Annotated in this window: 59 protein-coding genes, 5 tRNA genes, 2 pseudogenes and 2 riboswitches (1 of these 68 running past the window's edge); of the genes and pseudogenes, 13 read left to right on the forward strand and 53 right to left on the reverse strand. The window is 35.3% G+C overall.

Annotation, left to right across the window (positions count from 1 at the left end; translation table 11 throughout):
• The 12 genes from U473_RS07035 to U473_RS07090 form a co-directional block, all read right to left on the reverse strand.
• The coding region (locus tag U473_RS07035; RefSeq protein ID WP_456119706.1) for a Y-family DNA polymerase at positions 1-606 on the reverse strand (606 nt) is incomplete at its 3' end.
• Between the two features lie 173 nt (positions 607-779).
• Positions 780-1091, reverse strand: coding sequence for a DUF1292 domain-containing protein (locus U473_RS07040; protein WP_068724769.1), 312 nt, complete (start codon positions 1089-1091; stop codon positions 780-782).
• 99 nt (positions 1092-1190) lie between these two features.
• Positions 1191-1670 (reverse strand): hypothetical protein, encoded by a 480-nt coding sequence (locus tag U473_RS07045; protein ID WP_068724773.1) that lies wholly within the window; start codon positions 1668-1670, stop codon positions 1191-1193.
• A 59-nt stretch (positions 1671-1729) separates the two neighbouring features.
• Complete coding sequence (locus tag U473_RS07050) at positions 1730-3520, reverse strand: KamA family radical SAM protein (protein ID WP_068724777.1); 1791 nt, start codon at positions 3518-3520, stop codon at positions 1730-1732.
• 114 nt (positions 3521-3634) lie between these two features.
• Positions 3635-4456: a M23 family metallopeptidase gene (locus tag U473_RS07055; protein WP_068724778.1), complete on the reverse strand. Its 822-nt coding sequence runs from the start codon at positions 4454-4456 to the stop codon at positions 3635-3637.
• A 115-nt stretch (positions 4457-4571) separates the two neighbouring features.
• Entirely contained in the window at positions 4572-5204 is a 633-nt protein-coding gene (locus U473_RS07060) for a stalk domain-containing protein (RefSeq protein ID WP_068724780.1), read from the reverse strand.
• Between the two features lie 169 nt (positions 5205-5373).
• Entirely contained in the window at positions 5374-5991 is a 618-nt protein-coding gene (locus tag U473_RS07065) for a TorD/DmsD family molecular chaperone (protein ID WP_068724782.1), read from the reverse strand.
• 71 nt (positions 5992-6062) lie between these two features.
• Positions 6063-7178: a 4Fe-4S dicluster domain-containing protein gene (locus U473_RS07070; protein WP_068724784.1), complete on the reverse strand. Its 1116-nt coding sequence runs from the start codon at positions 7176-7178 to the stop codon at positions 6063-6065.
• 63 nt (positions 7179-7241) lie between these two features.
• Positions 7242-7421, reverse strand: coding sequence for a twin-arginine translocase TatA/TatE family subunit (gene tatA / locus U473_RS07075; RefSeq protein ID WP_068724787.1), 180 nt, complete (start codon positions 7419-7421; stop codon positions 7242-7244).
• 240 nt (positions 7422-7661) lie between these two features.
• The gene (gene yjjX / locus U473_RS07080) at positions 7662-8216 is read right to left on the reverse strand and encodes an inosine/xanthosine triphosphatase (protein WP_235589074.1); all 555 of its coding nucleotides are present in this window, start codon (positions 8214-8216) and stop codon (positions 7662-7664) included.
• 280 nt (positions 8217-8496) lie between these two features.
• Positions 8497-9273 carry a putative hydro-lyase gene (locus U473_RS07085; RefSeq protein WP_068724789.1) on the reverse strand — a complete coding sequence of 259 codons (777 nt, stop codon included), beginning with the start codon at positions 9271-9273 and terminating at the stop codon, positions 8497-8499.
• Between the two features lie 116 nt (positions 9274-9389).
• Entirely contained in the window at positions 9390-10181 is a 792-nt protein-coding gene (locus U473_RS07090; RefSeq protein ID WP_068724794.1) for a carbon-nitrogen family hydrolase, read from the reverse strand.
• Between the two features lie 282 nt (positions 10182-10463).
• Here U473_RS07090 and U473_RS14255 point away from each other — a divergent pair, with 282 nt between their 5' ends.
• Complete coding sequence (locus U473_RS14255) at positions 10464-10628, forward strand: aspartyl-phosphate phosphatase Spo0E family protein (protein WP_082732419.1); 165 nt, start codon at positions 10464-10466, stop codon at positions 10626-10628.
• Here the strand turns inward: U473_RS14255 and U473_RS07095 are convergent.
• From U473_RS07095 to U473_RS07125, 9 genes are all read right to left on the reverse strand, one after another.
• Positions 10625-11755 carry a hypothetical protein gene (locus U473_RS07095; protein ID WP_068724796.1) on the reverse strand — a complete coding sequence of 377 codons (1131 nt, stop codon included), beginning with the start codon at positions 11753-11755 and terminating at the stop codon, positions 10625-10627. The two genes, U473_RS14255 and U473_RS07095, sit on opposite strands and share 4 nt — an antisense overlap.
• A 159-nt stretch (positions 11756-11914) precedes the next feature.
• On the reverse strand, positions 11915-12988 hold the full coding sequence (locus U473_RS07100) for an NAD(P)H-dependent flavin oxidoreductase (protein ID WP_068724798.1): 1074 nt from the start codon (positions 12986-12988) through the stop codon (positions 11915-11917).
• A 252-nt stretch (positions 12989-13240) separates the two neighbouring features.
• Positions 13241-13390 (reverse strand): hypothetical protein, encoded by a 150-nt coding sequence (locus U473_RS14755; RefSeq protein ID WP_161937297.1) that lies wholly within the window; start codon positions 13388-13390, stop codon positions 13241-13243.
• A gap of 277 nt (positions 13391-13667) precedes the next feature.
• Positions 13668-13814 (reverse strand): hypothetical protein, encoded by a 147-nt coding sequence (locus U473_RS15000; protein ID WP_181482220.1) that lies wholly within the window; start codon positions 13812-13814, stop codon positions 13668-13670.
• A gap of 241 nt (positions 13815-14055) precedes the next feature.
• Positions 14056-14131, reverse strand: a tRNA-Val gene (locus tag U473_RS07105).
• Positions 14132-14164: 33 nt separating this feature from the next.
• Positions 14165-14253: transfer RNA gene (locus U473_RS07110), tRNA-Leu, on the reverse strand.
• Positions 14254-14265: 12 nt separating this feature from the next.
• Positions 14266-14341: transfer RNA gene (locus U473_RS07115), tRNA-Ile, on the reverse strand.
• A 36-nt stretch (positions 14342-14377) separates the two neighbouring features.
• A tRNA-Asp gene (locus U473_RS07120) sits at positions 14378-14454 on the reverse strand.
• Positions 14455-14496: 42 nt separating this feature from the next.
• Positions 14497-14572, reverse strand: a tRNA-Met gene (locus U473_RS07125).
• 246 nt (positions 14573-14818) lie between these two features.
• Here U473_RS07125 and U473_RS07130 point away from each other — a divergent pair.
• Positions 14819-15304 (forward strand): hypothetical protein, encoded by a 486-nt coding sequence (locus tag U473_RS07130; protein WP_068724799.1) that lies wholly within the window; start codon positions 14819-14821, stop codon positions 15302-15304.
• 53 nt (positions 15305-15357) lie between these two features.
• Here U473_RS07130 and thpR read toward each other — a convergent pair whose 3' ends face one another.
• Together thpR and U473_RS07140 are read right to left on the reverse strand one after the other, a co-directional pair.
• Positions 15358-15912, reverse strand: a complete 555-nt coding sequence (gene thpR / locus U473_RS07135; protein WP_068724800.1) for an RNA 2',3'-cyclic phosphodiesterase — start codon at positions 15910-15912, stop codon at positions 15358-15360.
• 2 nt (positions 15913-15914) lie between these two features.
• Positions 15915-16463, reverse strand: a complete 549-nt coding sequence (locus tag U473_RS07140) for a phosphatidylglycerophosphatase A family protein (protein WP_068724802.1) — start codon at positions 16461-16463, stop codon at positions 15915-15917.
• 418 nt (positions 16464-16881) lie between these two features.
• Here U473_RS07140 and U473_RS07145 point away from each other — a divergent pair, with 418 nt between their 5' ends.
• Positions 16882-17388, forward strand: a complete 507-nt coding sequence (locus U473_RS07145; protein WP_068724805.1) for a 2'-5' RNA ligase family protein — start codon at positions 16882-16884, stop codon at positions 17386-17388.
• A 43-nt stretch (positions 17389-17431) separates the two neighbouring features.
• Positions 17432-17869, forward strand: coding sequence for a GNAT family N-acetyltransferase (locus U473_RS07150; RefSeq protein WP_068724807.1), 438 nt, complete (start codon positions 17432-17434; stop codon positions 17867-17869).
• 70 nt (positions 17870-17939) lie between these two features.
• Here the strand turns inward: U473_RS07150 and U473_RS07155 are convergent, their stop codons facing one another.
• Positions 17940-18767 (reverse strand): PHP domain-containing protein, encoded by an 828-nt coding sequence (locus U473_RS07155; RefSeq protein WP_068724809.1) that lies wholly within the window; start codon positions 18765-18767, stop codon positions 17940-17942.
• A gap of 100 nt (positions 18768-18867) precedes the next feature.
• Here U473_RS07155 and U473_RS07160 point away from each other — a divergent pair, with 100 nt between their 5' ends.
• Complete coding sequence (locus U473_RS07160) at positions 18868-19215, forward strand: hypothetical protein (protein ID WP_068724811.1); 348 nt, start codon at positions 18868-18870, stop codon at positions 19213-19215.
• Between the two features lie 87 nt (positions 19216-19302).
• On the opposite strand, the gene U473_RS07165 is transcribed toward U473_RS07160, so the two are convergent.
• The 10 genes and pseudogenes from U473_RS07165 to U473_RS07210 form a co-directional block, all read right to left on the reverse strand.
• On the reverse strand, positions 19303-20667 hold the full coding sequence (locus U473_RS07165; RefSeq protein ID WP_068724812.1) for an MATE family efflux transporter: 1365 nt from the start codon (positions 20665-20667) through the stop codon (positions 19303-19305).
• 99 nt (positions 20668-20766) lie between these two features.
• Positions 20767-21384, reverse strand: a complete 618-nt coding sequence (locus tag U473_RS07170) for a PilZ domain-containing protein (protein ID WP_068724816.1) — start codon at positions 21382-21384, stop codon at positions 20767-20769.
• Positions 21385-21407: 23 nt separating this feature from the next.
• Positions 21408-21941, reverse strand: coding sequence for a MogA/MoaB family molybdenum cofactor biosynthesis protein (locus U473_RS07175; protein ID WP_068724817.1), 534 nt, complete (start codon positions 21939-21941; stop codon positions 21408-21410).
• Positions 21938-22428 (reverse strand): annotated as a pseudogene (moaC, locus tag U473_RS07180) (cyclic pyranopterin monophosphate synthase MoaC). The gene U473_RS07175 and the pseudogene moaC overlap by 4 nt, the downstream one beginning before the upstream one ends.
• Before the next feature lies 1 nt (position 22429).
• Positions 22430-23431 (reverse strand): GTP 3',8-cyclase MoaA, encoded by a 1002-nt coding sequence (gene moaA, locus U473_RS07185; protein WP_068724818.1) that lies wholly within the window; start codon positions 23429-23431, stop codon positions 22430-22432.
• 80 nt (positions 23432-23511) lie between these two features.
• Positions 23512-24216, reverse strand: coding sequence for an ABC transporter ATP-binding protein (locus tag U473_RS07190; protein WP_161937298.1), 705 nt, complete (start codon positions 24214-24216; stop codon positions 23512-23514).
• A complete protein-coding gene (locus U473_RS07195; RefSeq protein ID WP_068724821.1) occupies positions 24213-24914 on the reverse strand; it encodes an ABC transporter permease in 702 nt (233 codons plus the stop codon). The genes U473_RS07190 and U473_RS07195 overlap by 4 nt, the downstream gene beginning before the upstream one ends.
• A 14-nt stretch (positions 24915-24928) precedes the next feature.
• Positions 24929-25762, reverse strand: a complete 834-nt coding sequence (locus tag U473_RS07200; protein ID WP_181482212.1) for a substrate-binding domain-containing protein — start codon at positions 25760-25762, stop codon at positions 24929-24931.
• A gap of 20 nt (positions 25763-25782) precedes the next feature.
• Entirely contained in the window at positions 25783-27705 is a 1923-nt protein-coding gene (locus tag U473_RS07205) for a molybdopterin biosynthesis protein (RefSeq protein WP_068724826.1), read from the reverse strand.
• A 130-nt stretch (positions 27706-27835) separates the two neighbouring features.
• Complete coding sequence (locus tag U473_RS07210; protein ID WP_235589075.1) at positions 27836-29104, reverse strand: molybdopterin molybdotransferase MoeA; 1269 nt, start codon at positions 29102-29104, stop codon at positions 27836-27838.
• A gap of 135 nt (positions 29105-29239) precedes the next feature.
• Between U473_RS07210 and U473_RS07215 the strand changes: the two genes are divergently transcribed.
• Together U473_RS07215 and U473_RS07220 are read left to right on the forward strand one after the other, a co-directional pair.
• Positions 29240-29524, forward strand: a complete 285-nt coding sequence (locus U473_RS07215; protein WP_068724833.1) for a ubiquitin-like small modifier protein 1 — start codon at positions 29240-29242, stop codon at positions 29522-29524.
• A gap of 1 nt (position 29525) precedes the next feature.
• Positions 29526-29810: a hypothetical protein gene (locus U473_RS07220; protein WP_068724835.1), complete on the forward strand. Its 285-nt coding sequence runs from the start codon at positions 29526-29528 to the stop codon at positions 29808-29810.
• Between the two features lie 88 nt (positions 29811-29898).
• On the opposite strand, the gene U473_RS07225 is transcribed toward U473_RS07220, so the two are convergent.
• Positions 29899-31701 carry an aldehyde ferredoxin oxidoreductase family protein gene (locus tag U473_RS07225; protein ID WP_068724839.1) on the reverse strand — a complete coding sequence of 601 codons (1803 nt, stop codon included), beginning with the start codon at positions 31699-31701 and terminating at the stop codon, positions 29899-29901.
• Between the two features lie 278 nt (positions 31702-31979).
• On the opposite strand from U473_RS07225, the gene moaD reads away from it, so the two are divergent.
• Together moaD and U473_RS07235 are read left to right on the forward strand one after the other, a co-directional pair.
• On the forward strand, positions 31980-32663 hold the full coding sequence (moaD, locus tag U473_RS15500; RefSeq protein ID WP_068724842.1) for a molybdopterin converting factor subunit 1: 684 nt from the start codon (positions 31980-31982) through the stop codon (positions 32661-32663).
• A gap of 4 nt (positions 32664-32667) precedes the next feature.
• Positions 32668-33702: a ThiF family adenylyltransferase gene (locus U473_RS07235; RefSeq protein ID WP_068727520.1), complete on the forward strand. Its 1035-nt coding sequence runs from the start codon at positions 32668-32670 to the stop codon at positions 33700-33702.
• 113 nt (positions 33703-33815) lie between these two features.
• Here U473_RS07235 and namA read toward each other — a convergent pair whose 3' ends face one another.
• Both namA and U473_RS07245 read right to left on the reverse strand, forming a co-directional pair.
• Complete coding sequence (gene namA / locus U473_RS07240; protein WP_068724844.1) at positions 33816-34841, reverse strand: NADPH dehydrogenase NamA; 1026 nt, start codon at positions 34839-34841, stop codon at positions 33816-33818.
• Between the two features lie 178 nt (positions 34842-35019).
• Positions 35020-35568: a peroxiredoxin gene (locus U473_RS07245; RefSeq protein ID WP_068724846.1), complete on the reverse strand. Its 549-nt coding sequence runs from the start codon at positions 35566-35568 to the stop codon at positions 35020-35022.
• Between the two features lie 354 nt (positions 35569-35922).
• On the opposite strand from U473_RS07245, the gene U473_RS07250 reads away from it, so the two are divergent.
• Together U473_RS07250 and U473_RS07255 are read left to right on the forward strand one after the other, a co-directional pair.
• Entirely contained in the window at positions 35923-37401 is a 1479-nt protein-coding gene (locus tag U473_RS07250; protein ID WP_235589076.1) for a Na+/H+ antiporter NhaC family protein, read from the forward strand.
• 156 nt (positions 37402-37557) lie between these two features.
• Positions 37558-38358, forward strand: a complete 801-nt coding sequence (locus U473_RS07255; RefSeq protein ID WP_068724848.1) for an NAD kinase — start codon at positions 37558-37560, stop codon at positions 38356-38358.
• Positions 38359-38557: 199 nt separating this feature from the next.
• Here U473_RS07255 and U473_RS07260 read toward each other — a convergent pair whose 3' ends face one another.
• The 16 genes from U473_RS07260 to U473_RS07330 form a co-directional block, all read right to left on the reverse strand.
• Entirely contained in the window at positions 38558-39226 is a 669-nt protein-coding gene (locus U473_RS07260) for an MFS transporter (protein WP_068724850.1), read from the reverse strand.
• On the reverse strand, positions 39189-39578 hold the full coding sequence (locus U473_RS07265) for an MFS transporter (protein WP_082732422.1): 390 nt from the start codon (positions 39576-39578) through the stop codon (positions 39189-39191). The genes U473_RS07260 and U473_RS07265 overlap by 38 nt, the downstream gene beginning before the upstream one ends.
• 224 nt (positions 39579-39802) lie before the next feature.
• On the reverse strand, positions 39803-40828 hold the full coding sequence (locus tag U473_RS07270; protein WP_068724854.1) for a GAF domain-containing protein: 1026 nt from the start codon (positions 40826-40828) through the stop codon (positions 39803-39805).
• A 156-nt stretch (positions 40829-40984) separates the two neighbouring features.
• Positions 40985-41893, reverse strand: a complete 909-nt coding sequence (gene opp4C / locus U473_RS07275; RefSeq protein ID WP_068724855.1) for an oligopeptide ABC transporter permease — start codon at positions 41891-41893, stop codon at positions 40985-40987.
• A 14-nt stretch (positions 41894-41907) separates the two neighbouring features.
• Entirely contained in the window at positions 41908-42876 is a 969-nt protein-coding gene (opp4B, locus tag U473_RS07280) for an oligopeptide ABC transporter permease (protein WP_068724858.1), read from the reverse strand.
• Between the two features lie 37 nt (positions 42877-42913).
• Positions 42914-44647: an oligopeptide ABC transporter substrate-binding protein gene (gene opp4A, locus U473_RS07285; protein ID WP_068724859.1), complete on the reverse strand. Its 1734-nt coding sequence runs from the start codon at positions 44645-44647 to the stop codon at positions 42914-42916.
• An 18-nt stretch (positions 44648-44665) separates the two neighbouring features.
• Entirely contained in the window at positions 44666-45670 is a 1005-nt protein-coding gene (locus U473_RS07290) for an ABC transporter ATP-binding protein (RefSeq protein WP_068724867.1), read from the reverse strand.
• A gap of 3 nt (positions 45671-45673) precedes the next feature.
• Positions 45674-46696, reverse strand: a complete 1023-nt coding sequence (locus U473_RS07295; RefSeq protein WP_068724869.1) for an ABC transporter ATP-binding protein — start codon at positions 46694-46696, stop codon at positions 45674-45676.
• Between the two features lie 198 nt (positions 46697-46894).
• Complete coding sequence (locus U473_RS07300; RefSeq protein WP_068724871.1) at positions 46895-47935, reverse strand: response regulator; 1041 nt, start codon at positions 47933-47935, stop codon at positions 46895-46897.
• Positions 47936-47949: 14 nt separating this feature from the next.
• Entirely contained in the window at positions 47950-49143 is a 1194-nt protein-coding gene (locus U473_RS07305; protein WP_068724873.1) for a response regulator, read from the reverse strand.
• Entirely contained in the window at positions 49118-50158 is a 1041-nt protein-coding gene (locus U473_RS07310; RefSeq protein WP_068724876.1) for an HD domain-containing phosphohydrolase, read from the reverse strand. The genes U473_RS07305 and U473_RS07310 overlap by 26 nt, the downstream gene beginning before the upstream one ends.
• Before the next feature lie 51 nt (positions 50159-50209).
• A complete protein-coding gene (locus tag U473_RS07315) occupies positions 50210-51202 on the reverse strand; it encodes an ATP-binding protein (RefSeq protein WP_407701948.1) in 993 nt (330 codons plus the stop codon).
• Positions 51085-51681, reverse strand: coding sequence for a PAS domain S-box protein (locus U473_RS14260; RefSeq protein WP_082732424.1), 597 nt, complete (start codon positions 51679-51681; stop codon positions 51085-51087). The genes U473_RS07315 and U473_RS14260 overlap by 118 nt, the downstream gene beginning before the upstream one ends.
• Before the next feature lie 101 nt (positions 51682-51782).
• Positions 51783-51865: riboswitch (cyclic di-GMP riboswitch) on the reverse strand.
• 44 nt (positions 51866-51909) lie between these two features.
• Entirely contained in the window at positions 51910-54204 is a 2295-nt protein-coding gene (locus U473_RS14265) for an ATP-binding protein (RefSeq protein ID WP_082732425.1), read from the reverse strand.
• 12 nt (positions 54205-54216) lie between these two features.
• The gene (locus U473_RS07325; RefSeq protein ID WP_068724877.1) at positions 54217-54912 is read right to left on the reverse strand and encodes a DUF3307 domain-containing protein; all 696 of its coding nucleotides are present in this window, start codon (positions 54910-54912) and stop codon (positions 54217-54219) included.
• Between the two features lie 99 nt (positions 54913-55011).
• The gene (locus U473_RS07330; protein WP_068724878.1) at positions 55012-55410 is read right to left on the reverse strand and encodes a hypothetical protein; all 399 of its coding nucleotides are present in this window, start codon (positions 55408-55410) and stop codon (positions 55012-55014) included.
• Positions 55411-55569: 159 nt separating this feature from the next.
• A riboswitch (cyclic di-GMP riboswitch) is annotated at positions 55570-55656 on the reverse strand.
• A gap of 120 nt (positions 55657-55776) precedes the next feature.
• On the opposite strand from U473_RS07330, the pseudogene U473_RS15670 reads away from it, so the two are divergent.
• Positions 55777-55959 (forward strand): annotated as a pseudogene (locus U473_RS15670) (double zinc ribbon domain-containing protein); the annotation flags it as partial.
• A gap of 45 nt (positions 55960-56004) precedes the next feature.
• Positions 56005-57671: the 5' portion of an adenylate/guanylate cyclase domain-containing protein gene (locus U473_RS07335; protein WP_201024160.1), read on the forward strand. It continues 937 nt past the right edge of the window; the window shows 1667 of its 2604 coding nt (coding positions 1-1667); it begins with the start codon at positions 56005-56007; the stop codon falls past the right edge of the window.

Genomic DNA, 57671 nt, shown 5'->3' on the forward strand with positions numbered 1-57671 from the left:
TTTATATAAATTTCTTTTCATTCTTGAACCGACTCCAAACAACTCATCAACAGCTAAAGAAGCCGTTTTTTTCATATAATTGGTACTATTTAATTCAAAAATTCCTTCAAGATTTTTCTTGGCAAATCGATCACATGCCATCTTTGCTTGGATTTTATTTTCACCAATTCCTACCCTTGCCCTGACACCTACTTCGTCCCAGATTCGTTTTTGAATCATTTTTGCCATATGCTGAGGGGACCCAAACAAGCTTTGGCTTGCTGTTACATCCATAAATTGCTCGTCGATAGAAAAAGGCTCAACTTGATCAGTAAATTCATACAAAATTTCCGTAATTTGAAGAGATGCTTCAATATATTTCCCCATATGTGGCCTTACAAATTGAGCCTGTGGACAAACACTTTTCACTTCCCAAAGAGGCATTGCTGTTTTTACTCCTGCCTTTTTGGCCAAAGGATTTGCAGCTAAAGTAATTCCATGCCTTTTTTCCGGATCTCCACAAACCACAACAGGCTTTCCGACTAATTCAGGGTTGGAGGCTATTTCAACAGAGGCATAAAAGCTTTCCATATCCACTAAAAAAATAACCCTTTTCTTTTTGTCCATTATGTTACACCTCCAATATACCCACAAAAGTGATTAAAAAGAACTAATGTTCTTACTTTATTATACCTCAATTCTTCGTTTTTTAGAACATATATTCCCTTTATTTATTTTTAATTTATTCTATAGCAAAAACCCTCCACATTGGAGAGTTTCTCCAGTGTAGAGGGTTTCTTTTAGTCTTCTTGAATTAACTGTTCGTAGACAGATAATACTTTTTCCCATTCTTCGTCATCTTCAATATCTACAAGAAATTCTTCGCCATTTTCTTCTTGAACTTTTAAGATGACCCCTTCTTGATCATCATCGGCATCAGCAGAAACTAAAACGACATATTCTTGAGATTCTACTTCAAACCAAGTAACAATGTCAAATTCTTTTTCTTGTCCATTTTCATCAACTAATACCACTTTATGCTCATGGTCGTGATCGTGGTTATGATGGTGGTCATGGTCATGATGGTTATGGTTGTGATCGTGTTCACTCATCTCAATCAATCCTCTTTTCTTATCAATTAGCTGTTTAATCGTATCATTACAAATAACAGCAGTCAAGGAAAAACTTTCGAAGCTAAAATTCCTAAGAAATTAGCCTCTTTTCATATAGGATAACTGTATTTTTTGTAATTCAACAATTTCAGCCTTTTTCATATAAAGTTGATACTTAGCAGCTAAATAAGTGGCTTCATTAAAGGTCTTGCGAGGGTGGCAGACAACTCCTTCAGTTGAAAAGGGGTTATCAAACAAAACTTGCCATTCTCCATCCCTTTGCTCTTTAGGAATTTCCATGAAATACCCTACTTTTACATCATAAATCTTTGCTAAGTCTTGCCATGTATTTTCCCAAGAAGGACTAATAACACTCAAATTCGGGAAAAGTTCACTCCCCCATTGTAACCATTTTTTTATTTGATCAAACTCTAATTCGTCCATATTTTTTAGTTTTTCATAAAAATCTTGAATCAATTGATTCATGGCAGTAAAACCAACTGCCTCTAATTTGTTTTTAAATTCTATTTTTTCTTCTTCTAGTGAAAGTTGAGTAAATTGTTCAAACCATTTGTTCATCCATCAACATCCTTCCAGTATCATTTACAGTCACAACAAATACCATTATACTATTGTTTTTAGTAATAATACCAGATGGATTGATAATCCTTAAGGTTTTCCCCTTTATGGGCTAATTGTTGAAGAAAAGTAAAAATAGGAACATCTCGATATAGAAATGACCTTTTGTTGAATAAATTGACGTCTGAAGGATAAAATTCATATACTCTTGAACCATCGCCTAGGATCATAATCAGTTCATGCTCTTGGGAAGCTTTTAAGTAGTTTTTTCCCATTCCTGGTATATCAAATACCGCCTCATCGGAACGATCGATTCCTGGCGCCAAACGGGACTCTTCGTTTTGTTCTTGGATCATCCGTGCAATAGGTACTCTTTCTTCAGGAATATCCTTTTTAGCATTAAAGGAATAATAAGGATCCACGCCAATTAGACGCAATTGCTTTCTTAATGCAGACATTTCAAACCTTCTAGCATTCTCTACCGTATAAATGGATTGATTACAAACCTGAACTCCAGTTTTTCTTAATTTTTGGATAGCTTTCATCGCTTCAAGCGTAACCTCATAAGGATGTTCAAAATGGGTCATTAAAGAGATTTCTCTTCTACCTGAAATTTGATATGAGCTTAGAAGATGTACTAGTGAGTCTGTAATCCTCATAGGTAAAATCATTGGAATTCTTGTCGATACGCGAATCCGCTGTATATGAGAAATATCCGCCAGACGGGATAAGATCTCTTCTATCATTGGATCATCATAGATCATAATATCCCCTGAAATCAATACTTCAGTTACACCTGGATGACGATTAAACCAGCGAATGGCTCGATCTATTTTATCCAATTCTACTTGATCTTGTCTCCATAGAGCATGATTGATCGCCCAGCTTCGCTCACAATATAAGCAATACCTTACCTTTTGGCGGATCGGTTTAAAAATAGCAATCATAGGATAACCCCTTGTGATTGAAATTTCTGTAGGTATTTGCCGAGTTTGAGATAATGACATGTTCATATGGTGTTTTTTTACCTCTACTAAGCGTTGAATATATCGGAGTGGAGGGAAGGCTTGTGCACGTATCGCATGATCATATTTGCTTTCTGGATCATTTAAATCCAATAAAGATAAGAAAAAAGGAGTAATCCCAAAAGGAAGTTGGTGATGATTTGCTAAATCAATCGCCTCTTTTTCCTCTTCAGTCAGAGAAATGAACTTTTCTAATTCTTTTCGGTCTCTTATCACATTTTGGCATTGCCATTTCCAGTTATCCCATTCTTTATTAGTAATTTTGTAGCTTGATTTTATCGATTCTCGGTTTTCAATCCTTTGCAGGATAATCGAATTATCTAACCCACTTGGATATCGGCTCATCCAATCATTTACTTCCTTAGATAAATGATCTAACAGACTCCATTCAGGCATCTTAGACATAGGTTTTTCTTCTTGAAGTTGTTCTAACCCTGTGGTTCCCTTTAAAGCCCTAAACAAAAATAAAATTTCATAGGCAAATCCTAAACCTACTTCATGGTAATCTTGGTTTAAACATTTTTTTAAGTTCTTAAGTACTGAGAAATGTGTAATCGCCTCATGGCGTGGAGAAAATAAGTTTTTCAAAACGCGTAAAGCTTGTTGAGATTGATAGCGTTGTAAAGCATTCATATGACAAGATTGTAGACAATGAATTTCGAAACGATAAAAGTATTGATAAATCTTTTCACGTAATTCATCATCATCCTTAGATTGCATGACAATTTCACAAAATCCAGGATTTTCCTTTTTTATTAAATCAATAACTTCCTCAATTTTTTCTATTTCCACCATTACATCTGCTTTATCAATATGAAAAATCACGATTACTCCCCCTCACCCATTACAACCCTTAAAACAAAGATGATAAGATAATATATTAGATTGTATCAAATCCATGAGCAAAAAAGGTAAGAAACAAAAAAATTCAATAAATTGTTAGAAAAAGATCGCTTTTAAAACTTGCCTTATTTGCTCTTTATCTAAATTTTCCCAAAATAGGTGGTTATAAATCAAAATATCTGTATGAAGGTGCAGTCCCCGATCATTTCCAAGGACACCATCACTCGTGCCAGAATTACCAACATAGCCTAAGACTTCTCCTGTTTTTAACCCTTTTCCAACGACTACATTCTTAGAAATAGCACTTAGATGGGCATAACGAACAAGTACTCCTTTTGGATATTGCACCCAAACTGTTCTTCCTCTTAAACGATCTAAAATATATTCAGGTGTTTGGTTAGAATTCTTTGCAATGTTTAATAGCTCTGTCCTTTCTTTTTTGGTTAATTCAACGAAATCATGATCAACTCTCACTACAATTCCATCAGCCATAGATAAAACAGGCGTCGTCTGATTAACCGTTATTCCAGTTACTCCAGTATACCAATCAATTCCCTCATGAAATCCGTTTCGATAACTTCTTAAAGCACCAGGCAAATGGGAATCACGTGAACTAACCTTTGCTCCTTTTAATGGTGGTGAGAGAAAATCTAAATAAGAAATAAGCTCATCACTTGACATCTCAGAAAAATGTTGCTCAAATTTACGCTTTTCCCATTCAAAAATTTGAGTAAGTAAAGAAAGAGTAAGCTTTTCATCAAATGGGTACGAGAAAGATAGACCGGCAGTGGAATTGGGTATTTGCACTTCATCAGTCGATTTTTTTTCATACTTCACCTTATTTTGTTGGAGCCACAAATACTGACCTGATAGAACGATGATAAGGGCAAGTGCTACTAAGAACAAATGTCTTTTCACAATAGTAAACTCCTATCTTTTTATTTTATCTAAAAAGAAAAGCCGTCTAACAACAAGACGACTTTTTAGTAGGGCACTTTACTATTATTGACAATCTTACCCCTATTCAAACGATTTACTTAACCAAGATTAGTTTTTCACCTATTTTAAGAAACTCACCACGAGTAGCTTCGCTTTTCAATAGAAACTCTACACGATAATTACCGGTTTTAATAAAATCAATATTTTTGAAGGGAGTAACATACTGCAAGCTATCTTCATTTGTTGCATCAAAGGTTTTGGTTTCCCCTTCTTCTACAAGTTTTCCATCTGGATCTTTAAGCACTACTTTAATTTGAAGCTTTTCATTTGGTAGATTATCCACTTCACTATAAACAGAGAAATTAAATCCAGAACGTCTGTTTGTAGGGATTTTCCCAAAAGGACTATAAATAACATAGTTCCCATTATCCAAAACCGGGTTTGCAGTAAGCTGCATATTCACATTAGGTTTTATCATTTTTACAAGGCTTTTTCCCTCATCCCAATAAACAATCGCTCCCATAGACTCTGCAATCGTTTTAAGAGGTAGAACTGTGGTATTTTCAATGATAAATCCTGGGATTTTGGATACCATCTGCTCTCCATTAAGGAGAACTTTTACCTTCTCATAACCATTAAAATAACCATAAATCGCATTCCCTGCATAAACTGTAACGGCACTAAATAGAAGAATCATCGTTAGAATAATCACAACTCTCTTTTTCATTATGTTACCTCCGCACCATATTACACGTTTGAAGTTATCTTTATTTCTTTATACCTTTTACATTTCAAAATGTTGCGGGTAAAATGAAAAAAAGAAATGCGTTCTTCGAAAAAACTCTCTAAAAATAGAAATACCTACTTCTAAATATGAAAAGTAGGGATTTTCAACCCTATGGCCTCTTTTCGTTGTTTATGAAACTGATGATGATGTCAGTTACATCGATATAAAAGGAACTATCATTTACTTTTAATAATTCCTGTTTAAAATCTTCTAACCAATCAAGATGATCAGCAACGAATTGATTTACATGTTCTTCACTCGTTTCTTTGATCAAAAATGCTAGAAACTCTAATAAGAGTGTCAAATGATCAGGCATTTTTGCATAATCATCTGGGATTTCTAAATGGAATTGTTCGAAGAGGTGCCTGATGTGTAGAGCTGCATCACCAAACAGATACCCTTTGCTCTTTGCAATAGATAGTCCAGCAGTTGGATCAGTTGTCCATACCTTGTAGACTGATTCAATCGGTGGGGCATAAGGTTTAATCACACCCATAAAACAACGCATATAGGTTTGTTTCATTTCAGAAAAATTTGGAAATCTACCTTTTAACTGAACAGTTGGTTTGGTGTAATTTGCTTCTTTCGCCATTTCTACTAGTAGTTGATCAACTGTTCCATTCATAACATCTTGATAAAAGTCTTCAGTTGGAAACTTAAAAAATTCAGCTAGGGTTAAATAGATTTCAACTTTTGCTTGTTTGTTTTGTGACACATGATTCTGCACAAAGACTCCTCCTCTAGACAACATACTTTTTATCTAAATCTGTAAGAGTGATTTTGCTCTTTTGTGTGAAGTTAAAGAGCGAAGAAGCGGGATGAATCTTTATCTTGTTTTACTTTACAAAATTCACAAGTTTCTTCTTCTGTCACAGTCTTAAATGCCTGGCCACATTGACTACACTCTTTCAACCATAATGTGATTAATACCTTTGGTTCTTGCATATATTCATCAAGCTTAACACTTTGGTATGTGATAGATTGTTCTGGACATGCGCTGCATCTTTGGCAAGCAATGCAATCTTGAGTAGAAAAAACGAGTTTACTTTGATTCCCCTCATTTTCCCATTTAATCGCTTCTGTGGGACAAATTTGTTCACAAATTGTACAACCTCTACATTTGTCTATCGATTCAATTTTTAAAAATTGACCAAAGGGTAAGGTTGTTTTATTATGTCTTGATGTGCTTAGTAGCTGCAGATATTGATTCAATTTCTTCCTTTTAAATAGATTCCTTTCTTTTTTACCCTGTTCCTCGGAATCAGTCACTCTTTTCAATTCTTCGTTTTGGTCTTTCTCTGCAAACATCATCTTCCGAATATTACGGATAGAAAAATTCTGTAGTAATTCCCTTCTTGTTATTCCTTGAAAAACAACATCATCGGCTTCTTGTATTTCTTCTGCTGTAAGATCAATTTTCACTTTCCTAAAAACCAATGCTAGTTCTTGTTCCAATCTTGCAAAATGTTTTTGGATCAGGTCAAACCCTACTTTCTCACATGTTTGACATTTTCCAATATAAAAACTTACCTTCTCTTTTCCTTTTGTAAATGCTAAAAGAAGATGCTGATCAAGATAAAGATAACAAGGTAGTTTAATTCCCTTTTGTATATTTTCTGCTTGATCACAAGTGATCTTAGATAAGGGAAATTCTTCAATCTGCCTATAAATCTCTTGGTATGGCTTTTGGATGTGGTCGATTGCAAAAACAGGACAGGCACCAATACATGCTCCACAATTGACACATTTTGAATGATTCAACTCTGGAACTTGGTCATTCAATTGGATCGCATTTGTTGGACAATTTGCCACACACTCGTTACAAACCTTTTTTCGATTTGCATAGTTGATGCAACTCTTTTTCTGAATTTGAACTACTTCAAATTGAAAAAAGTTCTTTAAATCCTGACGCATTTGCACTCCCCCAGCTAAAGTTTCACCTCCCCAGAGGATGAACCTCTCATAAATAAAAATCTATTATTTTTCTTTAGAATTGGATTCATTCTCATCAATCAATTCCTTCGTTGCACTTTTAAATTCCTTTAGTGTTTTGCCAGCTGCTCTTCCAAGCTCAGGTAATTTATTAGGTCCAAAAATAACTAAGGCAATGATTAAAATGAGAATCAATCCAGGTACTCCGATATTAGCAAAGGACATCCTCGTTCCCTCCTTTCTATGATAACTATTTCACAAAGTCTCTTTTACCTAACCAGTTAAAAAATATAATTATTCCTCTTTTACAGTTATTATTTTATAGGAAGATAAGGGCAAAAAGTCAGCGTAAATTTGAAAATTTAGCGAACACCTTGACAAAAGTGATTACAGAACTGAAACAGAAAAACGTAATCAATACTTTAAAGGAATAGAACAATTTGTAGATAAAATTGGTGACCACTGTTAGTTTTCTTCATACAACTGTGGGTTTAAAAATCTGGCAAAAGCAGAAATGGTTACATCACGGAACATATCTTTTCGAGTGATGAGCTGGTTTGTTAAAATCCCAATTGTACCTTCTTTTTTCTTCACATTGTGTTTTCCTGTAAAATCATCAATAATATCTCCCAACTCTTTCCCCATACGTAAATGGTTTGCAATTTCTTCAGGGAGCTGTACACGGAGTCCACCACCGATTCCCACATTCCCTTCTTTATCAACTACTACACCCCAATTACATAAAAACATACCAAACGGAGATTCAATTACTCCTCCTTCTAACCCTATACAGTAATCAAAGAAATGCGATTCCTTTTCCGCAAACATTACGTTATTTGCGCGATTAATTGCTCCTTGAATCGTTTCTTCATCTGAAAAAGGTTGTTCAGACACTTGCGATTCTACATCTAATCCAATCACTTCTGCTTCAAACCCCATTTCAGCAAATGCTGATCGAACCGCCTCAATTTTTGCAGGATTCTTTGACCCTACTCCAATATGTAACACCAATTTCCACACTTCTTTCCTTCACAATATGGTTTAATCCTAACTATAGTAAAACATTCTCTTTCCCAAATCGCAAGAATAGAATAAGAAAAGGTTTGTATATTCCATCGCGCTCCGTCATCCGTTCCCTTCTATAAGAGAGAAGGGCACTTGAAAGCACACAAAGTGTACAAGTCGTGCTACACAGCTAAAGCTGTTCGTCACGCTATGTCGCAGCTTATGGAATATACAAACCCCTAAATGACAACGGAAAATTCAACAAACATTTGTTGTCAGGTAATCTATGTTTAATTTATCTAGCAAGTTTGGCCGTTGGATAATCCGTAATGAGCATGTGCCCTGGGGCATGAGTAATCGTGATATCTGGTTTGCTATTTAATAGAGCGACTTGAGGCGTCACACCACATGCCCAAAACACAGGTACTTCATTTTCTGCGATGTCAATAGAATCGCCAAAGTCTGGTGAATGGATGTCTTTGATACCAATTTGGGTAGGATCTCCTATATGAATAGGGGAACCATGTGCACTAGGAAACCTAGAAGTAATTTCGAGAACACGAGGGATTAAAGAATAATGAAATGGTCTCATACTTACAACTTGATTTCCTCTAAAAGATCCTGCTGGTTCAGTCTCAATATTCGTAATATACATCGCCACGTTTTTCCCTTGGTTGATGTGTTTTACGGGTATTCCATTATTTATTAATTCATTTTCAAAAGTGAAACTGCATCCTAGAAGAAAGGTTACAAAATCATCTTGCCAAATATCCTTTATATCCAATGGTTCATCAACGAATTCACCATTTTTAAATACTCGGTATTTAGGAACATCGGTTCTTATATCAATGATATCATCTGAATATTTTTTTATATAAGGTGAACCGGTATCCGTAATCTCTAATATTGGACAAGGTTTGGGATTTCTGATACAAAATAAAAGAAAATCATAAGCGTATTTTTTCGGTAGAATGACTACGTTTGCTTGTAATCGATCCATCCCATAACCTGTTGTAGGTTTCGTAAATTCATTGGCTCTAATTTTCATTCTTAATTGTTGAACATTTTCCATCTCATCACCCCATCTTTTAAATAAATGGTATGTAATATTATCGAACAAAAGAAGCTCTATTCGGAAAATAAGTCGTTACCAATACCACTCATCTTAATCCTCCTTCTTTTATTTGACTAAAAATAAAATTCTTCTTTACGGTCTTTAAATACAGGAATTCTGTTCCTTATCTCTGGAACAATGGACAAATCAAGTTCTGCCGTAATAATTTCTTCCTCTTCTGTACCTTCAGCAATCACCTCTCCCCATGGATCAATAATCATCGAATGGCCAAAGAATGTATTATTCGGGTCACTTCCCACACGATTCGTTGCAACCACAAACATTTGGTTCTCAATTGCTCGAGCAATAAGGAGACTTCTCCAATGATATAAGCGAGGATGTGGCCATTCTGCTGGGACAAATAATACTTCCATCCCATCTAATGCCATCGAACGTATTAACTCTGGAAAACGAATATCATAACAAATGACGATTCCGGCTTTATGGCCATATAAATCAAAAGTGAAACGTTTGTTGCCGGATTCAAGATACTTTTCTTCATTCATGAGTCGAAATAGATGAATTTTATCATAGTAGCCTCGTACATCACCATGATTATCAATGACATAAGTAGTATTAAAGACCTTAATATTCCTCACATTCGCCACCGAACCTGGGATGATATAGGAACCATATTGCTTAGCGATTGCCGTGAAGGAGGATTTAACCATTTCTCCATCTCGATCTCCATTTTTAAGAGCGTTTTCAAGATCATACCCCAAATTCCACATTTCGGGAGCAAGCACCACATTGGATTGCTGCTGCTTGAGAGCCCTATGCATCGTGTCTACTAACCGTTGTCTATTTACTTCAGATTGGCCAAATTGAATATCCATTTGGATTGCAGAAACTTTTATTTTATCCATTACTATTCAATCCCCTTACTATTATCGTGTGAGTTTCTCTATGACTAATGTCATCATACAACAAAAACTACCAAGTGTCATGCGGCATTTCGTCTAATTTTGTAAGTTTTTACAATTCTTAGCTAAGGTAAAAACCTTAATATATTCAATTTTGTACATTTGCTTAAATTTTAAAAAAATTTTATGTAAAAATTGTGAATTTGTTTATAGTCAGCTAATAAAAATTATGTTATTATTTGTCATGTTGTGTAAAAACATCCACTGAAAGGCGTTTGATATATTTTGTCTGAACAACTTATAGAACAATTTGAAAATTTGCGAGAAGAAATGATTCAATCTGCTATGAAATATGGTTTGACCCATCCAGTCGTTATCAAGTTAAGCCAATCTTTAGACAAATTACATATCGAAATATTGAGAGAACAGCAACAAAAAAAGAACATTTAATCAGTAAACAGTTCCTCAAAATCAATTATCCATCGATCTGTAACTGAATTTCTTTTTAGTAGAAAATTCATTTTCCTTTTTTCTCTTCCCCCTTCTTTCCAATATAAGTTTACTTCTATGGGAATTTCAAATGACATTAGATTGAATGTGTTCGTCTTATCAAAAATAGTCGTTCTTGAGATTGTATCGATTTTATCCATTTCAACCAATAGTGAAGGTATTTCCTTATATTTATTTTTCGAAAGCAACATTTTAAACAACTGTTTATCATTTTGATTTAAAGACATCAAAAATACATCAACAAGATCATATGGGTTGAGTGTGATTAAATATTGCTCTATTTTTCCTGCTGCTTTATATACCATGACTTGATGGCCAGGATCTAGATTTCTAGTTATATGCGTAATGCTCCCTTTAAAGTGGATACAAAAGTGTCCAGGGAACCCATTCCTAAGTGCACCGAACCCATGAGGCATTCCATTCATTGATGCAGCAATCCGTTGATTACCAATTTGGATCAGAATCGCTCTCCTATCCCAACTCCATTTCCCTTCATATATCTCTCTCATAATTTTAGTATCCTCTTTTGATAATGGTTGCACATCAGCATGATGACTTCCTGCTCTTCGTTGAACATTGAAACGTAGTCCTGTCTCTAAGTCGATCACTTGGAATTTTGTTTTCCTAGGGATAATCGTATCGACCTCTTCCCATGGTAACAATTCTCCATAGTGCTTTCTTTTTATGATTTCTATGTATGTAAATAATTGCTCTTGAAGATGAGCTGGCAAATGAACCTTTTTAAGCTGTCGAACATCAAATAAGTTACCATATTGATCTGCTAAGTAACGACGAACACCACTTTGTTGATTTATAGTGATATAGGTGTCTGTAAAAGGAAGAACTACCTTAGAGGGATATAAAGGACTTTTTACAATTTCTTTTATTATTTTACTTTGATAGATGGTTAGTTTTGTTTCATTAATTGCTTCAGGTGACGATTTGATGGAAATGGTTATTTTACTTGCTTCTTTTGAGGAAACATTGTGAGAAAATGATGCAAAAAATACGAAACTAAAAACGAGAGTGAAAAGAATTAAAATAATGACCCTGTTTCCTTTTTCCAATACAACCAGCTCCAATCGAATATTTCTCAGTTATATTCTTTGTATTGGAAAAAAAGATATACAAATATCACCATTTTGCATTGGCGTGAAGATTACTAGGTGTGTAATAAAAAAACCTTGAAATATTAAAACTTTCAAGGATTTTTAGTACTAATATCTTTACATAGACATCACCAGTTCAGCTTCTTGAACGAGCTCTTTCATCAATTTTTTAACAGTAATAATCTCATTTAATCGATACCCATTTGAACCGGTAAAAATCAATCCGTTTGAAATATTCCCTTTCACTGCCTCGATAAGTGCTTTTGATATACAATAAGGAGTCGTTTTAGGGTCGCAAGTGACTAAACAATCATAGCACTTTTTTACAGGTATTCTTTCTCCTTCAACAGTTTTAACAAACTCATTATGGATGGCTCTTCCAGGAAGACCAACAGGACTTTTTACAAGGTTGATATCCTCTTGTTTTGAACGAATAAATGCCTGTTTGTAATTAACATCTGCATCACATTCTTCTGTAGCAATAAAGCGAGTTCCCATCTGTACTCCGGAGACACCTAATTTTAAATATTTTGCAATATCTTGACCATTAAAAATACCTCCTGCAGCAATAATAGGGATACGTTTTTTATATTTTTCTTCAAATGAATGTAACGCTTCTTTTACATCACTTAAGATTTGAGAAAGATTTATTTTAGATTTTAATTCATCAATGGAAAAACCCAAATGTCCACCTGCTTCAGGTCCTTCAACAATCATTAAATCAGGTAAATATTCATACCTTTTGTCCCATAGCTTCGTCATTAGATATGCTGCTTTTCCTGAAGAGACAATCGGTGCGATTTTCGTTTTTGTGCCTTTAATAAATTCAGGTAATTCCTTAGGTAACCCGGCTCCAGAAACAATAATGTCTATTTTTTCCTCTACCGCGGTTCTTACCATTTCCTTATAATGGTTCATGGCCACCATAAGGTTAACCCCTATAATGCCTTTGGGACTTAACTCCCGTGCCTTACTAATTTCTTTTCTTAGAGCTCTTATATTAGCAAGAAGAGCATTGTTTTCGAAATCTGGTTCATTAAAACCAATTTGCACCCCAGAAATGATCCCAATTCCTCCCTCATTTGCTACAGCTGAGGCTAACCTAGAACGAGAAACACCTACGCCCATTCCTCCTTGAATAATAGGTACTGACGCTATTAAATCTCCTAACGAGAGTGAAGGTAATTTCATAAAATCGACTCCTTGAATTTGTTTAATGATTATCATTGTTTGCATTATAACGTTTTAAACCTTTAAAGTAAATATTTCACTTGAATTAGTTAGTATAAGTTTGAGAATTTTGGAGATTTCGTAAGCAAAAAAAACCTTCCTATAATAGAAAGGTTTGTTTCCATATCTTTAATATCTCTTCCACTAGGTTGAATAGTTCTTTTATATGAACTCAGTATCTTACTGTATTATAAATAAAATAATTGCAAGTTCTTACTTTTTGGCTAGATAAAAATCCCAAACAGCTTCTTGTTCTTTTTTTGTTAAATACTCTTCAAAGCTCATCATTTTACCTTTATAGTTTACAACGTAATCTAATAAATCTTTTTGACGAGCTACCTCTTCCACTTTGTAGATTGCCATCCCAATCACCTCTTTTTTAATTTCAATCTCATTATACAACATTTTTTAGTCTGTGATTGTGAAAATTATAACAAAAATTTGAACATCATTAAAGTTTAAATCTTTAGAAAAATCAATTAAATACTTTAACAGTGGCAAATTTTATTATATTTCCATAATTTAATATCTAATAAAAATTTTATGACTATTTTATATTGTGAAAACGATAACAATTTATTATTATGTATTACGGGATAGCAATAAAGAACAACAGCTACGTTTGTTTGTAGCTGTTAGTTTATCGACGATCACTTACTAATTTAACCACCCTTGTATATTTCCCCTTTTTTACCTCTTCAGGAGTTGCATCTTCATCTAGTGCATCCATCTCCATACTTGGTGCAATGGTAGGCTCCTTTTCTTTAGGACTGATTTTCTTATCCACGATGATTCATCTCCTTTTCTTTACCTTATGTTCATTATGCTTCATAAATTGGATTTCATTCTTTATAAAAAATAAATCCAAATACTACTAACCCCATATCATCCATTTACTTATCACCTCTGTACCCTTTCAGGAATAACATCTTGAAAGATGGTGGTCTAAAAAATAAAAAAAGGGTTTATATCCGACCATCAACTTTCCAAAATCTTTTATGGCCTTCAAACCCTTGATATATAAAGTATGGTGACCCCGACTGGGTTCGAACCAGCGACCCCCACCCTGTCAAGATGGTGCTCTCCCGGCTGAGCTACGGAGTCACATATATTCGACGTTGTTACACTCAATTTAGATGGTGCCGAGGACCGGACTTGAACCGGTACGGTAGTCACCTACCGCAGGATTTTAAGTCCTGTGCGTCTGCCAATTCCGCCACCCCGGCAGGACTTTTAAATGGTGGGCCCAACAGGACTCGAACCTGTGACCAATCGGTTATGAGCCGACCGCTCTACCAACTGAGCTATAGGCCCCTACTAATTTAACTTTAAACAAATACTTTTTTAAAATGGCGGAGCTGACGGGATTCGAACCCGCGGTCTCCTGCGTGACAGGCAGGCATGTTAGGCCTCTACACCACAGCTCCATAATATAAATGGGAATATTCGACGTAGTGCAAATAGTTTATTGGTTGCGGGGACAGGATTTGAACCTGCGACCTTCGGGTTATGAGCCCGACGAGCTACCAGCTGCTCCACCCCGCGTCATTACATAATAAAATTAGCGACAAAAATTATTATATATGATTTATAACATTTATGCAACAATTTTTAAAAATAGTTTTATCCCTTAAACCACTTGGTATTTGGGACAAAAGTAATTTTACCTAGAGTACAATAATTTGTCAATAGTATTGTCACATATATTTAGCGAATTGGGTTTACAATAACATTGTCAATGTATACATGAATACCATTGACTTGAACCATGGTTAAGGAGAGTGTTGCAATTTGGCAAAACAATTAAAAGACAGACAAATCGCTTATGTAAATAAAGAAACAAATCAGTTGGTGTCACAAATCGTAAGTGGAACTCAATCACTACTACAGCAGACTAAACAATTACAGAGCAATCCATCATTAGTTGTACCTATACAACAACCTCAACTTGCGTCGTCCACTGCATCTAACAACATGCAAATGTCTCAACAAAATTTCAAAACGCAACAACTTGGGCAGGCACAACAACATACTAGCGTCCCTGAAATGCAGCATTTAGATCAAATGCTACAAAAATTTTATAACGAGATTGGTAAGATGGAAACGGAATACACCCAATTGAAATCTGCCAATATGAATCCTTTACATCTTCAGCAATTGATGCAACAAAAAGCAAATGCGCTCCAATCATTTAGTAATCAAATACAACAAACAATCAATCAGGTTCAATTATCAAGTCAAACGAATCAAATTTATGAATCAGGCCATGGTTTCTAAAAAGTTTTGGCTGTTGAAATTCATCAACAGCCTCTCATATTTTCATACAAAGCTCATTTCTCTCGTTCATTTAAAAACTCTTTAGTTAAAATAGGTTGATATTTTACCCCAGAAACCGTAAAAACTGATTGGTATAAAGTTAGAGAAGTTACTTGCCATACAGAAGACGTTAGTTTAAAATTTTCCTTTTTAAAGGGAACATTCACCTTTCTTGCTAATGTTACATGAGGAGTATACTTAGGCTTTGCATCGAATGTAATCTTTGTTTTTGTCAATGCTTCAACAAAATTTTGGTAAAGTTTGTTTAACATTTGCAAGTCTCCATGAACACCAGCCCATAAAATATTAGGCTTATTTTCGCTAGGAAAGGCACTTATATTCTTTAACTGTAATTGAAAAGGGACTACATTTTTTACGGCCTCATTTAATGCTTGGTCTAACGATTCCATCTCTTTTTCATCGACTTCCCCTAAAAAAAGAAGAGTAATATGCCAATTTTCTTCTGGTACCCATTTTCCCAATTGTAAGCTGTTGCGAATAATTGGCAATTGTTGTTTAAGTTCATTTTTTACATGTTCAGCTAGCTTAAGTGCAACAAATAATCTCATAGCTAAACCACATTATCCTCAGTCATTTGTTCTTCTATTTCTTCCACCATTTCTTGCACATCTCTTAATCGATGGGCAATACGTCCTGCCGCTGAAGCAGCGATTCCAGCAACAAGGTCATCCAAAAACGTATGAACACCTTTACCGTTTTTTGTATCCAACTTTTTAATTATTCCCACTTTATCTTTATCTAAATATCCAAAAGTGGTCACTGCAATGCTTCCATAACCAAAGACAGAGCCTAATGCCATTGTTTCATCAATTCCAAAAAGTCCTTCATCAGACTCAACAAGAGATTGCAATGGTTCAGTTAACAAACCTTTTTCAGCCAATACGTCTAACTCGATCCCAACAAGTAATGCATGTTGAACTTCACGTTTTTCTAATACTTTGTTTACACTTTCCAGGCAAAGCTCCATGGTTAAATCTTTATTATATGGCAATTGTAATTCATAGACGATTTCTGCAATATCTTCCAATGTAACACCGCGTTCTCTTAATCTCTGTAACGCTGCAGCTTTTACCTCTTTACTTGGTACCCTTCTTTTCAATACCTGTCACCTCCAAAAATATCTTTCTCCATCATATCACTTTCTCTACATATACAAAATAAACTTCATTATATATATTATTAAAAAAAATGAGTAGCAGTGAATCATGCTTACACTGCCACCCTTATCAAAATATAAAATAAAAATAGATAAAGATTATTGATTTTGATGCTGATCCAGTCTTTGAATTAAATAGGCTAAACCATAACTCATTCCAACTAAAAAAGCAAAGCAATAAAAACAATAAAAATGACTGCCATTTTATTCCTCCTTCATATAAAAAAACTCTTTCTTAGTTTATACAGAAAAAAGGCAATTTATTCTTTCATTGTATTTACCAAAATATTTCATATTTCAAATTCTTTTGATAAAATAGGTTTATGAACCTAATGATAGGTTGAAAAAGGAGGAAAAAGGTATGAAATATGGTATTGTGATTTACCCCCAAAAGGAAATACAGGATTGGGCGAATTCATTACGAAAACGTTATGATTCTCATTACACATTAATTCCGCCCCATATTACAATTAAAGAGGCTTTTGAGATAGAAAATATAAACGAGGCTATTCAATATATTGAAAACATTACAAGTCAAATTCCTCCTTTTACATTAAAACTAAGCAAAGTCGGTACTTTTCTTCCTATCTCTCCTGTTGTATATGTAGGGTTTGAAAAAAATCCTGTTATTTATGAATTACAAGAAAAACTAAACGCTGACATCTTAAAGCGGCCATTAAAACATCAATTTATTCCACATATGACCATTGCTCAAGATTTGCATGAACAAGAAATACATGATGTATATGGTAGATTGAAATTGGAAAATTTAAATAAGTCTATACTGGTCGATCGAATTCATTTGTGTTATCAGATTGAGAATCAATCATGGACAGTTTATCAAACTTTTTTATTAACAGGAAAATAATAGCAGTGAATTTAAATATTCGTAGCAAATTTGAGGTGAGTTTATGCAAAAGTTGATATACAAACTCGTAACAAATCAACAAGAATTAAAGGATGCTTTTTCTATTAGAGAAGTTGTTTTTATCGATGAGCAACAAGTTCCAAAAGAACTAGAAATGGATGAATACGATAATACAGCAACTCACTTTATTGTCTATGATGATAAACGTCCTGTAGCAACTGCAAGAATGAGGGAATACCATGACCCCTCCACCGTCAAGATTGAGAGAGTCGCAGTCCTAAAGGATGAGCGAGGTAAAGGTATTGGAAAAAAATTAATGACTTTTATTGAACAAGAAGCCTTAAAAATGGGATTTAAAACCCTAAGATTAAACGCTCAACGACATGCCGAAACGTTTTATAAAGACCTAGGATATATGACCATCAGCGAAGCGTTCGATGAGGCCGGTATTGAACATGTTACCATGGAAAAGAAAAGTTAAGGTTTTTTAAAATGTACCTCATCCTTCGTGATATCTCATTAACATGTATGTCGAAAGAGTAGAGATATTCCTATCTTCTTAAATTTTTTAAACGTTCCACAACCTGATAGGGAACCATTTTTGTCCCTATTGGCGCGTGGAACATCTCGCCATTCCTTGAACCATGAAAATCAGAACCAGCGGTTACAATTATTCCGTAAGTTTCTCCCATTTCTTGATACCGTTTTTCTGCCTCTTCATCGTGATCAGGATGAAAAGCCTCAATTCCTTTAAGCCCATATTTAATCAATCTAACAACCATTTCATCATCATCGTATAATCCTGGATGGGCTAATACTGGGACTCCTCCAGCTTTTTTAATAATATCAATTCCTTCCTCTGGAGAAATTCGAATCGGATTTACGTAGGCCTTTCCCTTTTTTCCAAGGTACAAATCAAAAGCTTCTTCCATGGTATCAACCACTTTCTTCTCGATCAATACTTCAGCAATATGAGGTCGACCAACATTAGCCCCTTCTCTTCTAATTTTCTTTTTCACTTCATCTAATGTGATCTGTATGCCAAGCTCATTTAATTTGACTATTATCATTTCATTTCGTTTATCCCTTGCTTTTTGCAGTTCATCAAGCGTATTTAAAAATTCCTTATCTTTGTAGCGAATAAAATAACCAAGAACATGAATATCTTGTCCTTTTTCTACAGTACTCATCTCAATTCCAGGAACAACCTCAATTCCTATTTTTTCAGCCATTTTAATCGCTTCATCAATTCCACTTACTGAATCGTGATCTGTGACGCCTAAAGCAGCCAATCCTGCTTCTTTTGCTAATTTGACGTTATCTGCAGGTGCATTTAGACCATCTGATGCAGTGCTATGCGAATGCAAATCTGCTCTCATCCTTTTCACTCCTTAAAAAAATTCACAAAAATAACAGGTATTTTGAACAAGGCATCCCTCATAAACGTTTTAATACAATAAAGTTAAAGGAGGCCGTTTTGTGCACATTAACGTAAAGTCTGGATTTAAAATTGTAAAACCCTCTTCAAGAATTGATAAAGTATTTGAATCTCAAGGGTTCAAGAAAAAAGGGGGCAAAGACTTTCCCTACTATCGTCTAAGAATAGATGATATTTGCACACGAACGAGTTATGAATTACAGATACCCATACAGGAAATCTATTTAAGTCCAAAAGAATCTCTATATAAATTTCAGGAGATGATTATTCATACCCGATCTCCAGTAAAACCCCATCAAATTCCGGAGGCGATTATTCAAGCGGCAAAGGAAAAAATGAATGAGGTATTTTCTACTCTTTCTGAATCTAAACCAAGTATAAAAATCTAACATGTCTATTTTACCCTTTTTATCTTTTTATCATGAAAAAGAAAATATGAAAAGGCTGCGAGTTTTGCAGCCTTTACTTCATTATTCTCACACCATTTCAGCACTATGTTTAACCAATACTTTCTTCTGCCAAATTCGACTTTTCCAGCGAAAGAACATAAAAATACCTCTAAACCATTCATCTGCTGCAAACCCTAACCAAGCGCCGATTAAACCAAGGCCAAAGTGAATTCCTAAAACATAGGTTAAGGTTACACTTACACCGAACATTGAGATCACTCCCATGATAACAGGAAAATTCACATCCCCTGCCGCACGAAGAGAACTAATCAAGACTAAATTAAACGTTCGTCCTGCTTCTAGTAAAATATTAATCATCAATAAAGTTGAACCTAATTCTATAATCGAAGGGTCAACAGTGAAAATTCGGAATAAGTATTTGCTTAGCACAGAAAATAAAATAGCAACTGAAACCGAAACGATAAAGCTAATTTTTAAACTACGTAATGCTGTATGATAAGCATCGTCATTCTTTTTTGCGCCAACTAAATGTCCAACAAGAATTTGTGTACCTTGAGCAACGGAAACGGAGAATAAAAAGATAAAACTACTAAGATTTTGAGCATACACTTTTGTGGTTAATGCCAGCGTTCCCATCATCGTAATAAAATACGTATTTAAAATTTGCGAAGTATTATAGGCTAAATGTTCCCCTGCAGCAGGTAAACCAACCGATAAAATTCCTTTAATGTAGTACTTTTTAAAATTAAAAAATTCACTAACTGTATAGCGATGGTTTAATCGATTAGACAAGATCATCATAATTGCAATAAAACCAATGATTCGTGTAATTGTAGTTGAGATCGCCACTCCGGTTACTCCGAGCTTTGGAAAACCAAAAAGACCAAAAATAAAAATGGAGTTACCAATGATATTCATCACATTCATCGAAAGGCTTACATACATGGCATCCCTAGTAAAACCATTACTCCTTAATACCGCACCTGCAGAATTTAATGCAGCCTGAACAAATAAAAAGCCACCGACAATCAACATATATGATTTAGAATAAGCTTGTAGTTCAATTGGTACATTCATAATGTCTAAGAAAACGGGTGAAAAGAAAGCCATCATTCCACTTAATAGGATCCCAAATAGGAAATTAACGCCAATTGCAACAGCTCCAATTTTTAATGCATCATAATATTGTTTTGCTCCTAAATTCTGAGCCACGACAATACTTGCCCCAGCGGAAACGAAACCAAACATCACAATGGCAATAGAAATAATTTGATTGGTAACTCCTACTGCGGCAACAGCATCATCGGATACTTTACTGAGCATCATCGTATCTATATTTCCCATCAACATAAAAAGGAACACTTCAATAAAAATAGGCCAAGTAATTGAAAAAAGCGAAAGTTTTTGCTGTGCAGATTCCTCTAATACCATACTCTTCCCCCATCAGCTTTATGAATCAATATTAGTGCAAACGTTTTCTTTAAAACGGATAAATCTAGTATAGTACGTTTACATTAGAATAGGAAGAGTTTATTTTTTTCCTTTTTTCAACATGTATCGTTTGAATAAAGTTTCAATGATAAAGGAGCGAATAACTTGATAATCCTTTGAATTCGTATCTATAAATTTGGCACCATAATAAAACTTTTTATCTTTTTTAGAAAATGTACTCTTCATAATTTCAACCTCTAGATGAAGAAATTGGTCAAATAGCCTAAAAGAAAGAAGAGCAATTCCATTTTCTCGAATATAGCATTTAGTAGAAAAGCCAATTCCTCCCTCACTGACATCATGAAGCTCTATTTGACAGAGTTGATTTAAATCAATTAAGGGCTTCGAACCAGAAAAAGAGACAGCGGTAATTTTGCCTTTTGCATCAATTCGAATTCGAGGGTTTTCTCTAGAAATAATCCATTTGTCTCGTAAGATCAGCGGAACCAGCGTGATCAAGGAGTTCTCAGTTTTACCCATGACTGTTGTCTCGAAGGATTCAATGATTCCGTCTTCATTTAATGTGCAAGAAATCTTATCACCAACATTTAGCTGCACTACTGAGGTTTGGATTTCTAGAAAGTCACTTTCTACATACCGGATCACCCCAGGACGTTTAAACGAAGCACCTTGTATAACAATTTGATTTCCAATCAAAGTTATTAGCCTCCATCGTCATCTTATTCCATTGATTTGTGAGACTTACTCATTTGTGCCTCAAAATTCTTTGGATGCTCTCCCATTTTTCCTTGTAAGATTTGCAAAGCATGGGGAAGAATTTCAATAATCGCTTCTAGATTTTCCCGTACTCCCTTTGGACTCCCAGGAAGATTAACGATGATGCTATCTCCTCTTGCACCCACCACAGCACGAGAAAGGGTAGCAAAAGGGGTTTTTACCCGTGAAACCCGACGCATTTCTTCGGCAAGACCAGGAATTTCTTTATCTATAACAGCTAAAGTTGCTTCAGGTGTCACATCTCTTTTTGCCAAACCTGTTCCTCCTGTTGTAATCACTAGATCAAGCTGTAACTCATCCGTATATCGTATCAAGTACTTTTCGATCAGTTGCCGTTCATCGGGAATAACGTCATATTGCTTTACTTCTCCCTGAATCGTTGCTACGATTTCTTTAATCACTTTTCCGCTAATATCTTCTCGTTCACCACGAGAACCTTTATCACTTAATGTCAAAATCCCAACTGACCAATTCACGATGATATCTCCCCTTTGTTTCTGACATACTCCCCACTTTTGCCCCCTGTTTTAGAGACGAGATAGGTTTCCCCTAATACCATTCCTTTGTCTACTGCTTTACACATATCATAGATGGTTAACATGGCAACACTTACAGCGGTTAGTGCTTCCATCTCTACCCCTGTCACATTCGTGGTTTTAACGGTGGACTCTACAATAATTGTATTTTCACCTGATTCTTCAAAGGAGATATCCACTCCAGTGAGTGGAATAGGGTGGCACATAGGAATAAGCTCTGATGTTTTTTTGCTGCCATGATCCCAGCGATTTGGGCAACAGCTAAAACATCTCCTTTCCCAATCTTTCCTTGCCGAATTAGTTGCAAGGTTTCTGGCTTCATAATGATTGTGCCTCTAGCCACAGCTGTTCGTTTAGTCACGTTTTTTTCACTTACATCAACCATTTTGGCTCGGCCTTGATTATTAAAGTGGGTTAATTCGCTCATCTTAACCTCCTATTTGCGACATTCTTCTTTGGGTTGGTATATGTGATAACTCTTCGTTATTTAATGTTTTTGCCATCTCATGATTTTCTGGTTTCATATTTAACGCTTTATAATAAAGCTGTTTTAGTCCTTCCTCATCTCCCAAATACGGTTTAACATTTAATTCTTCCTGCCAATAAAGACAAGGCTTGATATAACCATCAGAAGTTAACCGAAGGCGATTACAGTTAGCGCAGAAATGATCACTAATTGGATGAATAAATCCGATTGATCCTTTTGCTCCTTTAATTCGGAAGTTTTCCGATGGGCCATTGCCAAAAACTTCTCCAGATTCCTCTAATTCAAAACCCAATTCTTTCGCTTTTTCCTTTACAAGTTCTAATGAGAGATAACCACTTTTCCAGGTTTCATCTGCATGACCAATCGGCATATATTCGATAAACCGAACCTGTACAGGTTGATCAATCGTCATTCGCAGAAAATCACCAATTTCATCATCATTAAACCCTTTCATCAGAACCGTATTGATTTTAATCGGCGAAAATCCTACACGATAAGCAGCATCAATCCCATCTAGTACCTTTTTCAAATCGCCACCTCTTGTAATTTCCTTAAAACGATCATGGCGTAATGAATCTAAGCTAACATTGACCCTAGTTAATCCTGCTTTTTTAAGTACTTCCGCCTTTTGCGCTAAAAACATTGCATTTGTTGTTAAAGCAATATCTTTTATTCCTTCAATACGACTAAGTTTCTCAACTAATACCTCTAGATCTCTACGAACTAGAGGCTCTCCACCTGTTAAGCGGATTTTTCGAATACCTAAACTCGCACCAACTCTCACCACTTCTTCAATTTGTTCATAAGTTAGAAGCTGATGGTGGTCCATAAATTGAACACCCTCAGGTGGCATACAATAGACACAACGTAAATTACAACGGTCGGTCACAGATATTCTCAAATAATCATGTACACGGTTAAATCGATCTACTAATTGGCTCATTTATAAAGCCTCCTCTCCCTGATTCAATCCCCTCTAGTCTGAATAACTCTATTTTACAACAAATTCATGGTAAATAAGTGCTAAAAATGTACTTCACCTAAAATAAACTTTTTCGTTAGTTCATGAATAGGATTTTCAAACATTCTTCTCGTTGCCTGGGATTCAATCAAATAACCACTATGTAAAAAAAGAGTCTCATCAGCAATCCGTTTTGCTTGAAACATATTATGAGTCACCATGATCACCGTCATTTGAAATTGGTTCTTTAACTTTAAAATAAGTTGTTCAATCTCAAGCACATTTTGAGGATCTAAACTTGCAGTAGGTTCATCTAAAATAAGAACTTGTGGTGAAGTAATAATGGCTCTAGCAATGGCCACCTTTGCCATTTCTCCTCCAGATAAGCTTTTTGCCTTTTGATCAATCAAATGATCAATTTGAAATTGTTTCAGGATTTCCAAAACCTGTTCTTTTCTTTCTTTTCTAGGTACACCACGTACTTTTAAACCGTATGCAACATTTTGAAAAACATTCGTCTGAAACATATATGGCTTTTGCCAGACTACCGCTATTCTTTTGTCTGGTTCTGTTAACACTTTTCCATGGAAATAAATTTCCCCAGAAGTTGGTGTTAAAAATCCTGAGATGATCTTTAACAAGGTGCTTTTCCCTGCCCCGTTTGGTCCGATTATCCCATACACCTTTTCATTTTCAAATCGATAACTAATTGGCTTTAATATCGTTTTTCCATCGATTTCAACCGTTGCATTTTTTACTTGGATCAAGATTTCCATCCTCCTTGCTGCCAGGAGAATAAAACAGAGTTAATCAGAAAAGAAACAAAAAGAAGAATCATTCCTAATGCAATCGCCATATCAAAGTTTCCTTTTCTTGTTTCTAAAACAATGGCAGTAGTGAGCACCCTTGTTTTTCCCGCAATATCTCCACCTACTAACATCACGGCTCCTACTTCAGCAATCACTCTGCCAAAAGCAGAGATTAAAGCAGCAATCGCTGGAAATCGAATCTCTTTGATCAAGGTGAATAACGTATATATTCGATTTGCTCCCAACCCTCTTGCTGTCATCATGACGACTGGGGCTTTTCCTTCTGCTGCAACATAGATCAAGCCTATGACAATGGGTAAAGCTAACATCAACTGAGCTAAAATCATCGCTATCGGGGTATAAAGAAGATAGATATAAGGAGCAATTGGGCCACTCCTCGATAAAAGTAAAAATAGAATAAGTCCAGCCAATACAGGGGGTAATCCCATCAAAACATAAATCAATCGGATGAAAACATATTTAAAGGGAAAAGATCGAGTTCCCAGCCAGGTACCAATGGGAACTCCGATCAATCCTGCAATCATCACAGCGATACTAGAGATATAAAGTGAACGAAATGTAACTTCATATAATTCTCTATTTCCAGTTAAGATTAAAGAAACAGCTCGTTCAAATCCTTGCAAATAGATTTCCATATTGCTACAAGCCCCTATTTTTCATAAGTAAAGAACAATTGTTGACCATTTACTTTATAGTCCTTAATCAGTTGTTGCCCTTCATCAGAAAGAATAAAATCAATCAATTTTTGTGCATCCTCGTGATTAATTCCTTGATGTTTCTCAGGGTTAACAGCAATGATTCCATAGGGGTTAAGCAACCCTTTGTCTCCTTCAACTAAAATATCAAGATTGCTCAATTTATCTTTCATGAAGGAATAGGTAGCACGATCTGTTAGAGTATACCCTTGCTGCTCATTGGCCATGATTAAAGTATCTCCCATTCCTTTGCCTACAGAAAGATACCAGTCCCCTTTTGGTTTTATCCCTAACTTTTGCCAAATTTCTAGTTCTTTTTTATTTGTCCCAGAGTCGTCCCCTCTTGATAAAAAAGGAGCTTGCCCATTTGTAAAAAGGGTAAATGCTTCATCTAATGATTTACCTTTAATCCCATCAGGATCATTTTTAGGTCCAACAATGACAAAATCGTTGTACATCACATCATAACGCTTGCTTCCATGCCCATCTGCGACAAACTTTTCTTCCGCTTTTCGTGCATGAACTAAGATCACGTCAGCATCGCCTCTTGAAGCGGTTTCGATCGCTTGGCCTGTTCCTTGTGCAAGCACATCTACTTTTACATGATATTTTTCTTCAAAAACAGGAAGCAAATAGTCTAATAAACCCGAATCTTGCGTACTTGTCGTTGTAGCAAGGCGTAAAGTTGTTGGTTGTTCACTAGTTGTCTGTTCTCCCCCACAAGCCACTAGTATAAACATAAGGAATACGAAAAGGATTCCAACAAATAATCTCATTCTTTTTCTCATTTATTATTCCTCCTAGTCAACTACTTTCCTGTAACTTCATTTTTATACAAAATTTTTCCAGTATCTCGACAACTATATCCACCCATTGATTCTACCTCTGATTTGAATTCATCTGAGGTGATCACTTGTATTAAGAGTTGACCGGCTTCACTTTGATAAAACTCTTTTGTCATGATTAAATCATATCTTTCTTCTGCAACAGGAATAAAATCTAGATCAAGAACCTTAGCTGCTGAATAAATTCCCAAACCAACGTCCGCATTGCCTCCTTTAATCGCTGCTGCTAGACTTAGATGGGAAAAATCCTCTCGTGTATACCCGTAAATATCATCAGGAGAAAGATTAACTTGTTTTAGTAAATAATCAAAGAGAATTCTTGTTCCTGCTCCCCGTTGACGGTTGATATAGCGAATTCCTTCTTTTGTAAGATCCTCAATCGTTTGAATTTGCTTTGGATTACCTTTCTGAACGATCCAACCTTGCTGTCGATAAACTAAATTGATCAATACAACAGGTGTATTGGATAAATATTGCTCTATATAAGAAAGGTTATACTCCCCTGTTTTCTCATCTAAAAGATGGGTTCCTGCTACATGGTTTTCTCCTTTGCGAATGGCCAAAATTCCAGCAAGGCTTCCTATATGTGCAGAACTTAATGAATATGAAGAATCTTGCTTTCTAATTGCAGACGCCAATAGATCTAAAATAAGATCATGACTTCCCGCAAAGACGATCGTTCGGTCAATTTGTTCAAGCGATCGATATAATTCAACCTCTACCTCTTCCCCTTGTTCATAACCTTGGCTTTGAATAGGGATACGAAGTAATCCATCAGCCCGTACAAGTGACATCGTTACCCCTGCAGAACGGCTTAATGGGTTAGCAACATATTGTTCATTTACCTTTCCGAGGGTTAAGCGAATAAAATCCTCTGCTCCCATTTTTGATACAATTCTTCTACCTAGCTTTACTTTAATCTTTCTTCGTTCAGGTGAAGCGAGTCCAAGAAATTGATGCATCAATGGTTTGAGAAACCAATCTAAAGCTAAATAAGCTGAAACAGGATACCCGGGAACGCCAATAATCGGCTTGCCATTGTAGGCTTTTCCTAGAACAACTGGCTTACCTGGTCTTGTTGCAACACCATGGACAATCACTTCTCCTAAGGAAGCAATCACAGATGAGGTAAAATCTTCTCTCCCTGCCGATGAACCAGCATTCATTAAAACAATATCAGCTTCTTCTAAGGCTTCCTTTACTTTTTGCTGAATCAGATTGAAATCGTCAATCACAATTCCTTTATAAATCGGTTTTCCTCCCCATTCTTTCACGTAACTAGCAAAAACCGTTCCGTTAAATTCAATAATGTCCCCTGGTTTTAAATTCAACGTTGGCTCAACGATTTCTGTTCCCGTTGGAATAATAGCGACCTTTGGCATAGCAATGACAGGAACCTCTAAGACTCCACCAGCTAAAAGGGCGCCTTGATCAACAGGACGAATTTTATGATAAATCGGTAAAATCATCTCTCCTGCAACAATATCCTCACCAATTTGACGAATATGTTTCCAAGGACTAGCTGGCTCAATAATTTCAACCGTTTCTTCATCAATTTGATGGAGATATTCAACCATAATCACTGCATTGAATGGTTCTGGAATAGGGTCACCTGTGTCTACCACTTCATAATCAACATGCAGTTTTAAACGAAGGGGATTTGTTTCATGAGCAGAATATGTTTTTTCTGCTTTTACTGCAATTCCATCCATAGCTGATGCATGAAAATGAGGCATAGAAACATTTGCGAAAATTGCTTGTGCAGTAACCCGACCTAAACTTTCAGTTGTTGGTACCATTTCCACATTCGGTTTGAGATCAAAGAGTTGCAAAAATTTAACTTGTGCTTCATGTAAAGGTGTGTCTTCCAAATAGATTTTTCTCATTCCAATGTCTCCTTTTGCTTTCTTCCCAGTTATCCCTATTCTAGCATTAAAAAATAACCCACAAAAGTGACGTTTTTCTTTCGTAGCATATTCCGACTACTTTTGCGGGATCCCATTATAATAAAAGTCATTAAGAAAACAATATGACATTTACCCATTCACCAGCTATAATGCCTTCTTTATATTGTGAAATTTCTATCATCCCATCACTTTTTACTAGATTGGTAATTAGACCTGATTTACCAAAAACAGGGTTGGCCCATAATTCATGATCACGAATCTCCAATTGTACCCGAACATAATCGGTGCGACCTACTTGAGAAGCAATATTTCTTGATATTCTTGCTCTCAATTGTTTGGCAAAAGGATTTTCGTTTACATGATGAAGCTGGTTCATGATTTGCCTACCAAATAATTCAAATAAGACCATGGCAGACACAGGGTGTCCTGGTAAACCCATCACAGGTTTCCCATTACAATTAGCGATTATGGTTGGTTTGCCCGGTTTTATAGATATCCCATGTACAAAAACACCTGGTGAACCTAATTGGTTCATCACTTGACTTGTATAATCCTTTGTCCCCATTGAACTCCCACCAGATAGAATCAAAAAATCTACCTGTTGAAACAGCTCTTGTGATTTTGAAAGATATTGGTCAAACTGGTCTTTAACGATTCCTCCATAGATGATTTGACCACCTAGTGCTTGTACAGCTGCTGCAATCGATATCCCATTAATATCTCTAATCTGCCCGGGTAACAATTCTTCAGTTTCTGGTGGGACAATTTCATCACCAGTAGATAATAGGCCAACCTTTAATTTTGTATAGACAGGAACTTTGGTTACTCCAATTGCGGCTAAGCCACCTAAATCTTGTGGTCTTAAACGATGCCCCTTTTTCAACACCACTTCGCCATCATAGACGTCTTCTCCTTTGAAAATCACGTTCTCTCTGGGGGCTACTTGTTCAAAGACATTTAATAGATCTCCTACAACTTCTACATCTTCAATCATCACCACTGCATCTGCACCTTCAGGTAACATCCCGCCAGTAGGAACATACATCGCTTGTCCTTCTTGAATGGTTTGATTGACATCTTTCCCCATTTCAACCGAACCAGTAATATGAAAAAAAGTAGGCATTGATTCTGTAGAGCCATAGGTATTTCTTGCCTTCACAGCATATCCGTCAACCGTCGAACGATGAAATCCTGGAACATCTTCCTTTGAAACCATGTCATGAGCTAGAACTCTCCCTACAGCTTCTATAATCGAAATTTCTTCAACCGAATCAATTGCTTGAAACTGCTTTTTGATCTTTTCTGCCACTTCTTGTACTTGTTGGACATCTAGTAATTCGATTCTAGGTCCATTTTGATGAAGGTTTAATGGTTCCATACTTCTTTTCCTCCTTTGATGTACATTCCTTTTACAAATGCTCTCCTATTTTGAAAGATGGCATATAAAGATGATATAATAGGATTAAATTGAATTGAATTGAAAATAGACTAGATTGGCTTCGGGGGTGAAACTATGCAAATCCAATTATTCGCTACCTATCGTGATATTGTTAACGCTAAGACTGTCGATGTACCTGTGACAGAATCAATGACTACAATAAAAGAACTTTTACAATCATTAATCAACTTATTTCCAGCATTTCAAAAAGAACTTTTTCTTGATGAAACACAATTATCATTAAAACCTCATGTCCATATTTTTGTAAACGGTCGTAACATCATTCATCTACAAGGGCTAAATACGCCTTTTACGTTCAAAGATGAAATCGCTTTAATCCCTCCTGTTGGAGGTGGTTGATATGTATGAGACCCAGCTTGAATTTAGGGGTATTTCTCGTGAATTAGTCATTGAATATTTACTAAGCATTGCCGAGTTAACAACTACTTCCATTATATCAAACGCTGATGGCAGCGTAACAATTCCTTCTAAAGATTGGATGGTTACTTTATCGGAAGTGGAGTCTTTTTCCATTGTTCCAACAGTTGTGATTCCAAGATTTTTTATTTCTTTTAAAGGAGATGAAACAAAAATTCTAGATACCATCCAAAAGCTAAGAGTTAGAACCTTACGTACGGGTGGATAATTTTTTTAAAGAATAATCCAGCTTTCCTGTTGGAAGCTGGATTATTCTTTTTCAACATTTAAAACCAAACATTCTCAAATGGTAGGGATTAGAGAATTTCTAATTCCTTTAATTTCTCTTCTGGAACTACACCATCGACCCAACCACGAAGTTGATAATATTCTTCTAACATTTCAGCAAGGTTTGAAACAACACCTTCGCTATGTTTAGTTGCCCCTTCTGTTAAGAAACGTTTTGGTAAGGTATCGTCTTTTCGATCAAATCCATTCAGGTTGTTATAAAAACGCTCTAGATTAACGATTCTTTCTCCTGTCTTCATCACTTCTTCAGCTGTCATATCTCTTCCAATCATCGTTGCAAGCTGTGCTGCATATTCTTCTGCTCCTTCAGCAAAAGAAGAGAACTTACAAATATCCATTGAATCTCCAAAAGCAGCAAGATCTTGGAACACCTTGGTTAAATTACCTTTTCCTTTTACCTGAAGACGATCCATTGGTTCAGGAATTCCCAACATTTCACTTGCAATGGTATACCCATTGACATGGCAAGCACCACGGTTACTTGTTGCATAGGTTAAACCGATTCCTTGTACACCACGAGGATCGTAAGCGGGAATCGATTGATCTTTAACAGACATAGATAACTCTGGCGCCCCAAGTTTTTTGGAGGCTTTACCACCACCTTCTGCTAAAAGATCGCCAAGCCCTTCTCGAACTGCAATTTTATCAAGAAGTTCGATCATTTTATCCGCATCGCCCCACTTGATTTCTTCTTCAATGAGGCCTTTTTCTGAAGCTTCCATAGCCATAGCAAGTGTATTTCCAGCTTCAATCGTATCCATGCCATAATCATTACATTGGTAAAGCATATAGGCCATCGCTTCTCGATTAAAGTTTCCACTCATTGCACCTAGAGCCCAAGCCGTTTCATACTCCATGGATTCAACTTTAACCTTATACTTACCATCCTTAACTTCAAGCTCTTTCTTACATGCAACAGGACAAGCATGACAAGTTGGTTCAGATACTAATAAGGTTGCTCTAAATGTTTCCCCACTAATCTCATCTGCTTGATCAAAATGGGATTGTTTCCCGTTATAGGCAGGGAAAGCACTAACAGCATTCATCATATTGGTTAACACATTTGTTCCATAAACAGATAGCCCACCTTTTCCAGGTGAAGTCACAGGATTATCCATGATCAGTTTTAATGCCTTTTGCCTTGCTGCTTTATGTTCATCAGGCTGTACCGGTTTTAACATATTTTTCTGTGAACCGCGTATGACGATGGCTTTCAAATTTTTACTCCCCATCACTGCCCCAACGCCACCACGACCATTTGCTCTATCATTTTCATTCATAATAGAAGCAAATTTCACTAGATTTTCTCCAGCTTTACCAATGGTCATCACACTAAGATCCTCTTCACCGTAGCGATTTCTCATGATTTTAACAACTTCATGAACATTTTTTCCCCATAAGTCACTAGCGTCTTTGATTTCTACTTGACCATTTTCCACATAAAGGTAAACAGGATGATCTGCTTTTCCTTTCACAGTTAATCCATCAAAACCTGACCAACGAATTCTTGAACCTGCCCAGCCGCCAGCATGCGAGTTCGTTATTGTTCCAGTTAAAGGAGATTTGGTTACGACCGCAACCCGGTTACCCATAGTGACTTGTGTCCCTGTTGTCGGACCAGTCATAATGGCCAACATATTGTCAGGAGAGAGCGCTTCCACTAATGGCCCGTTGTCAAAGACATATTTGGTACCAAGTCCTCTCCCACCAATATATTTTCTAGCATCTTCTTCGTCGATTTCTTTGTAATCCACTGTCCCATTTGTTAAGTCAATCCATGCAACTTTGTTTAAATATCCCCCAAATTTCATCTGTTTCCTCCTCCTTTTTTATTTCATCCATTTAAAATCATAGATTGGAAGATATAGCCAACCTATATTTATTATTCTATCATGATCTTTATAAAAATAAAATAAATTCTCATTACTAATTTCTAAAAATTGTTATTTTTATATCAATTTTAATATACAAAATTTGTACACTTCCACAAACTATCAAAGATAGAAAACGATTTTCCTTTTCCATCGGTCAAATATAGTGGTAAAATAAATATAAAATGAAAACGTTTAGTAGTGAAAGGAAGAACCATATGCAAATCAAAATTAAGTTTTTCGCTGGGATTGCTGAAGCAACTAGAAAAAGGGAACATACTTTACATCTTGACCACACTCCTACTGTAAAAGATCTAATTCACTTATTAACAAATGAATTTCCAATAGCAGCTGAAATGATTAAAAGATCGATGGTATCTATAAATCATGACTATGCAAAACCAGACCAAAACATTACTGAAACAGATGAAATTGCTTTAATTCCTCCTGTAAGTGGAGGAGAAGAGCCTCTTTTTGAAGTGACGACAGAACCCTTGTACGCTGATCAATTGATTGCTAAGGTTTCAAATCCAATGGCTGGAGCAATTCTTACATTTGTTGGAACGGTACGAGAATTTACATATGGGAAAAGAACCACTTATTTGGAATATGAAGCCTATCCAGAAATGGCAATTAAAAAAATGGAGGAAATTGCTAAGGAAATCAAGGAAAAGTGGCCAAATACCAAAGTAGCCATGTCCCATCGTATCGGTAAATTAGCGATTGAAGAAATAAGTGTGATTATTGCCGTAGCTACTCCTCATCGTGATGCTGGATTTGAAGCAGGACGTTATGCGATTGAACGATTAAAACAAATCGTCCCTGTATGGAAAAAAGAGATTTGGGAAAATGGCGAAGAATGGATAGGGCATCAAGAAGGTCCATGGAAGAAGGATGAATGAGTTTATGAATCTAAACGAAATCAGATATTCCAGACAACATCTATTTCCTTTTATCGGCAAATCTGGTCAAGAAAGACTTGGTAAATCGCGAGTCGCTATTGTTGGAATGGGGGCACTTGGTACCGCATTAGCTAATCACATGGTACGTTCTGGCATCGGTTATATCAGAATCATAGATCGCGATTTTGTAGAATATAGTAACCTGCAAAGGCAGATGCTTTTTGATGAAAAAGATGCAGAGCAAGGTCTTCCCAAAGCATTGGCTGCAAAGGAAAAATTAAATTTGATCAACTCATCAGTTATGGTTGATGCCCATATAACAGACCTTACATGGAAAAATGCAGAACAGCTTTTAGCTGATGTAGACCTTATCTTAGATGGAACGGATAATTTTGAAGTGCGTTATTTAATCAACGATGTTGCTGTAAAATATAAGATCCCATGGATTTACGGTGGAGCTGTTAGTTCAAGAGGAATGTCCGTAACGATTTTACCAGAAAAAACACCATGCTTTCGCTGCCTATTCCCTCAAGCACCTGCACCAGGAACAACACAAACTTGTGATACAGCTGGAGTGATCGGCCCAATTATCCAAGTCGTTGCCGCTTACCAAGCAACCGAAGCTTTAAAACTGCTTGTAGGCGATCATGAACATCTTAGCCCTTCTTTACGAAACTTTGAATTATGGCAAAATGACTATTCTGAAATCAATGTAAGAAATGCGAAAAATGAGGACTGCCCAACTTGTGTTCATCACCAATATGATTACCTAGATCCAAAAGACAAATCAGATCGTGTTGTTTCCCTATGTGGAAGAGATACCATTCAAATATCTCCTGCACAGGACACTGCTTTTGATTTGAAACGATTAGCCTCTAACTTATCATCTATAGGTAAAGTGGAGGAAACTCCCTTTCTACTCCGTTTTTATATTGATGATTATAAATTGACGATTTTCCCCGATGGTCGCGTACTTATTCAGGGAACAGATGACCCGATCACTGCAAAAAATTTATTTACAAAATATATTGGAAATTAAAAGAATGCCGTCAATAATGTGGCATTCTTTTTTTGAATAAATAGTTTCAACTTTTTTTTGGTTGAAATCACCCTATATTAGTAAAATGATTTATAAAAATTTTATGTATAAATCTATTTCTTCGCTCTTGAATAGGGCACTGGCCAAGAAACAACGGCATTTAATTTTGATGCCGCATGAAGTGGCCAATAAGGATTTCTCAATAATTCCCTACCTAGTGCAACAAGATCTGCACGTTCATTAAAGAGAATTTCTTCTGCCATTTCTGGTTCAGTAATCAGTCCAACTGCTACAGTTGGGATTCCCACTTCTTTTTTGATTTGTTCAGCAAACTTGACCTGATACCCTGGTCCCAATTGAATTTTGGCTGGAACTAATCCACCAGAGCTCACATCAATTACATCAACCCCCCAACTCTTAACAATCTTTAACATTTCAATCATTTCCTTAATGTCAATACCGTCATGTTTATAATCAGAGGCTGAGACACGAAGAAAGATTGATTTGTCTGATGGCCACACCCGTTTGATCCCACTGATCATTTCCTTTAAAAATCTTAACCTTCCTTCCCTATTTATGCCATAAGCATCATTTCTTTGGTTAGAAAGAGGGGACAAAAATTCATGAATTAAATAACCATGTGCACCATGAATTTCAATTAGATCAAATCCAGCTTGATGGGCACGTTTTGCTGCTTTGACAAAAGCATCCACTACCTCTTTAATCGTATCCTCTGTGATTTCATTTGGTACTGTCCAACCCTCATCAAACGCAATGGGACTTGGAGCGATAACAGTAGATTTATCAGAGATCTCTGCTTTTCTTCCAGCATGGGCCAATTGAATTCCTATTCTACTTCCATATTGGTGTACAAAATCAACAATTTCTTTTAGACCATCGATCTGATCATCATTCCAAATTCCTAAATCTTTTTCAGTAATTCTTCCCCTCGCTTCTACCGCAGTAGCTTCTACAATAATTAAACCTACTTGTCCAATGGCGCGAGTTCCATAATGAATGCGATGCCAATCTGTTATCTTTCCATCTGACTCAGCCATATATTGACACATAGGTGGCATCATTACACGATTTTTTAAGGTGATATTTTTTATTGTAATGGGTGTAAAAAGAACTGCCATTTTAACAACCTCCAAAGTATTTAGTGGGTCCCCACAAAAGTAATCGGAATTCACTTCGAAGGAGATCATCACTTTTGTTGGTTTTCTTGTCTTATTTTACCACATTTTTTTATGATGAAAAAACACCAAATGGCTATTAAACCCCAATTGGTGTTTTCGAAAAACTTTAATTTCAATACTATTTTGCAGTGAGATGTGTTTCTCCTGGTTTCCAGTTTGCTGGACATAACCCACCAGATTGAAGGGCTTGTAAAACTCTTAAGGTTTCCTCAACACTTCGTCCGATGTCATTATGATGAACAACTGCATATTTAAGAATCCCATCAGGGTCAATGATAAATAAACCGCGTAAAGCTATTCCCTCTTCTTCAATTAAGATTCCATATTCCCAACTAACTTCCTTTGTAATGTCTGAAGCAAGGGGAAAGTTTAATTTACCAATTCCATTCTCTTCTAAAGGCGTATTCATCCATGCACGATGAGAATATATGCTATCCGTACTGCAACCTAGTACTTCACAACCAAGTTTTTTAAACTCTTCATAAGCATTACTCAATGCGGTAATCTCTGTAGGACATACAAAGGTAAAGTCTAAGGGGTAAAAGAAGAAAACAAGCCACTTACCCTTATAATCCGATAAAGAAACCCGTCCAAAATTTACACCATCTCCTAGTGCAGTCTGCATGGAAAATTCCGGTGCAGGTTGACCTACTAAACGTTCTGCCATGATATATTCCTCCTAAAGCAAATAAATTTTTTCCTCACAATTGATAAAATAACCATTTTTTCTACCTTCCATACCAATATGATTTATTTTATATTCTCCAAGCAACTATGATTTGTCTTATTGCATTAAATAAATGTCTTTTCCATAAGGACAAAATAGCTAAACAATCCTCAAATGTCTATTTGTATTGATTCAAAAAGCAAGGATATAAGAAGAAATGTAAGCATAATGAAAGCATGGACAGATGATGAATGTCTGCCTCTTTTCATCATATTCGACAAAACTTGCTTATTTGTTGTAAATTTTTAAACATTAAGTAGACTCTCATACAACTGATGAAAAGGAGGAATAACAGTGAGGGACCATGGATTTAATCAACAAATTGAAGAAGTGGTGGCTAATGCGACCAATAGTAAACAAATAGATCGCTTAGATTTCTATTTTGGGCCAATAGGCGCGACCGTACCCATGTTATTTTTTGTGATCTGGGCAATCACTACCAGCATTTTAAAGATTTCTACTGAGACAGGTCTCATTATGGGAATGCTTTTTGGTTTAGCCTTAGGCATGTTTATGTCTAAAAGTTCTTGGACTGATTATGCACAAGGAATCTTCGACGGGATGTCCCAATCGATTGGAGTAGTTGCCATTGTTGCCTGGTTTTGGGCAGGAATGTTTGCAGAGATTTTAAAAACGGGTGGTCTTGTTGAAGGCTTGGTATGGCTTGGGACTACTACAGGGGTACATGGGGGATGGTTTGTAGCTATTACCTTTTTCTTAGCTGCTATCTTCTCATCTGCAGTAGGTACAGGCTATGGAACGGTAGTTGCCTTTACAACCCTACTTTACCCTGCAGGTATTCTATTAAACGCTGATCCTGTTTTTCTATTTGCTGCCATCCTATCAGGAGCTGCATTTGGAGATAATTTGGCACCTGTTTCTGATACGACAATTGTATCTGCCGTTACCCAAGATGCCGATGTTCCAGGGGTTGTTCGTTCAAGATTTAAGTATAGTGTCATGGCAGGTATTCCTGCTTTTATTCTTTTTGCTATTTTTGGGAGTGGTAATGGAGTCATTCAAACCAATGGACTTTCTGCACTCAATATTACGGTGTCACCAAATGGCCTCCTTTTACTCATTCCTTTTACCTTAGTCATTGTTTTAGCATTGTCAGGACGTCATTTAATTACTTCTTTAACTGGGGGGATCATTACGGCAACAGTGATCATTCCACTTGCAAGATTAGGAAGCTTATCTCAGATCTTAAACTTTAATTTTGAAAAGAAAAGTATTGAGGGAGCTTTAGTAAATGGTTTTACTGGATACATGAATATGGCAATATTGATTCTCCTTATTGTGGCAGCTTCACATATCATGAGTCTTGGCGGAACGATGGAAGCGATGAAAGAAGCGTTAAATAAAAAGATCAATGGTGTTATTCGCAGAGCTGAACTAGCCATTGTATCGATTGTAACAGTATTAAATGTATTTATCACGATCAATACTGCCGCAGAAATCGCTGCAGCGCCATTTGTAAGACAAATAGGCGAACAATTCAAAATTCATCCTTACCGTAGAGCAAATCTACTTGACGCCATTACTTCAGCCTTAGGATATATTTTCCCTTGGAGTGCAGCCGTCCTTTTAGGTTGGAGTACAATCTCCAATCTTCATGAAAAGTATGATTGGGTAACAGTTGTTGACCCTGCCACAGTCTTCCCATTTGTCTTTCATGGTTGGTTCTTAGTCTTTATCATGTTCTTTGCAGCATTTACTGGATGGGGACTACGTTTGATAGGTAAAAATGGAGAAGAAGTAAAACCAAAGTAAACTCGTCAATCTATGCTTGAACGTATTTCTTCAACAAAAAAAGAGGGAAAGTCTGTCTTCTCCTCTTTTTTGTTTACTATTTTTAAATGGACAAGACTGTCTATTTTAAAAAATTTTTCGTATAATGAGAACAGAATTATACGAGGGGGTTTTTCATTGAAATTCTCTATTATAAATCGAGGAGACCAGCAATCTACTGAAATGACAAATCTGTTTTACCAGTACGCAAAACAATACCAATTGGTCGAAGATCAAGATTCCCCTGATTTGATCATTTCAATTGGTGGGGACGGTACCATGTTAGAAGCATTTCATTCTAACCAACATCGATTACATAAAGTGGCTTTCCTTGGAATTCATACGGGACATTTGGGTTTTTATGCTGATTGGCAACCAAATGAGTTGGAAAACTTAGTATCCTTAATCGCAAATGAACCTCTAAAAACAATTGAATATCCTTTACTGCATGTTAAAATAAAAACAAATGATTATCAGGAAATCAACTATCTTGCTTTAAATGAATTTACTGTGAAAAGTACAGAAAAAACTTTGGTCATGAAAGTTAAACTAAATCATCAAGATTTTGAAACCTTTCGTGGTGACGGGTTATGTATCTCAACTCCTTCTGGCAGTACAGGCTATAATAAGAGTTTGGGTGGGGCATTGATACATCCTTCATTAGAGTCGATTCAAGTAAGTGAAATGGCTTCGATCAATAATCGAGTCTATCGGACAATTGGTGCATCTTTATTATTACCAAAACATCATTATATTGATCTTTTTCCTGAAAGTGATCAAGAGATTCGTTTTACACTTGATCATCTTAATTTTACGATGAGCAATGTATATTCAATTCAAGGGTTTGTTGCAGACGAAAAAATTCTATTTGCTCGTTATCGGCCATTTCCGTTTTGGAATCGGGTAAGGGATGCATTTATTGGAAATGAACATAGATAATCATCATGATAAGAAGAACAAACTAAGTTGAACACCCAATATATAAACGAAAGGGTTATTTATATGGGAGATAAACTAGATCTAATTTTAGAGGTTTAGATTCTAATCAACTTACTTTTTTAAAAAGAATTGCATGAACAGCGATTAGAAAATCAAACAAGAGAACGGATTTTCTTAAACGATCGACGTATATCTGTATCTATTTTTTCATTCTAATCATTACATAATTTTTGCTTCTTTTTCCAAAAACGGCTCGTCCTAATATCAATAGCAGATTGACAAAAGCAAATCCACTACCAAAATAAAAGACAAATGAGATAGCATTGGCATACTGATTAAATGCAGTTACCGTATCCAAACCCATCTGCAACAAAAAGATAGCTAGAGCTGCACCTGAAACCCGCCCAAAATTTCTTATAGTAGCGATAATCCCACCTGTCACACCAGTTTTTTCAACCGGAACGCTTTCGATCACGGCGACATTATTTGGTGATTGGAATAATCCCATACCAATCCCAAAAATCATAAGTGCAAAAATAATATCAAATTGACTTGTTGCTACATTAAAATTACCCATCAACCAAAGTCCTAATGAACTGAGTCCCATTCCTATTAATGACGGTATATCATAACCAATTCGATCAGTAAACCAACCGCTAATTGGAGAAACAATCAACATGGTTACCGCCTGAGAGGTCATTAAAAAACCAATTTGTAAAACCTCCAAATGAGTTACATTATATAAAAACAAAGGAAGCAAAATAGATGGAAACATAATGAGGGCATAAGAAGAAAGCCCTGTAATATTCCCAATCGTAAAAATAGGATTTTTAAATAATGTAAGCTCGATCAGTGGATCCTCTACCAAAAACTCCCGTATAATAAAACCTATCCAACTGATGATCGATACGGTTATATAGGTAAGGGTAATCGGACTTTTCCATCCCCAGGTATGCCACAACACTACCAATTAAACCCATAGCCTTACCTCTTGATCCCGGTGGAAAAGTATAAGCGATAATCGACATGACATTTGCCTGCATAATCGCACCACCAATCCCTTGAATCACTCGATAAGCAATTAACTGTCCTATCGTCGCAGAGATCGCCGATAAAATAGAACCGATTGTAAAAATGGCTAAACCGAGAATAAAAATCCCTTTTCTTCCTCGTAGATCAGATATTTTTCCCACTGTTGGCAAAATACCCGTAATAATCAGTAAATAGCTTTCCTATTTGCCATCCCTTTCTTTACAGCTAAAAAGAAAACACCCACGCGGGGAGAAGCGCAGATGTTTCCCTTGGGTGAATCATGTATTCATTTAACAAATGGGGAGTAAAAGAAATTTACCATTGATAAGGTAACTTAAGTTTATTATAAGGGAATAAATAAAAAATTGCAATATTATAATTATATTTATGGTAAAAACCATCTTGACTATTACTATTCAATCGTTAATGGATTTTTGTAGCTCCATACAGGTAATTGCATGACAAAATGAATTTGATTTTCCTCTAAGTAAGAACTAATAGATCCCCCAACTTCTCCTATCCGTTTATAAATATTCTTGAATACCTCTTTTGTAGAAGAGATAGAACGGTTACTTTTGCATTCTACCAATAGGTGACTATCTGATCGCCCGATGCTGATCTCCACTTGATCTTCTTGATTCTGGTTGACAATCTCAAAGATCTCTTCTAGATTTTGAACTAATATCTTCTGAATTGATACAGGTATCTCGATCATCGATTGGTCTAAAACTTCAAATTTTAATGTTCCTTTATTATCTTGTAAAAATTGTTGCTGTTTCTCCGCCAAAAAACGAATGAGCAAGGAATCATTGATCCTAGTTTGTGCATTTTTTATTTCATTTACCTCATATAAAATTCTTTCATAAACATTGGCAGTCTCTAATTCTTTAGCAATTTGTAGACCAACTGATAAAGTTACCTCTTCATCATGATCTGTGAAGATTCGATTACTGCGCTGGCCTATGAGAAGTACACCATGAATTCGGTTTTGATAAGAAACAGGAACAGCCAAAACACTGACCAAATGTTCTACTAACAAAATTGGATATTCAATCGGATCACCCAATAACTGATTGGGGAAATTTTCAATTTTAACGGTTCGGTTCAACTGAACCACTTCACCAGCAATTCCTTTTCCCATCCGGATAACAATTCGCTTATAACGTTCATTAAGCGCTCCAACAGCTAAGCGCCATCTTATTTCTTCATTCATAGAATCATAGAGGGCAAGACCAATGAAATCCGTTTTAGTTTTTTTACGCAGCTCTTCCATTCTTTCTTGAACCAAATGGCGAATGTTCTGATCGCGTTCGCCATTTTCATTATAATGATAATTTAGGGGCATGTTTTTTCCATAACGATAACCTAAAAAGATACCGATCATGATTGCAATAATAAAAATAAGTCCAACTATTAATAGTTGGTCAAAAGACCACATAAAAACCACTCTTTCGTCATTATATGTTTCTTCTTCATTTTACATAAAAATAATAAAATCGCAAATTAGGGAATTCCCCTATCTTTTTATCCCTCAGAAAAGTAATGACACCTTTTAAAAATTATTAAAAAAACTGCCACAATAAAGGCAGCTTTTTTATCTAGCAGATTTTGGATTAAAGGCATCTTTTAAACCTTCACCAACAAAGTTAATAGAGAGTATCGTTAGCGTAAGTACAAGCCCAGGTGGCAACCAGATCCATGGCTTGTTTTGAATCACATCGGGTGATCTTGCATCAGAGATCATATTTCCCCAACTAGGAATGTTAGCCGGTACCCCAAAACCAAGAAAGGTTAAACCAGTTTCAACGACAATCATTGCAGCCAACAATATAGTTGCCTGGACAATAACGGTAGATAAAACATTAGGTATCAAGTGTCTAAGAATCACTTTGGTAGGTGAACAACCAATTGAAACAGCACTTAGAATATACTCATTCTCTTTCTCAGCTAGAACTTTACTTCGAACCATTCTAGCAGTTCCACCCCACGACAGAACACTAATCGTAAAGATTAACGTGATTACCCCTGATTCGGTAAAGATGGAGTTAAGTACGATCACAAAAATGAGAAAAGGGAATACCAAAATAAAATCTGTAAACCGCATCAATAACGAATCAATTCTTCCACCGAAATATCCAGCGATGGAACCAATGATCGTACCAATGAGCACCACAAAGAAAGTAATTGAAAAACCAATCGTTAGTGAAATCCGACCACCATAAAGTAAACGAGTAAAGACATCACGTCCTCCTTTATCTGTACCAAACCAATGGTCTGTTGAGGGAGGTTTTGCAATACTTTTGATGTCAACACGTGTAGGGTCATAGGTTGTGATATAAGGTGCCAAAAAAGAGATGGTTACAACAATAAAAATAAAAACCAATCCAGCTATTGCTAGCTTATTGCGAAAAAATTTGCGCCTAGCGATCGTCCACGGAGAAGGGCTTTTAGGTACTTTCGACCCGGATTGAAGATTTTGACGTTGAGTTACTACTGGTTCCATAATCAATCCCCTCCCTAATCTAAACGAATCCGTGGGTCTACGACACCATACAATAAATCAGCGATTAAATTCCCTAATAGGGTCATCACTGATAACATCATTGTAATTGTCATCATCACTGAATAATCTCGGTTGCTCACCGAATCAATGAATAACTGCCCAATCCCTGGATAGGTGAAGATCGTTTCTGTGATTACTGCTCCACCTAGCAATCCACCGATATCAAAACCTAAAAAGGTGATCAAGGGAATAATCGAATTACGTAATATATGTTTGTTATAAATCACAGATTCTTTTGTACCCTTTGCCCTTGCTGTTCTGACATAATCTTTACGACTGCTTTCAATAATATCATTGCGTAAAAATTGGGTATAGGCTGCAGTACTTAACATCCCTAACACCATCGCTGGTAAAATGGTATGCTTTAATTTACTTAGAAAATAGATAAATGTTCCTCCATCGCCAATTCCCGTATCAATCGTCCCACTTGCTGGTACCCATCCTAATTGAATAGCAAAGATGTAGATTGCAACTAGTGCTGCAAAAAAAGATGGAATCGCAAATGCAAGATAGTTAAAAGTTGCAATGAAATGATCACCTAAAGTATATGGATGTTTACCTGCATACATTCCCATAAAAAAGGCAACAAAATAAGTAATAAAGAGAGATAAAAGAGCTAAAAAAAGAGTGTTTAGAATTCTCTGACCCAAAAGTTCACTTACTGGCATTTTATGAATAAAGGACTCTCCAAAGTCCCCTTTTAACATATTTTTCACCCAGCGTGCATACTGGATGTAAACAGGATCATTTAGTCCTAACTTTTCTCTCATTTCCGCAATATATTTCGGATCGGAATTGTTGGGATCAATTCTTCCTGAAAGGGCATCCCCTGGCATCATTTTTGCCAGGGAGAATACCACAATTGAAACTAAAATCAGGAGGGGGATCATTCCAGCAAGTCTTCGTAATGTATAAGTTAGCATCGTTCATTTCCCCTTTTAGATCTTAATGCAATCACTGTTACTTTTGATCAACCCACCATAAATGAGTATCTACTTGGTTAGTAAAGGAATTTGTATGAACTCCATGTAAACGTTTATTTACTGCCGTTACATCAATTGGCTGGAACATAAAGATCGTTGGCAATTCTTCGTTTACAAGTTGTTGCCACTTATAATAGACTTCTTTACGATAATTTTCATCAAAGGCTTTTTCACTAATTCCTTCTTCGATAAGTTTATCAGATTCTTCATTATACCAGCGCTGGAAGTTCCAATAGTCGGTACTCTTCCAAAGACCGGTTGGATCTGGGTCAGAAGCTAAGCCCCATGCACCATAGAATAATTCAACAGATGGATCATCTTTCATGACGACATCATAGAAAAGGTTAAATTCTTTTAAAGCTCCGCCATTAAGTTTTACATTTAATCCTACATCTTTCCACATTTGCATAATTGCTTGTGCACGCGGTTCCGCGATTTCAGTTCCTGACATCGCGTCAAAGTTGATCACAAATTTCTTACCCTTTGGATCTTCACGGAAACCGTCTCCATCTACATCTTTATATCCAGCTTCGTCTAATAATTGTTTAGCTTTTTCAGGATTATATTCATATTTTGTAATTTTGGAATCGTCAATTTTTGCCCAGCTCACATCAGGTACTGGTACATCTAAAGGCATACCAAGCCCATTTGCGAAAGCATCTAACAAGCTTTGACGATCTAATGCATAGGCCATCGCTTGACGTAGTCTCTTATCTTGGAATTTCGGATTATTCATCACGACTTTACCTTCAGATTCAGTTCCTTCCCATTTACCTAATTTAAATCCAATATAGCTATAGGAAAGAGCAGGTTCCTTAATTAATTCAACATTAGGTAATTGAGAAATTTCTTGATACTGGCTACTTGGAATCATCATAATATCTACTTCACCATTCTTTAATAACCCACTTGCTAAAGATCCATCAATCACTTTATATACGACACCATCTAGATAAGGCTTCCCTTTCCAATAATCATCAAAACGCTCAAGTTCAACGAATTCTCCGGGTTGAATCGTCTTTACTTTAAATGGTCCAAGACCAATAGGATTCTTACGTACTTTATCAGAGTTAGGTAAATCTTTCACAGCAATTCCCTCATAATATTTCTTAGGCATTGGATAAGACCATAATTGGTCTAAGAAGTTAACCATTGGTTTTTTTGCTGTGATTTTAATCATATAAGGGTCAACCACCTCAATACCAGAGATCGATTTTGCTTCTCCCTTGTGATAAGCTTCTGCCCCTTCTACAATTTCAACGTTGGTATAACGTGGACCTGTATAATCTGGATCTGCAAGGACTTCCAAAGCATACTTCCAATCCTCTACCGTTAACTCTTCGCCATTATGCCATTTTACCCCTTGTTTTATTTTGAATGTGTAAGTTTTGTGATCATCAGAAACTTCCCAAGTCCCAATCCCTGGTTTTGGTTTAAGATCATCACCAGTTTCTATAATACTGTCCATCATGAAGTTTAAGATGAGATCATCATCTTCCCCTTCATAAAAAGCTCTGTCAAGAAGGCCTTTAAATGGTTGTATAAAAGCATAGGTTACTTTCCCACCATATTGTGGTTCTACCTTTGTTTCCTCTTTAGGCTGATCAGCATTTTCTTTTGGTGGAGCTTCTGTTGTTTGACTACTACAAGCGACTAAGAACATAGATATGGCAAGAATCAGTGACAACAAAACAAATATTGACTTTTTCAATACATTTTCCCCCTTTATTTATTTTGAATATAGATGGCATGCAACGTAATGTCCTGATTTCACCTCCTTCATTACTGGTCTTATCTCTTGACACTCAGGCATTGCATATCGACATCTTGGATGAAATGCACAACCCTTTGGTGGGTTTTCTGGGCTTGGAACATCACCCGTCAATACAATTCTTTCTTTTCGTCTTCCCGGATTGGGAACAGGAATCGCAGATAATAGTGCTTGTGTATATGGATGTAAAGGTTCTTGATATAATGTACGTTTATCTGTTAATTCCACAATGCGCCCCAGATACATGACACCTATACGATCACTCACATGTTTGACCACACTCAAATTATGAGCGATAAAAAGGTAAGTGAGTTGAAACTCCTCTTGTAGATCTTGCAGTAGATTTAATACTTGAGACTGTACTGAAACATCTAAGGCAGAGACCGGTTCGTCAGCGATGATTAACTTTGGCCGCAATGCTAAAGCCCTAGCAATTCCTATTCGCTGTCTTTGGCCACCTGAGAATTCGTGTGGATACTTATAATATGTATCTGCTGGTAATCCTACCTTTTCTAACAACTCCATCACTTGATCTTTCAATGCTTTATCTGATTGATTTGTATAATTGCGAATGGGTTCTGATATCAGACTACCTACCATCATCTTTGGATTTAAAGAAGCATAGGGATCTTGGAAAACCATTTGCATATCTTTTCGAATATCCCTTAATTGCTTTCCTCGAATTGTTGTAATATCTTTCCCTTGAAAAACGATCGATCCAGATGTCGGGTCTTGTAGACGCAAAATCGTTCGGCCTGCTGAAGACTTCCCACAGCCAGATTCACCCACTAGACCGATCGTCTCACCATATTTTAACTGCAGAGAAATATCATCGACTGCCTTTACCTCGCCAATTTGTTTACGAAAGAATCCGCCAAAGATCGGGTAATATTTTTTTAAATTTTTTACCTCTAGTAAATATTCCGGATTTTTTCGTTGTAGTGTATTTGAATTTGAACTCATGATCTAGACCCCCGTTTTCTTAGGATAGCTTTCTTGATATAGTAAACAGCGTACAGTATGATTCGTATCTACCTCACCTAAGACTGGGGTAATTTGAGTACACTCTTCTTTAGCTACTGGACAACGATCTACAAACCTACAGCCTGTTCTTGGTAGATTTACAAGCGAAGGAACAATTCCTTTAATTGAATCTAGTCTTTCACGATCTTCATCTAATTTAGGAATCGATTGTAATAATAGTTTTAAATATGGGTGTTTTGGGGTGTTGAATATGAGTTCTACACTCCCTTGTTCCACGATTTGCCCTGCGTACATGACCACTACTTCATCAGCCATTTCGGCAACGACACCTAAATCATGAGTAATCAATAAAACAGCCATATCCATCTTTTGTTGAATATCTTTAATCAATTCAAGGATTTGAGCTTGAATCGTTACATCCAACGCAGTTGTTGGTTCATCGACAATTAACAATTTAGGGTTACAAGCGATCGCCATAGCGATCATCACCCGTTGGCGCATTCCCCCGGAAAGTTGGTGAGGGTATTCATCAATCACCTTTTCTGCCCTAGGAATACCTACTTGTTTTAACAATTGTATACTTCTTTTGCGTGCCTCATCCTTTGAAAGATCGAAATGGTTAAGTAGTGCTTCTTCAAGTTGAAATCCTATAGAAAAGACAGGGTTTAGAGAAGTCATCGGTTCCTGAAAAATCATTCCTATATCTTTACCACGTATATCGTTCATTTCCTCTTGGGAAAGTTTGGTTAAATCTTGACCATTAAAAATGATTTCTCCGCCAACTACCTTACCGATCCCTTTTGGCAGCAAGTTCATTATAGAAAGGGCTAATACACTTTTGCCGCAACCTGATTCACCTACGATACATATAACCTTTCCAGGTGTAACATCTAATGAAATATCTTCTATAGCATTATAAAATTTTCCCCCAATAAGAAATCCTGTGTTCAACTTTTTAACCTTTAATACGGTTGATGCTGTTAAGTTGTTCTCTCTCTGGTTCATGTTTCACCTCTTGGAATACAAAATATCGGAATTCGAAATAATTATAAAAATTATCACAATAAATTAAAAAAACTGTCAATAAGTTTTTAATATTCTAACAATAATGAAAACGCTTACTTTTTTCTAATTAATCTCTATGCTCTCATTTAAAATAAGTTTACAAACAAAATGGATACCTAATTTTGGTATCCATTTGGATCATGATTTTGTAAATTCAAGCTGGATCTTAGTATATAACATCCCATTCATTTCATAGATAATAAAATCACGATGTATGTTATTTGCTAACTCTTGCAAAAACAAACGAATTAAATGAAGATGATCTAAATCAATAGGTTCCTTTAGAGTTATTGATGAAAAACAATCTAATTTTATTGTTTGAGGAGACTCTTCTATCGTTAAAGTAACTGGAAGCTCATCCGTATTTTGATATTCAATAACATATTTATAAAAAGAAAACAAAATAAAGATTAAAAGTTTATAATTTCCTCGTAAACTTAAATTGGCGTTCCCTTTTATTGTCGTTTGTAAATGTTTCGTTCGACTTTCACTAAAAATAAATTGATCAAGATCATGAGTTAATTGATTGATATCAAACACTTCGTATGTACTTGGTAAGGTCTTTACATACCCTAAATATAAATCTTTATAGATATCCAAAGCACGTACCATCTTATTTTTTTCGCCCGTATCCTTTAAAGCAATCTCCTTGATGTTCCTAAAAATATAGGTTGCCATTTCACCAACTTTTAGCATATTTTCTTGGAAAAGATCGTATTTATTTTTTGTTGTTTCAATGATTCGACGATAGGAATCATTCTTTCTTTCCAAATCTTTCCTTAATAACTCTTTCTCTTTCATCATATTATAGTTCTCTATCGCTTCTTGAATAACAGGAATAAATTCGTCATCTAAATTCCATGGTTTTGTTATAAATTTAAAAATTTCTCCTTGATTAATGGCAGCCAAAACCTGGGGTAATTGCGTATAGCCAGATAAAACAATTCTCACAATTTGGGGGTAAGATGCTTTTACTTTTTTAAGCAATTCCAAACCGTTAATCTCGGGCATTTTCATATCTGATACAATTACACTAATCTCTTCTTTCTCTAAAATATCAAAAACATCTTTTGCCCTCTCAACAAATATGCATCGAAAGTTTTCATCCAATAATGCTCTTTTTAAAGAGTTTAATACTTTTACATCATCATCTACAATTAATACAGTATTTTGTTGCACAGTTTCACCCCTTCCTACAAATCCCTTTTTTGTTTTTCCTCTATAAAAGTTATGGCGATCTTATGAACCATTTGTTCTAAGTTTCTTTCTTTCAGACCTAATAAATCAAATACTTTACGATTTAGTTCATAAGGAACAAGCCCGAAAAATTTCCATGAATAATAATTTGCTAGATGCAGGATATAAACCAATTCTTTATTTCTAATATTGTCACACAATGGTTTGTGAAGGTAAGATGCTGATTCAATCAAAGGATCAGGAAGCCCCCACCAGCTTAATAAGTAACCTCCTACTTCTTGAGATGTCATTTTAAAAGTCTTTTCTTCCAATTTTTCTATCGTTTCTTTTTTCTCCTTAGCATCAGTTATTAAATCCGTATATTCATTTGTAAAAGCAGATTGTAAAATTAAACCCCCAATATTACACAATAAACCTACTGAGTCATATTGAAGGTCAATGTTCTTACACAGTAGTTCTTGATAGATATAATGAACAATTTTATTTGTTAGTATTGAATGATTTACTATCAATCCAATATTTTTCTGAGTAATGGCATCATCCAAGCTATCATACCAATCTCTAAATAAAATATTTTCTAAATCATTCAAGTTCAAATAATTTAGTGCTTTCTTTACTGAACCTGTTTTGATACCATATGCAGAATTCACAAAGTACAATACTCTCAACGTTGTCGAAGGATCTCTTTCAATAATTTTGATGATTTCTTCAATTTCTGCCTTATCCACTAATTTTAATCTTAATTCTTTTTCATTACTGTACAAAGAAGGAAATGCATCTCCATAAATTTCAACAAATCTTAATAGGTTCTTTTGTTCCAAAATATCTTTCAGATAGAATAATCGATTGATTAGGTTGATCATATGATCATTATCCCAGGGCTTTAATAGGTAAAAGAATGCTAAATTTTCCCTAATTGACTTCATAATTATTTCTTTTTCTGCAAAACCACTTAAAATGATTCGGATCAGCTTAGGGTATTTTTTATAAACTTCTTTTAATAGTTCATAGCCATTCATCACTGGCATTTTCATATCTGTAATCAATAAATCAATATTTTCACTTGCCAAAATAGAAAGGGCTTCATTTCCGTTTTCCGCTAAAAAAACACCGTACTCTTCATGAATAAATAATCTTCTTAATGAATTTAGGATACTTTTTTCATCATCTACAAAGAGGATATTTTTCATTTAACAATCCCCCTATAAAAGTGTCAACTATGTTCTTATCAAACTGCTTTCCTCTTCCATTTTGTAAAACCTCAAGTACTTCTTTTTGGGACATCCCTTTTCGATAGATACGATTCGCACGCATAGCATCATATGCATCAGCAACTGAAAGGATTTTGGCTTCAAATAATATTTCATCATTAGTTAGGCCAAGGGGATACCCAAGACCATCAATTCTTTCATGATGTTGACGAATGATTTCTACGACTTCTTTCATAAAATCAATTTCATCTAATATATAAGAACTTACCAAAGGATGATATTTCATTGCTGTATATTCTTCTTCGGTTAATCTATCAGGTTTAAATAATATATGATCCCTAAGTACTATTTTCCCTATGTCATGAAACAAACCTGCATATTTAAGTGTTAATTTTTGCTTATATGATAGATTTAGTAAATCAGCAATATATAATGAATAATGAGCTACATTTTTGGAATGTGTAAATAGTTCCATATCTTTTGCTTGTATAACCCTAAGTAAAGTTTTTTCTATCTGTCTATTTGTTTTGACAAGCTTATTTCTTAATTGTTGTATCATATTTTCATATTCATTATTCTTTGTTAATAATTGATTTAAAATCGTATCTTTCTGGTCCATTCTTTGTTTATAATCAATTGACTCTTCTATTATTTTTACAAGATCATCATTTTTCCAGGGCTTTGATATATATCGATGGATAGAACCTTCATTGATAGCAGAAACGAGCACATCTAGATCAGAATAACCAGTAACTAATATTCTAACCGTATTATGAGACACTTTTTTTGTATACTTTAATATATCGATCCCTAATACTTTTGGCATTCTTTGATCCGTTATCACAAGATCAAATTGATAGGTATTCAATAAATCATAAGCTTTTTCAGGATAGGTTGTATAATATAAATGATAATTTAAACCATCTAAAACACGCTTAATAGAATTAATCACATTGATCTCGTCGTCAACTAAAAGGATCTTATATTTTCTCAACTTGTTTCACCTACTTTCAAATATAAATATTAAATCATCACTTCTTTGAGATTAATTGAATGCTTGATGAATGGGGAGTTTAATCATAAATTTAGTTCCGACACCTTTTGTGCTTTCCACAGTTATTGCTCCATGATGTTTATTAGTGATAATATCATAAGCTATACTTAGTCCTAACCCTGTTCCTTCTCCTACAGGTTTTGTTGTAAAAAAGGGATCAAAGATTGATGATATGTTTTTTTCTTCTATTCCGATTCCATTATCCTCAAGCTCACAATATACATCATCATCTTTAGCGAAGGTTCGAATTTTTATCAAACCAATCTCTGGTTGTTTCTCTTTAATTGCATAAGTGGCATTTAATAATAAATTGAGCAATACTTGGTTTATTTCTCCACCTATGGCATGAATAATCGGTATTTCTTCTAGGTATTCTTCAACTTGCACTTGATATTTTAAGATATTTCTAGCAACAACTAATGTATTTTTTATTCCTTCATTTAAATCATAATCTTCAAAAATATCTGTTTGTCCTCTTCTGGAGAACATCCTTAACTCTTTTATAATTTCATTTACTCGATCAATTCCTTCATTTGAATCTCTAAATAATTCTTCTAAATCTTCGTTAATAAACGAAATATTATTTTTCCTTTCAATACTTTCAATTTCTTCTATGATCAAATTAATATTCTCCAATTTCAATTGTTCTTCTTCTCTCAAATTGCCCTTGAATCTTTGATAGACTTCGATCACTTCTTTATATTTATAGAAATATTTCTCTAAGGTATCGAAGTTACTTTTAATAAAAGCTAAAGGATTATTGATTTCATGAGCGACCCCAGCTGCTATCTGTCCAATCGCAGCAAGTTTCTCTTGGTGGATTACTTGGGATTGGGCGCTTTTTAATTTCTCTTCCATCTGCTTTCTCATTGTAATATCCTCAATCTGAGCAATATAGCGAGCAATCTTTTTCTCCTCATTTTGGATAGAGGAAATAGATACATGCCCCCAAAATAATTCTCCATTTTTTTCTTGCTTTGAAATTCACCTTGCCAATTCTGGCTTAATGTAATTGAATCATGAAAAATACTATAATGTTTGCCTAACATTTCTTCATATGTATATCCTGTTAGTTGGGTACATTGTGGATTTACATCTTCTATCTTTCCGTTTTCATCCATAATAATAATACTTATTGGACTCTGTTCAATGATCTTAGATAACATACAAAGGTCTAATTCATCTTTTCTTAGTTTTAAGCGATTATAATAAATGAACAGAAAAACAAATAGTGAAGTAAATATAATTGCAATCAGGTATTTAAAATCATGTAAAGCCAAAATAGAGTGTATAGTGTTGTCATCCTTGAGTTGAGTAACAAAATTAGCTAGCAATAGGAAAGCGTTAGCTATTATAAAATAGAGAAAAGTAATTTTTAAAGAACTTACTTTCTCTTTTCTATAGTTGGTTGTAAGTTCAGTAGTAAAACCAATCGATGAATTATGATTATTTAGTTTAACCATCAGAATCCTCCCCCTTGAAATAGTGATTATCAAAAAATTCGGCTTATTGCTTTTACTAAAAAAAGATCTATGTACACCAAGTGCACATAGATCTTTTTTACAAGTGCAACCTGGCAACCATAGTTAATCCCTTAGGCCCATAGCTTTGCGTCCCTACCTTTCAATAGGTTTGCCAAAATATATCGTTTTTTATCGTTTATTGAATTATACTGAAATATATGATGAGATTCAATTAAGAATAGACACCCTACCTTTAATAGGCAGTTTTACCACAAATTTAGATCCTATTCCTTCTTTACTTTCTACAGATATTTCCCCTTGATGTTTGTTTACAACGATATCATAAGAAATACTTAATCCAAGACCCGTTCCTGTTCCAACAGGCTTTGTAGTAAAAAAAGGTTCATAGATTCTATTGATAAGCTCTTCTTTTATTCCGATCCCATTATCCTCTATTTCACAGTATACATATTCTTCTTTTTGATAAGTCCTAATCGTAATCATCCCTTCATTACTATCCTGTTTCATTTCTATTGCATAAGCAGCATTCAGAATTAAATTTAAAATCACTTGATTGATTTCGGCACCAATGGCAATGATGTTGGGGATATCTGTCAGCTCTTCATTGATATTCGTATCATATGTAATTTTACTTTTGGCGATAATTAAAGCGGTTTTAATTCCTTCATTAAGATCGTAAGGACTAAATTCATTTAATTGATCAATACTGGAAAAAGCCCTTAGTGCATTTACAATCATTTTAATCCGTTCTAATCCTTCATTTGTATCATTTAATAGTTCAAAAAGATCTTCCATTACAAAGGCAATCTTGTTATTCTTTTCATATTCTATAATATCATCCAATATTTTTTCTTTTTTCTCAGTTGAAAGTTCTGAGAAATTGAGCAAGGCATCTTTATACTTTTGTAAGAGTTCCTCTATTTTTAAAGTATATTTTTTAAATGTATGGTAATTACTCGTAATAAAACCCAAGGGGTTATTGATTTCATGAGCGATTCCTGCCGCCAGTTGACCGATTCCTGCCATTTTTTCTTTTTGAATCAATTGAGATTGTGCGTCATTTAACTTCCTAATGGTTTTCTGAAGCACTATATTTTGTTCTTCTATTTTTTTATAAAGTATTTTCTTTTCAGTAATATCCTCTCTCACTGATATAAAATATTTAATTGTACCGTTTTCATCCTTTATTGAGGAAACAGAGGTCGATTCCCAATACAACTCTCCATTCTTTTTCTTATTATAAAATTCACCAGACCATTCTTTACCTGAAAGTATAGTCTTCCAAAAATCAATATACATTTCTTTAGGATGTATTCCGGATTTAAGAATGCTTACATTTTTCCCTATCACTTCTTTATACGTATAACCACTAACTTGCGTAAATTTTGGATTTATGTATTGGATGTACCCGTTTATATCTGTAATAATTACAGATGAAGGACTATGTTCAATCGCACTAAGCAACTTATTAATCTCTTCATCAGCCTGTTTTCTTTTGGTTATTTCATCAGATATCGTCAATCTATTTTTTTCCAATAACTCTTCCATATTTTTGTAGATGATATTATTTTCAATAATGACTGCTGCTTGTCCTGCCAAAGAATAAATAATCATTTCATCTTTATCACTAAAAGAAATAACCTTATTTGCTTTCATTTTATTAATAAGCTGTATCACGCCTAACACACGATCTCGGTGATCCTTCATCGGCACCGTTAAGATTGACTTTGTTCTATAACCAGTAACTTGATCAAAACCAGAATTAAACTGGTATTCAACATCACTTGGCAAATCATAAGCATCATCAATTCGTAATGATTGACCAGTAATCACAGCGTAACCAGAAATTCCATTTTTTGAAATCGGCGACGTTGTTGATTCTAGTTCTACCTTCAGGCTATTATTTCTCGCTAATACAAATTTTAATAATTGATTTTTAGAATTTCTTTCATAAGTAGTCCAATCGAGATTATCTTGGTTAACAACTATATAAATCGTTCCAGCATCAGCAGAAGTCATTTCCATCGATGAATCCATAATTTGTTGTAATAGCTTATTAATATCTTTCTCAGCGGATAATTCTTTTCCTATATTATAGAAACGTTGTACTTCCTTTTCTAAAGTATCCAATTTTTGTTGACGTGTCAGATTATTCTTAAGCTTATAAAGGAATTTACTTATTGTAAACTTACTCTTGCACACAAGAATATCATCAAGAAAAGCTTCTCTTGAAAGTAAGTCTATGTTATCTTGAAATAAACCAATCGTTTTATTCTGTGGCTTTCTTAGAATTTGGAAAAGCTGCTCTTCCATTTGATTTAGGAATATATGGTCAATAAAGATAATGGTATCATCGGGATCTTGGTTTAATCTTAATTCCTTTTCCAATTGGATTAAATCTGTAATGATAAGTATCGGTTCAAATTCATTTTTAATGACATCCAAAAACTCTTCGTATTTTTTGATAGATTCTATACAGATGATCGTTTTTAAATTCGTCAACAAAATTGCACCTCATTCCTGAATCAATAAGAAGATAAAACCGATCATAGATATCAATACATCCATGAAAAGTTTTGCTATAAAATAGTTTAGGCTCATCCATGTACGCCATTTTCTATTATAATAAATAATTAATCCTATGATAATAGCCAATAATCCGATTAAAAAATATATAGAAAAAGAAAAGCTTAGATAAAAAATAAAAAAAGAAACAATCCTTGTTAATTGGCCAACACCCTTTTCATTTCCATTAAAAAATTTTTTCTGGTATGCAGGAAAAATAGCTTTCAGTATAAACTGAATCAAAATTGCGGAAAAAGATGAGATAAAGACCAGAATAATAAGAAACTTGATGATTTGCACATCAATAAGTAATGGTGGAGAAATTTTAACAATTATAGTAGATAACCAATATAGGATCATGATGTGCACGACTTGGTCCAAAATAAAATAGAGAAATGAACCTAAAGAACTCTTAATGGATAGTTTTGATTTAAATGAGTCGATCATAAAATGGAGAATCCCGTTTAATAAAATAAATCCCAATATGTAAGAATTAAATGGGAATAGAAGAATCAGCATGCAAATTGTTATAATTGATGAATGAAGTAAATTCCATCTCCAATATTTTAGTTTATTTTCTGCAATTTTACCTGTTTGAAATGTAAAATCACCTAGCAGGTGGCCTAATAGTAAGTAATAGAACACATCATTTACCCCTCTGTCTTATTTTAATATGCGAATGTATACATACTTTAAAAGATAGATGAAAACCCTCTTAAATTTTAAGAGGGTTTTCATGGATGATTACAAGTCCCAAGCATAACGTGAAAAATGCTCAGCCAAAATTTGTTGTTTCTTAACATGAACCTCAATATTTTCCCCTGTTGCCTGATCGTAAAGAAGTCCATCGTATTTGTCTATTCTAATGTGAACCTTTTTATAGAAATTTGGTGTGTCCGGGGCAAATTCAACATATCCTACCCCATTCTCAGCATAAACCTTGACATCAAAAGTGGCCGGCAACTTCGCTGGATCGATAAAATCCTTTTTAAACTCAACATTGACAAAGCCAACTTGATATCTGCCACCATCTTCTGTTACCGTAATCGTATCCGTATAAATCACTGGATTCTCAGCTGCCACAACTGGTATGCTTGAAAGCAAGAGTACAACTGCTGTGATGATAAACATCATTCTTTTCATTCGTCTCACCTCCTTTCGAACCTTATCGCTAAAAGAAAAGGCACCTATATGAACAAGCCATAGGCGCCAAGATGATTTGCTTATTAGACAAATCAATAAATAACTCAAGTCATGCTATTTAAAACGAACAAACGTTAAGCATAACCCTAGTAACTTCGTTTCGGCAACCTGGCAATCATAGAATGATTATTCCTTAGACCCATGGCTTTGCGTCCTTACCTTTCGATAAGTTTGCTATTATCGACATCTATTAAGTTTTTTACAAAAAACGACAAAATCGTTTCAATTCTTATCAATACCGTATATAATAGATTTGGAATGATTTACTAACTTACTTTAAGATAAATAAACCATAAACTTCACTTTTTGTCAATCAAAGAACCTAGTTTTTATCATTTTTTTACGCTAGGAGGGATTCTTATTCTTTGTTTTAATTGCGGTTATCACTTACCATCAAATTATCCAAAGGAATGTCCTTTATGTGGGATGAAATTGCCAATAAAATGTTCTTCCTGTGATTCGCCTAACCCCATCATGGCCAAGTTTTGCTTTAATTGTGGACATAAAATATCCCAATCAGAGATTGAAAGCTCTGTGCAAAACTATGAGATTCTTACGGAAAACAGAAAAAATGTAGCTGTCATCTTTGCTGATGTATCTGGATTTACGGCATTGTCGGAAAAAATGGATCCAGAGGAAGTTCGGGAAATCATCAATGAAACTTTTGCTTATATCACCAAACCTGTATATGAATTGGAAGGAACCATCGACAAGTACATCGGTGACTGTGTGATGATTCTTTTCGGAGCAAAATATCCTCATAGCGATGACCCTTACAGAGCCGTCAGCTGTGGCATGAAGATGATCGACTTAATCCAAGATTTTTCAAAAGAAAGACTATCCAGTAAAGGGGTAACATTAAATCTTTCCATCGGAATTAATTACGGTCAGGTTGTGACTGGAAGTGTGGGAAACTATTTTGATAAAGACTTTACCGTTATGGGAGATGTGGTCAACACAGCGCAAAGACTTCAAACTCAAGCAGCAGCTGGCACGATCCTTGTATCAGAATCTGTCTATCAAGAAACAAATGATCAAATTGATTACTCTCCTGAAAAAGAGATCATTGCCAAAAACAAAGAAAAACCAGTAAAATGCTTTAGCCCTCTTCATTTAAAACGAGAAGCAGCTATTGATTCGCTGTTTTTAATCGAACGGGATGATGAAACGAACTTTCTGCATTCAATCTACAATCAACTAAATAGCACAGAGTATGTCACCATTATCGGGGAGGCAGGAACTGGTAAAACAAGCCTGCTAAGAAGCTTTACGTCAAAACTAGACAATCAACTTAAAAAACATTGGGTCGATATCAATGTTGGCTACAAAAACAGAATCTATTCGGTTCTGTCCAACATAATCTACCAAATGATGAACCTCCATCCTACTGAAAGTGAAAAGATAAAAGAAAACCGCCTAAAGTCGTATCTTGCTTATCTCTTTCAAAACTCAAGCATTGGTGAGGAGGAGACTCAACGGAACTATCGTTTTTTAAGCTTGGTTATGGGTTTAAAAAGAGACCATGAATTTCAGAATATCTTGAATGCGATGAACTATGAAGATATCAAAAGAGAAATATTCAATCAGGTTTCTTTATTTATCAGACAGGCCGCTCGTAAAGAACCTTTTGTTATCATCATTGAGAATATCCACTGGGCAGACGCAGGATCAATGGAAATATTGACAAATCTGGTCAAAACACTGCCAGATGTGAAATCTCTTTTCATTTTTACTTCAAGATATGAAAGAGAAGAATTAAATAATAGTGGCAAAGATAGCCATTCTATTCTGAAACTCAAACCGCTTAGTCCAACTGGAACAGAGAAACTAGCTTGCAAACTATTAAATTGTAGCCATCTTGATGAACCATTGCTTCAGGCGATTATTCAATTTACAAAAGGATATCCACTCCATATCAAAGAATATTTGATGGCTCTTAAAAGAAGAAAAACATTCTCTATTCAAGACGGAACCGCATCGATCGATGTATCCGAACTTCAGACGATTCCTAACACCATCGAAAGCCTTATTTTAGCTAACTTATCTGATTTAGATGAATCGGCGAGAAACTTATTACAACTCGCTTCAGTTATCGGGAAAGAGTTTCATTTATCCTGGTTGACTCATTTAATGAATTCAACATCCACTGAAGATATATTAGCGCTACCAGTAAAAATGAATATTATTTCACTGCAATCGGT

It is taken from the genome of Tepidibacillus decaturensis (genome assembly GCF_001561915.1).
GTDB classification, from domain to species: domain Bacteria; phylum Bacillota; class Bacilli; order Tepidibacillales; family Tepidibacillaceae; genus Tepidibacillus_B; species Tepidibacillus_B infernus.

Bases quoted from the DNA above. Each gene is read 5' to 3' on its own strand.
- U473_RS07145 (WP_068724805.1), top strand. From the start codon at position 16,882: ATGAAATATGGTATTGTGATTTACCCCCAAAAGGAAATACAGGATTGG.
- namA (WP_068724844.1), bottom strand. From the start codon at position 34,841: ATGGCAGTTCTTTTTACACCCATTACAATAAAAAATATCACCTTAAAA.
- opp4B (WP_068724858.1), bottom strand. From the start codon at position 42,876: ATGCTAACTTATACATTACGAAGACTTGCTGGAATGATCCCCCTCCTG.
- U473_RS07195 (WP_068724821.1), bottom strand. From the start codon at position 24,914: ATGGAAATCTATTTGCAAGGATTTGAACGAGCTGTTTCTTTAATCTTA.
- U473_RS07225 (WP_068724839.1), bottom strand. From the start codon at position 31,701: ATGAAATTTGGGGGATATTTAAACAAAGTTGCATGGATTGACTTAACA.
- U473_RS07070 (WP_068724784.1), bottom strand. From the start codon at position 7,178: ATGCGTCAGGATTTAAAGAACTTTTTTCAATTTGAAGTAGTTCAAATT.
- U473_RS07205 (WP_068724826.1), bottom strand. From the start codon at position 27,705: ATGAGAAAAATCTATTTGGAAGACACACCTTTACATGAAGCACAAGTT.
- U473_RS14755 (WP_161937297.1), bottom strand. From the start codon at position 13,390: ATGGCAATCTACAAAGTGGAAGAGGTAGCTCGTCAAAAAGATTTATTA.
- U473_RS07220 (WP_068724835.1), top strand. From the start codon at position 29,526: ATGTATGAGACCCAGCTTGAATTTAGGGGTATTTCTCGTGAATTAGTC.
- U473_RS07210 (WP_235589075.1), bottom strand. From the start codon at position 29,104: ATGGAACCATTAAACCTTCATCAAAATGGACCTAGAATCGAATTACTA.
- U473_RS07100 (WP_068724798.1), bottom strand. From the start codon at position 12,988: ATGAAATTACCTTCACTCTCGTTAGGAGATTTAATAGCGTCAGTACCT.
- U473_RS07090 (WP_068724794.1), bottom strand. From the start codon at position 10,181: ATGGATAAAATAAAAGTTTCTGCAATCCAAATGGATATTCAATTTGGC.
- U473_RS07085 (WP_068724789.1), bottom strand. From the start codon at position 9,273: ATGGAAAATGTTCAACAATTAAGAATGAAAATTAGAGCCAATGAATTT.
- opp4C (WP_068724855.1), bottom strand. From the start codon at position 41,893: ATGGAACCAGTAGTAACTCAACGTCAAAATCTTCAATCCGGGTCGAAA.
- U473_RS07290 (WP_068724867.1), bottom strand. From the start codon at position 45,670: ATGAGTTCAAATTCAAATACACTACAACGAAAAAATCCGGAATATTTA.
- U473_RS07295 (WP_068724869.1), bottom strand. From the start codon at position 46,696: ATGAACCAGAGAGAGAACAACTTAACAGCATCAACCGTATTAAAGGTT.
- U473_RS07060 (WP_068724780.1), bottom strand. From the start codon at position 5,204: ATGAAAAAGAGAGTTGTGATTATTCTAACGATGATTCTTCTATTTAGT.
- tatA (WP_068724787.1), bottom strand. From the start codon at position 7,421: ATGTCCTTTGCTAATATCGGAGTACCTGGATTGATTCTCATTTTAATC.
- moaD (WP_068724842.1), top strand. From the start codon at position 31,980: ATGCAAATCAAAATTAAGTTTTTCGCTGGGATTGCTGAAGCAACTAGA.
- U473_RS07155 (WP_068724809.1), bottom strand. From the start codon at position 18,767: ATGAGAGCAGATTTGCATTCGCATAGCACTGCATCAGATGGTCTAAAT.
- U473_RS07215 (WP_068724833.1), top strand. From the start codon at position 29,240: ATGCAAATCCAATTATTCGCTACCTATCGTGATATTGTTAACGCTAAG.
- moaA (WP_068724818.1), bottom strand. From the start codon at position 23,431: ATGAGCCAATTAGTAGATCGATTTAACCGTGTACATGATTATTTGAGA.
- U473_RS14260 (WP_082732424.1), bottom strand. From the start codon at position 51,681: ATGGTTAAACTAAATAATCATAATTCATCGATTGGTTTTACTACTGAA.
- thpR (WP_068724800.1), bottom strand. From the start codon at position 15,912: ATGAGATTATTTGTTGCACTTAAGCTAGCTGAACATGTAAAAAATGAA.
- U473_RS07200 (WP_181482212.1), bottom strand. From the start codon at position 25,762: ATGAGAAAAAGAATGAGATTATTTGTTGGAATCCTTTTCGTATTCCTT.
- U473_RS07045 (WP_068724773.1), bottom strand. From the start codon at position 1,670: ATGAACAAATGGTTTGAACAATTTACTCAACTTTCACTAGAAGAAGAA.
- U473_RS07165 (WP_068724812.1), bottom strand. From the start codon at position 20,667: ATGGTATTAGAGGAATCTGCACAGCAAAAACTTTCGCTTTTTTCAATT.
- U473_RS07270 (WP_068724854.1), bottom strand. From the start codon at position 40,828: ATGTGGTCTTTTGACCAACTATTAATAGTTGGACTTATTTTTATTATT.
- U473_RS07040 (WP_068724769.1), bottom strand. From the start codon at position 1,091: ATGAGTGAACACGATCACAACCATAACCATCATGACCATGACCACCAT.
- U473_RS07245 (WP_068724846.1), bottom strand. From the start codon at position 35,568: ATGGCAGAACGTTTAGTAGGTCAACCTGCACCGGAATTTTCCATGCAG.
- U473_RS07150 (WP_068724807.1), top strand. From the start codon at position 17,432: ATGCAAAAGTTGATATACAAACTCGTAACAAATCAACAAGAATTAAAG.
- U473_RS07330 (WP_068724878.1), bottom strand. From the start codon at position 55,410: ATGAAAAGAATGATGTTTATCATCACAGCAGTTGTACTCTTGCTTTCA.
- U473_RS07235 (WP_068727520.1), top strand. From the start codon at position 32,668: ATGAATCTAAACGAAATCAGATATTCCAGACAACATCTATTTCCTTTT.
- U473_RS07305 (WP_068724873.1), bottom strand. From the start codon at position 49,143: ATGAAAAATATCCTCTTTGTAGATGATGAAAAAAGTATCCTAAATTCA.